Here is a 56,503-nt window from a genome sequence, read left to right as displayed (position 1 = left end):
GGCTTCACCGGCACCGGCTGCTACTACGAAAAAACCCGCACCGCGGTCCTCGACCTCCAGCGCGCCAACGGCATCAAGGCGGCGCGGCGGCCCTGCGCGGGCCCGCGGTGGCGCTGACCGAGGTGCGGCTGCTGCCGCCGCTGGCTCCGCCGACCGTCCGGGACTTCGTCGCCTTCGAAGAACACGTCGAAGGGGTCGTCGCGAGCGTGTCCGGCGGGGCGGGCGTGCCGCCGGAGTGGTACGAGGCACCGACTTTCTACTTCACCAACCCCTACGCCCTGCTCGGGGCCCACGACGACGTCGCGATTCCCCCCGGCAGCGCGCTGTTCGACTTCGAGCTGGAGGTCGCCGCGATCGTCGGCCGCGACGGCACGTCCCTGACCCCCGAGCGGGCACACGAGGCGATCTTCGGTTACACGATCCTCAACGACTGGTCCGCCCGCGATCTGCAGCGCCGGGAGATGAAGGTCCAGCTCGGCCCGGCCAAGGGCAAGGACTCGGCCACGACGCTCGGGCCGTGGCTCGTCACGGCCGACGAGCTGGCGGACCGGCACGACGAAGACGGGTTCCTCGCCCTCGAGATGAGCGTCGCCGTCAACGGCAGGCCGGTCGGACGCGACCTGCTGGCCAACATGGGCTGGCCGTTCGCCGACCTCGTCTCCTACGCCTCGCGCGGCACCTGGGTCCGCGCCGGCGACGTCCTCGGCTCGGGCACCTGCGGCAACGGCGGCTGCCTCGCCGAGCTGTGGGGGCGCGGCCGGGACGTTCCGCCGCTGGCCCCCGGCGACGTCGTCGAGATGACGGTCGAGGGCCTGGGCACGATCCGCAACACCGTGGTCGCCGGCGCGCGGCTGCCGCCGGTGCGCCCGGCTCGGCCCCGGTCACGCAGGCGGACGCGATGACCGGCCGGGTGGCCGGCAAGGTCGTGGTGGTCACCGGTGGCGGCCGCGGCCAGGGCGCCGCGGAGGCACGGCTGCTCGCCGCCGAAGGCGCCGAGGTCTTCGCCGTGGACCTCGGCCGGGAACCCGAGGAAGACCTCGCCGGAGCCGGCTACCGGCAGCTGGACGTGACCGATGCCGGCGGCTGGCGCGACCTGGTGGCCGACGTCGCGCGGCGGCACGGGCGGGTCGACGGGCTCGTGGCGAACGCCGGGATCACCTGGCGAGCCCGGCTCGGCGACCTCGACCCGGCCGATCTGGCCCGGGTTCACGACGTCAACGTCGGCGGGACGGTCCGTGCGATCCAGGCGGTGTCGGGGCTCATGTCCGACGGCGGCTCGATCGTCGTGGTCGGCTCGGCGGCCGCCGTGACCGGGCACTTCCCGGTCGCGTACACCGCGAGCAAGTGGGCTCTGCGCGGCCTGGCCAAGACGGCGTGCCTGGAGCTGGGGCCGCGCGGGATCCGGGTGAACACCGTCCACCCCGGTTACGTCGAAACCCCGATGACCGCTTCCGCCGCGGCCGGTTTCCGCGCGGCGAACATCCGCGAGACCCCGCTGGGCCGGACCGGCACGCCCGACGAGGTCGCGCCGCTCGTCGTGTTCCTGCTGAGCGACGAGGCCTCGTTCATCTCCGGCGCGGAGATCCCCGTGGACGGCGGGATGACCGCCCACGGCGGCGTGAAATCGATCAGTGACGCGGTGCGGCCGCCGGTCACGCCCTGAACCCGAGAGGACGAACGTGTTCGAGTACTTCCCCGAGAACTACCCGTGGAGCCTGGGGGTCGTCGCGACCCTCAACAGCGGCGGGCTCATCGACGAGGTCGACCGCGCCTGCCGGCCCATCCGCGAAGCCGCCACCCGCGGCGAGGACGCCGGCACCCCCGACTTCCTGCGCGCCTGGACCGCGCTGACCGACCAGCTCGTCGGCCAGGCCGAGGAGGCCGAGAAGGAAGGCCACCGGCGCACCGCCGGACAGCTGTACGCCCGCGCCACCAACTACCTCGCCCAGGCCGAACGCCTGCAGAGCGCCTCGGCCGAAGGCCGGCTCGACAGCTACCGCCGGGTGCTCGAACTGCAGCAGAAAGCTTTTGACCTCAAGGATCCCGGCCTCGGCCGCGTCGAAATCCCGTACGAGGGCACCACGCTTCCCGCCTACTTCAGCGCCGCGGGCGGGAACGCCCCGGTGATGATCATGTGGAACGGCCTCGACTCGACCAAGGAGCACATGTACGCCTCCGGGCACTGGGCCGAGCTGGCCGCCCGCGGCATCTCGTGCCTGATGGTCGACTGCCCCGGCTCCGGCGAGGCGCTGCGGGTCCAGGGCCTCACGGCCCGGGTCGACACCGAGGCGTGGGCGAGCGCTTGCGTGGACTACCTCGAGACCCGCGACGACGTCGACCGCACCCGGATCGGGCTGGTGGGCTGGTCACTCGGCGGCTACTACGCGCCGCGCGCCGCCGCGTTCGAGAAGCGGCTCGCCCTGGTGGTCGCGTGGGGAGCCAACCACGACTGGGGTGCCGTGCAGCGGCGGCGCCTGGAGCGCGAGGGCGAGCGCCCGGTCCCGCACTACTGGGAGCACGTGTTGTGGGTCTGGGGCCACGAAAACCTCGACGAGTTCATCTCCTTCGCCGACCGGATCCACCTCGACGGCGTCGTCGGCGAGATCACCGTGCCGTTCCTCATCTGCCACGGCGAACGCGACCGGCAGATCCCCCTGGACTACGCGCACCGCTCGTACGAGCAGGCCGTGCACAGCCCGGACCGGAAGCTGCGCGTGTTCACCGCCGCGGAAGGGGCCAGCGAGCACATCGGGCTCGATCACCTCGGCCACGTCAGCACCTTCATCGCCGACTGGGTGAGCGACGTGTTCGCGTCGCCGCGGTGATCGACAGCCGGACCGTCCCGGGTCAGCGGCGACCGGACAGGGTCCGGGTGACGCCACGCGCGGCGGCCAGCAGAGCGGCGAGGCCGGCGTGCACGCGCTGTCCGCCGTTCTGTACGCCTTCGCCACCCACCCGGATCAGTGGCGCCGGTTGCGGGACAACCCGAGCCTGGCCCGGGTCGCTTTCGACGAAGCCGTGCGCCGGGAGTCACCGGTCCAGACGTTCTTCCGCACGACGACCACCGCTGTGCGCGTCGGGGACGTCCGCATCCCGGAAGGGCGCAAGGTCCTGACTCGACGGCACGTCGAAACGCCACCACAACAACACCCTCCGCGCCTGGGAATCGCTGCCCGTGAAGGTGCGTCACTTCGGCTCCGGCCGGTCATCGTGACGCGGTGGCCGACCCGGTGAGGAGGTGTCCACCGGGCGGCGATTCGGCTCGCGCCGGGCGGCCGACGCCGCTCCAGCTGAAGCCGGCCTGGGCGAGGGCGGACGGGTCGAGGAGGTTGCGGGTGTCGACCACGGTCGGGGTGCGCACGCAGGCGGCCAGGCGGGGCCAGTCCAGGCGCCGGAACTCGGGCCACTCGGTGAGGACCACGATCGCGTCCGCGTCCGCCGCGGCCTGGTAGGCGTCGCTCGCCACGGCCAGCGGGAGCCCGTCGTCGGCGGGGGACACCGCCGGGTCGAACGCGACCACGTCGGCCCCGGCCTGGCGCAGCAGCGCGGCGACCGCCAACGACGGCGAGTCCCGGAGGTCGTCGGTGCCCGCCTTGAACGTCAGGCCCAGCAAGGCCAGTTTCACCTTGCTGAGCGACCCCGTACGGCTGCCCGTGACGGCGAGGCGGATCTTGTCGACCATCCGCTTGTGCTGACGGCTGTTGGTGTCGATGGCCGCCCGGACGAGCCGGAACTCGAAGTCGGCGGAGTCGGCCAGCTGCAGCAGCGCGGAAGTGTCCTTCGGCAGGCAGGAACCTCCCCAGCCCGGCCCGGGGGACAGGAACTTCTGGCCGATGCGGCGGTCGTACCCCATGCCTTCGGTGACGTCGACGACGTCGGCCCCGACGCGCTCGCAGAGTTCCGCCACGGCGTTCACGTAGGACAGCTTCATCGCCAGGAAACAGTTGGCGGCGTACTTGATCAGCTCGGCGGACGGGCCGTCGGTCAGCACGGTCGGCGCACCGAGCCGCGCGTACAGCGCCGCGACCCGCTCGGCCGCGTCCTGACGCGCGGAGCCGACGACGATCCGGTCCGGGTGCAGGAAGTCGTGCACCGCCGTGCCTTCACGCAGGAACTCCGGGTTGGACACCACCGCGACGTCCTCGCGGTCCAGCAGCTGCGTGATCCGGTCCCCGGTGCCGACGGGCACGGTGGACTTGGTCACCAGGACGCAGTCCGGAGGCAGGAGCGTGCGGATTTCGTCCACCACCGCCTCGAGGACACCGAGATCGGCCAGTCCGCCCGCCCCCATGGGCGTCGGGACGCAGAGGAAGACGATCTCCACCGGCCGGGTGCCCTGCTCGAACACGGCACCGGCCTCGGTGACCCAGGTGAGCCGGCCCGCGGCGGTGCCGTCGGCGACCAGGTCGGCCAGTTCCGGTTCCAGGATGTCGACCTGGCCCTTGCGCAACCGGTCCACCTTGTCCCGGTCCGAGTCGGCGCACACCACGGAGTGGCCGAGCGACGCCAGGCAGGCCCCGGTGGTGAGTCCGACGTACCCGGTTCCGATGACGGCGACGTTTCGAGCGAACATGCTGGATCCTCACTGGACTTGGCGGGTCTCGAGCCGGTCGCCGAACCCGGGGAGCAGACGGAGGGTGCCGAGACCGCGGTCGAACCGGACGGCCCCGGCCCGGTCGAGCTCGGTCAGCCAGCCGGTCATCGGCCAGAAACCGTGGCGACGGTGGAAAAGCCGGGCGTTGGCCACCAGCTCGCGGACGTGCCGCGGCTCGTGCCGGCTGGGTGGGTGGTACTGGTGGTAGGCGGTGGCGCCGCCGACCCAGGCCAGCCGGGCGCCGCGCGCGGCGGCCCGCAGGGCGAAGTCGGTGTCTTCGGCGCCGTAGCCCGCGAACTGTTCGCAGAACCCGCCGAAGCGTCGCCAGTCGTCCCGCAGGAGCGCGAACGACAACGACCAGAACAGCTCGAACCGCTGGTCGTCCAGCAGGATCTCACCCTCTTCCGGCGCCGGCCTGCCTTCGTGCGGGCGGGCCAGCCGGGCGAGCTCGCGCGGCGCGGGGTAGCCGCCGGGTGGAGGCGGCGGCAGGTACGCCACGGGCCCGCACAGCAGCGTCGCCGGGGGAACCCGGCTCGCCGCGGTGGCGTAGCGGGCCAGCGCCCCGGGACCGGGAACGCAGTCGACGTCGAGGAAGATCAGCAGCTCGGCTTCCCGGTCGAGAGCCGCGCGCGCCCCGGCGTTGCGGGCCGCGGCCAGGGGCAGCCCCCGGGGTCCGGGGCGGACGGTGACCAGTTCGAGGGGCGGCGCCGAGGGGGAGGGACGCAGCTGGGGGACATCGGCCATGGTGACGACGACGTGCACGTCGGCGTCGGCGGCGTCGAGAGCGTCTCGTTGCCGTTGGAGGTGGGAGTCCCGCCCGGCCGTGATGGTGACGACGGCGGTGCGCGGGCGCTTCACCGGGACCGCGCCAGGTCGCTCAGGGCGGCTGCGGCACGCTCCGCCCCGTCGCCGGGCGACCACGGCGCCCAGTCGCCGCCGCGGGCCTGCGCCTCGGTCAGCACCCCGGGCCACCGGGGCGGAGCCGGCCAGGACCGTTCGACCACTCCCAGCGAAGCGCGGACCAAGGCCTCCGCGGTGGCTTCCTGCTCGTCGAACGGCCGGGGCTGGGGGATGACGACCGCGGGCCGCCGGGCAGCGGCCACTTCGGCGAGAGCGTTCTGACCGGCGTGCGTGACCACGACACCGGCCTCGGTGAGCAGCGGCCACGGGTCGGCCACCCACCCGTGGTGGTGAAGGTTGGGCGGGGGAGGTTCCTCGGTCTGCGCCGGGCCCGCGATGTCCCACTGCCACCGCGGGGTGGCCGCCGCGGCGGCGTGGAGCTGGGCGGTGGAGACCGCCAGGCCGCCCGACCCCCACAGCACGAGCGCGCGCCGCGCCGCGCCGGCCGGGGACGCGGCCCGTCCGTCGAAGCGGGAGAACGCGCCCACGTGCACGGTTTTGGCCAGCCATGCGGACGGCCAGTCCGGCGCGGGCCGCCGGGGCCACGGCGCGAGGATCGTCTCGGCCAGGTCGTAGGCCGTGCGGTGGGCCCGGTCGGTCCGCCGCCCCGGCTGGGCGACGACGACCACCGGCACCCCGTGCAGCCGGGCCAGCAGCGCGATCTCGACCGACACGTCGACCACCAGCAGCCGAACCGCGTGCCGGTGCAGCTCCGCGCTCACCAGGGCCATGCGATCGCGCAGGCCCGGGTGCCGCCGGGGCGCCCAGTGCAGCGTGCCACCGGCGGTGACGTCGTCCTGAGCGGCATCGGCTCCGTCGGCGTCGCCGGGCAGCGTGGTCCACCGGCCGGGCCAGTCGGTGGGGGCGGGCAGGGTGGAGAGCCCGAGCACGTCCTGGCCGAGGCGTCGGGCGATGGCGCTGGCCCGTTGGAGGTGTCCGGAGCCGTGGTGGTGCACGTAGTAGGCGATCATGACCGCAGCTCCCGGTAGATCCGCACGTACCCGTCGACCATCCGGTCCACCGAACACGTCGCCTCCGCCCGCCGGCGCGCCGCGGCGCGGTCCAGCGTCACCGCCCGCGTGAGGGCGGTGGCGAGCCCCGTCACGTCGTCGGGGGCGGCGAGGACGCCGGTGTGCTCGTCGAGGATTTCGGGCAACGCGCCCCGGGCGAACCCGGCGACCGGCGTACCGCAGGCGAGCGCTTCCGCGACCACCAGCCCGTAGGGCTCCTCCCAGCGCGGGGACACCACGGCGACGCTCGCCGAACCGACCAGCCGGACCAGGTCGAGGTGGGTGAGGTGGCCCAGGTACTCGATCTCCCCGCCCAGCAGCGGCTCGATCCGGTGCCGGAAGTACTCGGCGTCCGGTCGCGGCCCGGCCAGCCTGAGCCCGGTACCGGCGGCCAGCGCGGCTTCGATGGCCAGCTCGGGCCCCTTCTCCGGCACCATGCGGCCGAACCAGACGGGGGGCTCGCCCCCGGGGCCGGGAACCCACCGGTCCAGGTCGACCCCGTTGTGCACCACGGAAACCGCCGGCACCAGCGACGACCACTGCCGTGCGGTGTGGGCGCTGACGGCGGCGAAGCGGGTGTGGCCGGGGGAGCGGAGCCGGATCGCGGACTCCAGCCAGGGGGTGGGCGGGGTGTGCAGCGTGGTCAGCATGGGGGTGCCCAGGGTCGGCGCCATGGCGATGGGCAGGTAGTGCAGCGAGTTGTTGTGCACCACGTCGCAGTCCGCGGCGGCCGCGAGGTCGAGCATCAGGCCGAGGTAGGCGTGGTGCTCGGCCATGAAGTAGTCGGCGGGCATGCTGACGTCCAGCCGGGCCTGCGCCGACAACCCCGGCAGCACCGGCATCGCCTTGACGCCCAGCGCCGGGTCGGACCCGGTCCCGCCGAAGATCGTCACCTCGTGCCCCCGTTTCCGCAGCCCGGTGGCCAGCTGCCAGGTGTGCGCCTCCAGACCGCCCGCGAACGGTTCACGGATGGGGTAGCGCGCCGAGGCGACCAGGCCGATCGACAGCACGGGGCCGGGGTGGCTCTCGCGTTCCGGCCGGTCCGCGACGGGGACGGACCGAGCACGGCCGGCCGGTCCCGTCGCCGGGTCACGCCGGCCCCGATCCACTGTGGGTGTTGCGCGTACCACCGTGCTCCTTCTGCAGGATTGCTCGTTCACCACTTCGTAGGCGGCCGGTGCGGGCAGGCAAGCACCCGGTGATCGACGCACACCGGCCCGCCATTCGATCCGCTCGACAATTACCGGATGCGCACGACAACTCGATCGAAGTGGTTCCCCGCTCCCGGGCCGGTAAACGCGGATTCCGTGGATCTTCGCGGTGTTTATCGGCCGGAAGAGTGGATACACACCCCGCGTGAATAGGCCGTTGATGGTTGCCTCGGTTCCGGCGGGCCATTCTTACGTACGCAATATTTCGGACGCACGGGCGACGCCGGAGTTCCGGGTGCTGCCCGATCCGCCGGTGCCCGGGGCGGCCGCCGGCGAGTGGTGGCCCCACCGGTCACTGGAACCCGCGTGGCTGCACGCCCACCACGATCGATTCGACCTGTTGCACCTGCATTTCGGCTACGAGCACCGGTCCACTTCGGAGCTGAGGGCGACCGTCGAAGCCTTGCGCGCGCAGGGGAAGCCGCTCGTGCTGACGGTCCACGATCTGCGCAACCCGCACCAGGCCGATCCCGGCCCGCACCGCGCCGCCCTGGACGTCCTGGTTCCCGCGGCCGACGCGGTGATCACCTTGACCCCCGGCGCGGCCGCCCGGATCGCCGGCGAGTGGGGACGCCGCGCGAAAGTCGTTCCGCACCCCCACGTCGTGGAACCGGCCCGCGCGCGGCTCGCTTCCCGTCGTGGTGCCGATGACTCCTTCGTCGTCGGGGTGCACGCGAAGAGCGTGCGCGCGAACTGCGACGCCGTGGCCGTCGCCGAACAGCTGGCCCGCACCGTCGCCACCTTGCCCGGGGCCCGGTTGCTGGTCCACGCGCACGACGACGACGGCGGCCGGCGGGCCGCCGGGGAATTGGCACGGCGAGGCGTTCCGGTCACCGTGCGACCGCGGTTCTCCGACGCCGAGTTGTTCGACTACCTCGAAAGCCTGGACGTCTCCGTGCTACCGCACCGGTTCGGCACCCACTCGGGGTGGCTGGAAGCCTGCTACGACCTGGGCACCACGGTTCTGGCGCCGGATTGCGGGTTCTTCGACGAGCAGGCGCCGTGCCTGCTGTACCACCGCACCGAAACCGAAGTGGACCGCCGCAGCCTGGATCGAACGCTGCGGCACGCCTACGAGCGTCGCCCGCGGTGGCACGCCGACCCGCGGCGGCGAGCGGCCGAGCGCGACGTGATCGTCGCCGCCCACTTGGCCGTCTACCGCGCGGTGACCGGGGTGGCGGCGGGCGGGCCGCGGTGAGGGTGCACACGTACGCACCCGGCCCGGCCGGCCACGGGGTGGTCCGGCACGCACGCTCGGTGGCCCGGCTGTGCGCCTCCCGCGGGGCGCTGGAGACCGACCACGAACCGGACCTGACCCACGCCCACTTCACCGACGCCTTGTTCGGGCCGACGATCGAAGAAGCGGCCCGGGATTACCGGAGGTGGGCCGCACGCGCGCGACGTCCGCTCGTGGTCACGCTGCACGACGTCCCCGACCCTACCGGCCGCGGCCGGCGCGACGTGGCGCGGTCCGCCGGCTACGCGGCCGTCGTGGCAGCCAGCGACGCCGTCGTCGTCTCCGCCGAGCACGAAGCCCGCAAGATCACCCGGCTCACCGGTGCGGCGCCCCACCACATCGACCTTCCGCTGCCCGCGGAACCGGGCCACGGCCCGGGCGATGTCCCGGACGGCGTGACGTCGTCGCTGGTTCTGCTCGGCTACCTCTACCCCGGGAAGGGACATCGTGAGGCGATCGAGGTGGCCGAGGCGGTGGGCCGGCGCCGGCCCGGCGGTCCGCCCGGGGTGCTCGCCGCGGGCACCGCGAGCGCCGGCCACCGCGACCTGGAAGACGAGTTGCGCGAGTACGCCGAGGCCCGCCACGTCCCGTTCGCGATCACCGGTCACCTGAGCGACTCCCGGTTCGCGGCGGTGACGCGGGCGGCGGGAGTGCCGGTGGTCCTCAACAGCGAGGTCAGCGCCAGCGGTTCGTTGTTGTCCTGGCTGTCGTGCCGGCGGCGGCCCATCACGTCGGCGGGTCCGTACAGCCGCGAGATCGGGCGCCGCTACCCCGGCCACCTCCTGCCGGCGGAGACCCGGGCCGAGGTGGCCGACCAGGTCGCCCGGGCGCTCGACGAACCGCACCTGACGCGGCTGCCGTACTACCCGCGCTGGTGTGACGTCGGCGCCGAGCACGTCGCGCTCTACCGATCGGTGCTGGCCCGGGTGCTCTCGTGCTGAGCGACGTCCTGGTCCCGCGCAACCGCTGGGATCTGCTGGCCGGGTATCCACGGCAGGTCCCCACGGTGACCGTGATCGTGACCCACTACGAGCAGCACCACCTCCTGCGCCGCATGGCTTCGGCGCTGCGCCGCCAGACCTTGCGCCCGGCCCAGGTCGTGCTCGCCGACGACGGCTCGGCGCGCACCCCCGGCTTCGCCGTACCCGGCGTCGAAACCGTGGTGGTCAGCCAGCCGGACGAGGGTTTCCGCGCCGGAGCCGTCCGGAACCTGGCCGCCCGGCGGAGCGTGGGCGAAGTACTGGTCTTCCTCGACGCGGACACCGTGCCGGAGGCAGGATACGTCGAGGAGATCGTCCGCCACATCGCCTTGTGTCCCGACGTGCTGGCGGTGGGACGGCGCCGGCACGCCTCCTTCGCCGGGCTGGCCCACGACCGGCACCCAGCTGCCTCGGCCGCGCTGGCGGAGCCCGCTTGGTTGCGGGACGCCTACGCCGCTTCGGAAAACCTGCTGCACGCCGACGGCCGCAGCTTCCGGTTCGTGATCGGCGCGGTGCTCGCGTGCCGGCGCGACCTCTTCCACGACCTGGCCGGCTTCGACGAGCGGTTCGTCGGGTACGGCGGGGAGGACTGGGATCTCGCGTACCGGGCGTGGAACGCGGGCGCGGTGCTGGTGCACGAGCGGGCCGCCGTCGCGTGGCACGACGGGCCGGACTGGGCCGGCCGGGGCGGGGAGGCCGAGGTCATGGACCACCAGAGCGCCCGGCTGGCGGCGGTGATCCCCGAGCCGTCCACCCGGGGCGCCCCGATGCCCGGGGCGATCCCCGATGTGCTCGTCGACGTGCACGCCGCCGGCCCGTTCGGCCACACCGTGCGCACCGTGCACTCGCTGCTGCGCCAGACCCACCGCGACCTGGGGATCCGGCTGTCCGCCCCGGACGAGCGCCTTCGGGAGACCTACGCGGCGGTGGTGCGCACGGAACCGTGGAGCGGAGACCAGCTTCGCCGGGCCCGGGTCCGCGTCGACGTCCACGAGCCGCTGCCGGCCGCCGCGGTCGAGCGCGCGGTGACGATGATCGCGGAGTCCGACGTCGGCCGGGTCGACCTCGTCCGCGCGGGGCGGCGACTGGGGGTCGCGTGGTCGACCCGTGCCCTCGGACGCGCGCGGCGCTGGTCCGCGCGCTTCGAGACCGACGACCTGATCGACCGCGCCTTCGGGCGACGCCGGCTCTCCCTCGACGGGGCGGACGACCGGAGCACGACATTGGCCGGCTTCTTCGCCGGCTGGACGTGATGACGCTCAGGCCCGCACAGCGGTCACGATGTGGTGCCGCAGATCCGGCGACATCATCGCCGGCACCCGCCGGCCGCACTCGAAGCCGTGCCGGGTGAGCAGGCGTTCGACCTCGCGCACCCGGTCGTCGACATCGTGCACTTCCACGACCAGCGCGGCGATTCGCGGCCAGTCCCGCTCGTCGATGCCGTGCAGCACTTCCAGTTCCGCGCCCTCGACGTCCACCTTGACGAGGTCGATCCGCGGTGCTTCCGGCGGCAGGACGCTCGAGAGCCGGACGACCTCGACCTCGACGAGGTCGGTGCTCAGCATCTCGTCGGCCAGCCGCGGGTCGGTCTGGGTCTCCCGCATCTCCGCCACCCAGTGCGCGGGCTTCTCCCACGGCCGGCCGGTCGAATTGGCCGACAGGTGCCGGTACGCGGTCAAGACCGCCCGGCCGGAGCGGCGCCCGAGAGCGGCTTCGACGACACGCACCGACCCGGGGGCGAGGCCGGCCAGGTTGGCCCGCAGCAGGGCGCAGGTCGCGGGAACCGGTTCCACGACGACGAGCCGGGCGTCCGGACACAACCCGGCGACGCGCAGCGCGAACAACCCGATGTTCGCGCCCGCGTCGACGACCACCGCGTCCGGCCGCAGGGGCGGGAGATCGCGGAGGTAGTCGTCGTGGGTGAAGATCTCGTGGTAGAGGTAGTGCGCCTCGCCTGCCGCCCAGGGACCGGGCCGGGTCAGCACCTCGAGATCGTCGGCGACGCGCACGCGCGCCGGATCGGTTCCTTCGTGCCCCATGGACCCGCACCGTGACCTCTCGTGTGGTTTCGGAAGACGCGTCACCTCGTGGCACTTCCCGGAGACCGGGCGGGATCGCGGCCCGTGGCCTGCCGAGCCTCGTAGCGGTCGACCGCGGCCCGGACCGCCGCACGGGCGCCGGGAGCCATCACCACACCGGGGTTTCCGATCCGCAGCAGCGGCGTCCGGTACCAGAAGGAATCGAACAGCCAGTTCACCGTGCGCACCACCGCCAGTTCGGCGCGGGTCACAGCCTGCCATCCCGGTCGAGCGAGCCGGTTGAGCAGAAGGCGTTGGTGCCGCGGCAGATTTCCGATGACGGTTTCGACGTCTTCGCGCACCTGGGGGCTGTCGATCCAGTCCCGTTTCGTCGAGTTGTCGCCGGTGCTCATGGGCGCCTCCGGCTGGCCATGGGGAAGGGCATGGACTTCCGATACCCGCCCCGGCCGCGGACAAACGACGCGAGGCACAAGTGTCTTCACCGGAAAAGGGTGAAGCCGGGCACCGGATGGTCACCGGCCGGAACGGGTTCTTCGGCCGGGGCGAGGCGGGGGTCGAGCTGGCTCCAGGCGATCAGGGCCACGAGGCCGGTCAAGCCGAACACCGCGGCCAAACCGATGCCGGAAGCCGCCGCGCCCGCCAGGGGTGACGCCACCGTCTGGCCGGCGCCGAGCCCGAGGAACGACCACGTGACCCCGCGCGCGGGCCGGGCGGGGAACACGCGGGTGGCCCACACGATGCACAGCCCCGTCAGCGCCATGTACGTGACGCCGAACAGCGCGCTGGAAACCAGGGCACCCGGCAGGCCGGGAGCGGGCAGCGCCAGGAGCGCGATGCCCGCCGCGGCGAGCGTCCAGGTGCCCAGGTTGGCCGTCCGCAGCCCGACGCGTTCGGCGACCCGGCCGGCCGAGCCGCCGAGCAGCCCGGCGACGCCGATCGTGAACCAGCACCAGGTCGCGGCGACCGGGCTCAGACCGGCTTCGGTGAGCCGTGAGCTGGAGAACGTCCAGTACGGCGCGCTCGTGACGCCGATGAGGACGGAGTTGAGCACCAGCGGTCCCATTCCGCGGCTCGTGCCGGAGGCGCCGCCGGCGGAACCGGTCCGGGGCAGCGTCCGCCACGCGATGAGCGTCACGGCGGCGCCGAGCACCGCGAACGTGGCCCAGATCGCCGGCCAGCCGAACACCAGCAAGGGCGTGAACGCCGAAGCCGCGAGCCCGAGCCCGGTGCCGGTGTTCGCCCAGGTCTGCGCCTGCGCGCGGAGACGCGCGCCGACGGTCTCGCCGATCACCTGCGCGACACCGGGCGACACGAGCCCGGCGCCGCACCCGGCGACGAAGATCCCGGCGCCGAACACCACGACGCCCGGGGCCAGCGCCATCAGCACCAGCCCCGCGGTGGCCGCGGCCCCGGCCAGCAGGACCGTGGCGCGCGCGGACCGCGCCGACGTCTTCGGCGACACGAGCAGGCCGAGGCCGTAGCCGGCGGTGGACAGGCCGCCGAGCACCCCGATCGCGACCGTCGTCAACCCGAACGTCTCGCTGAACCGCGGCACGAAAAGGCCGTAGGCGTAGCGCGCGAACCCGTAGCAGAGGGCGATCACCCCCGCGCCGATCGCGGCGGTGGGCCCCCACCGGGCTGTCCTGTCGTCCATGACCTCCACCAAACAGACAGGTCTGTATGGTGTCAAGTGATGCTAGAGTCTTCGCAGGTAGAGCGCGGACTGTTCGGTACGGAGGCGACATGGCCAAGACACGCCCGGGAGACGCGGGAGCGAAGGTGCTCAAGGCCGCGTCGACGCTGTTCTACCGCGACGGCATCCACGCGGTGGGTGTCGACACGGTGGCGGCCGAAGCGGGCGTGACGAAGGCGGCGCTGTACGGCAACTTCGGCTCGAAGAGCGGGCTGGTCGTCGCGTACCTGCGCGAGCGTGACCGCCGGTGGCAGGGCGAGATCGACGCCGTCACGGCCGGCCACGCGGACCCCCGTGACCGGGTGCTGGCGGTCTTCGACGCGTACGAGGCGTGGCTGTCCGGCGACGGCTACCGCGGGTGCGCGTTTCTCAACGCCGCCTCGGAGTTCCCCGACCCCGGGGACCCGGTCCGCGAAGTCGTCCGCCACCACAAGACGGCCCTGCATGGCTACCTGGCGGCGCAGCTCAAGCGCCTGGGCCCGGTGACCGCGGATGCGGACGAGCTGATGCTCCTGCTCGAAGGCGCGGCCGTCCAGTCGGTGGTCTCCCAGGACGCCCGGCCGTTCCGCGTGGCGAAGCGGCTCGCGGAATCGCTGGTCGCCGCGTCCGGCGGGTGAGACCGGCCGTCAGCGGATCGCGCCGTGCGGGAGGACGGCGTGCACGCCCCACGTCTCGTTGGCGACCTGGGTGATCCGCAGGTCGACGACCGGCGAGGCGAGCGCCAGTGCGGTCGCCTGATCCAGTCCGTGCAGCCGCTGCAGCCAGGTCACCATCGCGGCCAGCGCGTCGGCCATGGCCTCGTTGAGGTCGGTCCCGAAGCCGAAGGTGACCCGGCCTTCCGGGGTTTCGGCGTGGATGCCCGGGACCGCCGCGTCCACCGCCAGGCTGAGGGTCACCGCGGTGGTCATCGGGCACTCGATCGCCGTACCGCCGACTTCGCCGTGGCCCTGCGCCGCGTGGCCGTCGCCCAGGTGCAGCAGCGCGCCGGGGACGGTCAGCGGCAGGAACAACGTCGACCCGGCGACGAGGTCCCGGCAGTCGAGGTTGCCGCCGCCGGCCGCCCGCGGCGGGATGGTCGGGTGCGGTCCCGGCTCGGCGGGCGGAACGCCGACGACGCCGAGGAAAGGCGCGACGGCGACGGTGTGCCCGAGGTCGCTGGTGGCGGTCTCGGTTCCGACGTCCCACGTCAGCCAGGCGCCGGGTCCGTCCGCCACGCCGAGCCTGCGGTTGAGCGCGGTGTCCTTCGTCCCCGCGGCGGTCCAGCCCCAGTCGCCGGGCGTGATCGACGTGAAGTGCACGCCCAGGACCATGCCGGGCTCGGCGCCGCGCACCGCGATCGGCCCGGTCAGGCAGTGCCCGCGCCGCTCCGGGAACATCGTGGGGCCCAGCACCCGCCGGTCCAGGTAGCCGGCGGCGTCGAGCGAGCCGACCACGACGGAGTCGCCGGGGTCGACCGTGAGCACCGGCGGAGTGGCCCGGTCGAAAACGTCCACTGTGGTCTCGCGCGTCGCGGGAAGCCGGTACTCCGTCACGAGTTTCCTTTCAACCGAGCGCCGATCCGGCGGTCGGTACCAGCCGGATCGTGGTCGCCGGGTCGCTCGTCAGCGCCGCGACGGCGGCGGCCAGGGGAGCGCACCGGGGATCTTGGTGGACGGCGTCCAGGATACGTTCGCGATCGGCGTCGTCTTCGAAGCGCCTGATCCAGACGACGACGTCCTCGTCGCCGGCCACGGTGAACGAGCCCACCACCCGCATTCCCCGTTCCTGGTGCAGCGGGATGACGGTCTCGTCCAGGTAGCCGGCCAGTTCGGCGCCGCGGCCCTTCCGGGCGTGCTCGGTGCGGATCTCGTAGAACATCGGGGTACTCCTCGGGTGACGGTCAAGCGTGACGGGCGGCGGCGAGCGCGTAGACGTCCGGAGAGCCTTCCCACGGCGCGGTGCGCACCACGGCCCAGTGCCCGATGAGCCACTGGCCGTCGAGCTTGCGCAGCTTCAGCTCCCAGTAGCCGCGCATCGTGCAGTGGTCGACGACGCCGGGATCGGCGGGGACGTGGTGGTAGGCGACCATGTGCGCGCGGCAGGTGACCTCGCCGCCGGAGTCGCCGGACCGCCGCACGACGAGGTCGGTGGCGGCGTGGTGGGTGCAGTCGAAACCCTCCAGGGTCGCGCGGGCCAGCTCGACCAGGTCCGCGGCGCTCACGGTCGTCGGTGGCCGGCCGTGGTAGTGGGTCGACAGATCCAGCGTCACCTCTTCGGCGAACAGCCGCCGCAGGGCGAGCCAGTCCCGGTCGTCCTGGGCGTGGGCGAGCCCGGCGACGACGTCGGCGATGGCCGCGCGGTCGCGAAGATCCTGCAGTGCGCTCATGCTCGTGACTCCTCGGATGGGCGGTCGATCACCGGGAGGATCAGCCGGCTGGGGTGGGCCGGCCCGTGGTGGACGTGGTTGACGGCGACCGCCACGACGTCCTCGCCGTCGGTGGCGATCGTCGCGCCGGTGTTGGTGTTGCGGTCGTAGCGGGGAAAGCTGCTGCTCGAGACCTCGAGCCGGATGCGGTGCCCGGGCCGGAAGACGTTCGCGGTGACGCCCAGGTCGAGGGTGAGCTCGGCGTCCGTGCCCGGCGCCAGGAGCGCGGGTTCGGTGAGCGACTCGCGGTAGCGGACGCGCTGGATGCCTTCGCACAGCAGGATCGCCCGGCCGTCGGGGTGCACGTCGACGAGCTTGCCGGTGAAGTCGGTGTCCGGTGTGGACGAACGGATGTGCAGCACCAGCGTGATGTGGCCGGTGACCTCGACGGGGCGGTCGAGCACGGGAGTCGTGAAGCACAAGACGTCCTCGCGCGCTTCGGCCGCGGACTGGTCGGCCGGTCCGGGGTAGGTGCCCGGCGTGGCGGCGAGCACGGTGCCGCCCAGGCTGGGCACCGGATCGCGCGGGTCGTAGCGGAAGGTGTCCGTCGCCTCCCCGGCCGGGGAGGCGCGGGTCAGGACGCCGTCGCCGGCGGCCGTGTTGGCCCGGCCGCCGCCGTCGAGGAAGAAGCCGGTGTAGCGGGTGCCCGGCAGCGGCCAGTCCGGCTCGTCCCGCCAGCGGTCGACGCCCATGACGAAGATCCGGACCCGGGGGGAGTCGTCGGGAGCTTCGGTGCGGCCGCGGACCCAGCGGTCGAAGAACCGCAGGTGGGCTTCGGTGACACCGGCGGCCTTGATGCTGCCGGCGAGCCCGAACGACCGGTCGGGGTAGGTGCCGAGGTCGGTGCCGTCGGCGTGGGACCAGGGGCCGATGATCAGGCGCTGGCCGTCGCGCGCGGCGGCGCTGCCACCGTGGCGGCGCATCATCGTGTACGACCGCACGGTTTCGTGGACGAACACGTCGTACCACCCTCCGATGTGGAGCGCGGGAACGGTGATGCGGTCGCAGTGGTCGATCGCGGCGACCTCCCGCCAGAAGGCATCGCGGTCCGGGTGGTCGAGCACGTGACCGAGCCAGGGCAGGGAGCGGGTCACCGCCGCGGGGGCGGCGAGCCGCGGCGACCGCGGTTCGGTGAGGGTGGCCAGCAGCGCGGCGGCGTCGGCGGGATCACCGTTCCCGTCGTCGAGTCCACGACGCAGGTTGCGCAGCGCCGAGAGCGTGCCCCAGGTCAGGACCGCGTCCTGGGACAGCGCGCCGCCGGGGGAGCGCCACGGTGCCGCGTACGGGTCGGCCGAGGTCATCACCGGCGCGATCGCCCGCAGGGCCGCGACGCCGTGCGGTGCGGCCTGCCACTGGCTGAACCCCATGTACGACCCGCCCCACATGCCGACCGCGCCGTCGCACCACGGCTGCGCGGCCAGCCAGGCGAGGGTGTCGAGGCTGTCCGGGCCTTCGTGGGTGTGCGGCACGAACGTCCCGGGGGAGCGGGAGGTGCCCCGGACGTCCTGCGCCACCACGGCGTAACCCGCTTCGACGAGGGCGAACACGTCCGGGAGCTTCGGATTGCCGTACAGCCCGGCGTCGTCCTTGCCGTAGGGCGTGCGGACCAGCAACGCGGGAAACGGTCCGGGCGCCTCCGGGAGCCACACGTTGGTGGCGAGCGCGACGCCGTCGCGCATCGGCACCGGCACGTCCACCTCCACCGTGAAGCTCATGCCGTCACCGGGTTCCCGGCGGCCGAGGTGAGCATCCAGTGGCTGAACGCGGCGTAGTGCCGCGCGAACTCCTGCGGCGTGGGGGCGTGCTCCACCGCCGCCGAAAGCTCGGCGACGTGGGCGTACCGGGGAATCCGGTCCGCTTCGTAGGCGGCCAGCGCCGCGGGCACGTCCCCGGCCGGGGCGAGCAGGCGGCCGAGCAGCGCGGCGTCCTCGATGCCCAGCGTCGCACCGGCGGTGATGTGCGGCGACATCGCGTGGGCCGCGTCCCCGACGAGCACGACGCGCCCGGAAGCCCAGTGCGGCAACGGCGGCACGAGCATGATCCGGTTGTGCAGGATCAGGTCCTCGGGCGTGGCGCGGATGAGCTCGGTGAGGACCCCGCCGTGCTCGCCCTCGTAGAGGTGCCGGGCCCGGGCCAGCGCCTGCTCCTTGAGGGTGCCGGTCGGCTCCTTCGCGCCGAACTGGTTCACCAGCCAGTAGACGCCGCCGTCGTAGGTGCGCACGTATCCGCCGCGGCAGCGGTCGCCGCCCAGGACGATCCGGTTCCCGGTCAGGCCGAGACCCGGATCCGGAAGCACCGCGCGCCAGGCGTGGTGCCCGATGTGCTCTTGCGCCGGCTTCCCCGGCACCAGCTGCGCGCGGACCGCCGAGTGCGCGCCGTCCGCCCCGACGAGCACGTCGGCGGTGTCCTCGCCGCCGTCGGCCAACCGGACGGTGACGTGGTCCGGGTGCTCGTCATACGCGGCGAACCCGGTGGCGAGGCGGATGTTGTCGCGGCCGACGGCGTCCGCGAGCAGGTCGGTGAGCTTCGCCCGGTGCACCAGCAGGAACCGGTGGTCCTCGACCCCGAACTCCGGGGTCTCGAGCAGCCGCCCGGCCGTGTCGTGGAAGTACATCTCACCGGGCTTGCCGATCGCGCGCACCTGTTCGCCGACGCCGAGGTCGTCGAACACGGCCAGCGCGTTGGCCCACAGCCCCAGGCCCGCCCCGGCCGCGCGGATCTCCGGCGCCCGCTCGTACACCACCACGTCGATTCCCTTGCGGCGCAAGGCGAGACCGCTCGTCAGCCCCACGATCCCGCCACCGGCCACCACAGCTCGCATCGGCGTCCTCCTTCGTCGTCTGGACTCGACGCTAGGGACGCCAGCCGGTTAACTCCAGTGCAACGTTGGTACGGACTCATTCCGCGTGTGATAATCGGTGGGTGGACCACGATCTGAACCTCATCGAGGCGCTGGACGCGCTGCTCACCGAGAGCAGCGTGACGAAGGCGGCGGCGCGCCTGCACACCTCCGCACCCGCGATGAGCCGCACGCTCGCCCGGCTGCGGCGCGCGTTCGACGATCCGCTGCTCGTCCGGGCCGGGCGCGATCTCGTGCCGACGCCCCGGGCGCTGGAGCTGCGCGGTGAGGTGCACGCGGTCGCCGCCCGCGCCCGCGCGCTGTTCACCCCGTCGACCGCCGCCGACCCGCGCACGGCGGTGCGCACGTTCGACCTGCAGGTCACCGACATGTTGTCCACGACGTTCATCCCGTCCCTCATCGACGACCTGCGCGGCCAGGCGCCGGGGATCTCCCTGCGGCTGCGGCCGGAAAACCTCGAGGACACCCCGGCGCTGCGCGAAGGCCTCGTGGACCTGGAAATCGGGACGCTGCGCCCGGGTGACCCGGAGATCCGCTCGGAAACGCTCGTCACCGAGACGCTGGTCGGCGCGATCCGGCCGGAGCACCCGCTGGCGAAGGTGAAGACCGTGACGCCGAGGAGGTTCGCCGCGGCCGACCACATCGCCGTCTCGCGCCGGGGCCGGGCGCACGGCCCGATCGACGAGCGCCTCGCCGAGCTGGGCCTGAGCCGCCGGGTGATCGCCGTGCTGCCGAGCTTCGCGGGCGCGCTCTACCTGGCGCGCGAAACCGACGTCGTCTGCGTCACGCCCCCCAGGCTGGGCCGCTCGATGCTGGACACGCTGGGACTGCGGACGTTCCCGATCCCCGTGGTGTTGCCGGACGTGGTGATCGGCATGGCCTGGCACCCCCGCAACCACCACGACCGGACGCACGCACTGCTGCGCGAGCGCATCCGCCGGATCATGGCCCTCGCCGCGGCCTGACCTGATGGCGTCCGGGGTGAACGGGCCTACCCTAGCGTCCAAAACGTGGAAACAGCGTCGGTGAAACCGGATCATCGTCCCTATTCCGGGCCATTTCCGGCAAGAGGGCCGTGACTTGCCGCCCACATGATGGGACGGTGGAGGAATCACCGGAAAAACTCCCTAAGGTCCGATCGTCACTCGATCGGCTGAACCTTGAGGTGCTGTGTCCGCCCCCTCCCTCCCGCCACTCGCGGCGCGCTCGCTGCCCGCCGCCGTCTGGCGCGCCGTCCGGTCCGGGCGGTGGACGTCGCTGTGCGCGCTGCTGGCCGTTCTGATCGTGCTCCTCGCCGCCGGAGCCGACCTCTTCGTGCTCGTGGAGGGGCAGAGCCTCACCCCGGACATCCACACGCTGGGCCCGGCCGGCCTGCCCGCGGGAACGCTCGGCGGGGTGAGCGGCGCGCACTGGTTCGGCGTCGAGCCGCTGACCGGTGTCGACCTCTTCGCGCTCGTCGCCCAGGGCGCCCGGACGTCCCTGCTGGTCGGGCTCGGTGCCACCGTGCTGGCCACCGCGCTCGGCGTCGTGATCGGCGTCAGCGCCGGCTACCTCGGCGGCTGGTGGGACCGGGTGGTCACCTGGACCGCCGACGTCATTCTCGGGTTCCCCTACCTGATCTTCATGATCGCGCTCGGCGCGGTGCTGCCGGTGGACTTCCCGCGGCAGGTCACGCTGATCGTCGTCCTCGGGCTCTTCGGCTGGCCGCGCGTCGCCCGCATCGTGCGGGCGCAGGCCCTGACGCTGGCCAAGCGCGACTTCGTCGCCGCCGCCCGGGTCATCGGCGGTGGCCCCTGGCACGTCTTCACCAAGGAGCTGCTGCCGAACCTGTGGGCGCCGATCATCGTCGTGGCCAGCCTGTCCATCCCGTCCATGATCGGCAGCGAGGCCGCGCTGTCGTTCCTCGGTGTCGGCGTCCTGCCGCCGACACCCAGCTGGGGCCGCACGATCAGCGCGGCCATCGACTTCTTCGAGACGGACCCGATGTACCTGGTCTTCCCCGGGGCGTTGCTGTTCCTGGTCACCCTGGCCTTCAACGTCGTCGGCGACGCGATCCGCGACGCGCTCGACCCGCGGTCCGGGGGTGCCGCCTGATGCGCACCGCCCGCTTCGTCGGCACCCGCTTCGCCGGGATGCTGCTGGTCCTGCTCGTGGTCGCCTTCGTGACGTTCGTGGTCTTCTACGTCCTGCCCGCCGACCCGGCGCGGATGGCCTGCGGCCGCCCGTGCTCGCCGGAGAGCCTCGCGCTGGCGCGGGAGTTCATGGGCTACGACGTGCCGTGGTACCAGCAGTTCTTCGACTTCCTCGGCGGGATCTTCGGCGGTCGCACGTTCGGCACCGGCACGGCCGCGATCCACTGCGCCGCACCGTGTTTCGGCTACGACTTCCAGAACAACGTCGACGTGCTGAGCGAAATCGGCGACCGCGTCGGCGTCAGCTTCTCGGTCGCGCTGGGCGCGGCCGCGATCTGGATCGTCGCCGGCGTCGGGCTCGGCGTGCTCTCCGCGCTGCGCCGCGGCACGGCCGTCGACCGGATCACCATGGCCGCCGCGATGGCCGGGGTGTCCATGCCCGCGTACCTGGCCGGGATGATCGGGATCACGATCTTCGCGTTCGCCCTCGACGTCGTCCCGAAGAACGGGTACGTGCCGCTGACCGAAGATCCCGCGCAGTGGGCGTGGCACCTGGTGCTGCCGTGGTTCGTCCTGGCGTTCCTGCACGCGGCGATCTACGCGCGGCTGACCCGCGGCCAGATGCTGGAAACCCTCGGCGAGGACTACATCCGCACCGCGCGGGCCAAGGGCCTCACCGAGCGGAAGGTGGTGGGGCGCCACGCCTTGCGCAACGTCCTGCTGCCGGTGATCACCGTGTTCGGCGTCGATCTCGGCGGCCTGCTGGCCGGCACGGTGATCACCGAGCGGATCTTCGGCATGGCCGGGGTGGGCCGGCTGCTCGTCGACGCGATCGCGTCGCTCAACCTGCCGGTGCTGCTGGGCGTGACGCTGTTCTCGGCGCTGTTGGTCACGCTGCTCAACTTCCTGGTCGATCTCTGCTACGGCGCGCTCGATCCGCGTGCGCGCCTCGTCTGAAGGGGAAACGATGAAACAGCTGCGGTTCGCCGCGGGGGTGCTGGCCGCCGTCACGCTGCTGACGGCGTGCGGGGCCAACGACACACCGGCCGGGTCGGGCGGTGCCGTCAAGCCGGGCGGGAACCTCGTCCTGCTCAACGACGCGCCGTCGATCACCTGGGACCCGGCGAAGAGCTCGAACCTCGTCGTCACCACCCTGGGCCTGATCCACCGGCGGCTGACGTCGTGGGACGTCGCGCCGGGCAAGGACACCACGATCGTGCCGGACCTGGCCACCGACACCGGGAAGCCCACCGACGGCGGCAAGACGTGGACGTTCACGCTCAAGGACAACCTCGAGTACGCCGACGGCACGCCGATCACGAGCGCGGACGTGAAGTGGGGCCTGGAGCGCTCGTTCGCGCCCGCGTTCTCCGGCGGCCTGGCCTACCACAAGGACCTCCTCTCGCCGGGCCTCGCGTACAAGGGCCCGTTCGACGGCGGCAAGGAGCTGGACACGATCCAGACGCCCGACCCCCAGACGATCGTCTTCCACCTCGCCCGCGCCTACGGTGACTTCAACTGGGTCGCCAGCACCCCGGCGTTCTCGCCGGTGCCCAAGGGCAAGGGCGCCGAGGCGAACTACAACGACCACCCGGTCGCGTCCGGCCCGTACCAGCTGCAGAGCTACGAGCGCGGCAAGTCGGCGAAGCTCGTGCGCAACCCCAACTGGAGCCGGGACGAGGACAAGACGCGCCTCGCCAACCCGGACACCATCGAGTTCCAGCTCGGCCAGGACACGAGCGTCATCTCCAAGCGCCTGGTCGACGACAGCGGTGCCGACCGCACCGCGTTCGGCATGTCGTTCGCCTCGCCCGCCCAGCTGGCGCAGATCCAGGGCAACGCCTCGGCGAAGTCGCGGCTGGTGACGTCGGAATCCGGGGCGCTGGCCTACCTTTCGCTGAACACCCAGCGCGGAAACCTGACCAACCCCAAGGTGCGCCAGGCCTTCCAGTACGCCGTCGACAAGGCCGCGTTCCAGGTGGCCAGCGCGGGCAGCGCCCAGCTGGCCGGTGACGTCGCCACCACGCTGATCACGCCCGGCCTGCAGGGCCGCGAGCAGTACGACCTGTACCCGGCGCCGCCCTCCGGCGACGTCGCGAAGGCCAAGCAGCTGCTGGCCGAGGCGGGCTTCCCGAACGGGCTCGACGGCCTGGTCCTGGCCACCCACAACGAGCGGGGCTTCCCGGAGAAGGCGGCGGCGATCCAGGCTTCGCTGGCCCGGGCGAACATCAAGGTCACGATCAAGCCGCTCGACGAGGACACCTACACGTCCGAAGTGGACACCAAGGGCCTGTCGGACTTCGACCTGACGCTCACCTCGTGGCAGCCGGACATCCCGTCGGCCAACGCGAACATCCAGCCGCTGTTCCAGTCCACCGAGATCGGCAACGGCGGGTACAACGAGTCCCGCTACAGCAACCCCGAGGTCGACAGGCTGATCGGGGAGGCACAGGCCACTGTGGACCCGGCCGAGGCGGGCAGGAAGTGGGCGGCGCTGGACAAGAAGATCCTCGCCGACTCGCCGGTCGTGCCGCTGATCTACACGCGCAACTCGTTCCTGCACGGGTCGCAGGTCGGTGACGTCCAGATCGGGCGGTTCCCGGCCTACGTCGACTACCGCAAGCTGGGGATCGTCCAGTGACCGGAGCCGGGCTCCTGCGGCTGCACGACGTGACGGTCTCGTTCGGGGACGTCGAAGCCGTCCGCGGGGTCGGCTACGAGGTCCGCGCGGGCGAAGTCGTCGCGGTGGTCGGGGAGTCCGGCTCCGGCAAGACGGTCACCGCGATGTCCCTGCTCGGCCTGCTCCCGCCCACGGCGAAGGTGTCCGGGCGCGCGGAGCTGGCCGGGCGGGACCTCTACGCGATGACCCCCGCCGAGCTGCGGGCGGTCCGCGGCGGCGACGTCGGCATGGTGTTCCAGGAGCCGATGAGCGCGCTGAACCCCGTGTTCACCATCGGCGACCAGCTCGTCGAGACCATCCGCACGCACCGGACGCTCGCGGCCGCCGCCGCCCGGGAGCGGGCGATCGAGCTGCTCGGCCTGGTCGGGCTGCCGGACCCGCGTGAGCGGTTCCGGTCCTACCCGCACGAGCTGTCCGGCGGGCAGCTGCAGCGCGTGGTGATCGCGATGGCGGTCGCGAACGAGCCGAAGCTGCTGATCGCCGACGAGCCGACCACCGCGCTGGACGTCACCGTGCAGGCGGAGATCCTCGAGCTGCTGCGGGACCTGCGGGCGCGGCTGGGCACGGCGATCCTGCTGATCACGCACGACATGGGCGTGGTCGCCGACCTCGCCGACCGCGTGGTGGTGATGCACGACGGCCGCGTCGTCGAGCAGGACGACGTCCGGACCGTGTTCGCCGCACCCGCCGAGGACTACACGCGCCGGCTGCTCGGTTCGGTGGTCTCGCTGAGCGCGGCCGCCACGACCGGGCTGGAACGGGCCCTCGCCGCCGACGTCGAGGTGTCCCCGGGGCACGTGGCCGCGGTGGCGCACCCGGCGACCGGCTCGGTACCGGACGTCCCGGCGGAGGCGCCGCTGCTGCGGGTCGAGAACCTTTCGGTCACCTACCGCGGCCGGTTCCGGGCGCACGCCGTCCACGCCGCGGACGGCGTGAGCCTGCACGTCGAGCCGGGGGAGATCCTCGGCCTCGTCGGGGAGTCCGGGTCCGGCAAGAGCACCGTGGCCCGCGCGGTCACCGGCTTGCTCGCCCCCACGGCGGGGTCGGTGCACATCGGCGACGCGGCCATCACGCGCGTGCGCGGGCGGGCGGCGAAGGCACTTCGGCGGCGCATCGGTGTCGTGTTCCAGGACCCGTTGTCCTCGCTCAACCCGCGCACGACGGTGGGGGAGAGCGTCGCGACCCCGCTGCGGCTGCACCGGGCGGTCCGGCCGTCCGAAGTGGACAGCCGGGTCGGCGGGCTCCTGGAGTCGGTGCAGCTGTCGCCGTCACTGGGGGGCCGCTACCCGCACGAGCTGTCGGGCGGCCAGCGCCAGCGCGCCTGCATCGCCCGGGCGCTGGCCCTGCGCCCGGACCTGCTCGTCGCCGACGAGCCGACGAGCGCGCTCGACGTCACCATCCAGGCCCGGATCCTCGACCTGCTGCGCGAGCTGCAGCGGGAGTTCGGGTTCGCGTGCTTGTTCATCAGCCACGACCTCGCGGTGGTCGAGCAGCTCGCCGGCCGGGTCGCGGTGATGCACCGCGGCCACGTGGTCGAGCAAGGCCCGGCGAAGGAGGTGCTGACCGCCCCGGCCCACCCGTACACCCGCCGCCTGCTGTCGGCGGCACCGGTCGCGGATCCCGACGCCCAGCGCCGGCGCCGCGAAGCCTGGCGGCAGCTGCGCTGAGCGCGGCCCTGGTCGTCTCGCGCGAGGTCGTGCGTTCGTGGGGGTAGCGCCGGGCGGTGGCGTCCCGGAAGTCTTACCGCCGACGCGTACCTCCCGGCGCCTCGTGCCGAGCCGAGGTCCAGGATCTGGAACCCCGCGACGTCTCGTTGACCGGCCCGGTCCGGGTTCCTAAGGTTTGTGGCGTCAGCGGAAAGCGTCCCGGACGCTTTTCTTTCCCCGTTCTTTCCGGAGCAGGTACCCTCATGCCCGAATCCGTCTGGGTCGCCCAGTCTGATCCGCGGGTCCGGCCATTGCTCGCCGACCTGGCCCGCGAATATTCGACGCGCTACCACCGCGTTCTCACCGATGTTCACTTCGAACTCCGCGAATACCCCGCGGCGCGGTTCGCGCCCCCGGAAGGCGGGCTGCTGCTGCTCGTCGACGGCGGCCAGGCCGTCGCGGGTGGTGCCTTCCAGCGGTACGACGACGAAACCGCCGAGCTCAAGCGGATCTGGACCCACCGCGCACACCGGGGCCGCGGGCTCGCCCGTCGTGTCGTCGCCGAGCTGGAGGCCGAGGCCACCGACCGCGGGTACACCCGGATCCACCTGACGACCGGCCCGAACCAGCCGGAGGCACGCGGACTCTACCTGGCCACCGGGTACACGCCGCACTTCGACGTCGATGCGGTTCCGGCCACGCGCCTGCGGTTCTCCAAAGCGCTCCCGGTCTCCGTGGGGACGAGATGACCAGCGACCTCGGGACCCGGCCGGCGGCCGCCGCCGCGCCGGAAGAGTCGCTCGAGATCGTGCCCGCGCGGCACCCGATGACCTGGGTGGCCGCCGGCGTCGTGGCCGTCCTCGTCGCGATGGCGGGGCACGCGCTGGTGACCAACAAGGCGTTCGACTGGCCGACGTTCGCCCGGTTCGTCTTCCAGAAATCGATCTTGGAAGCGGTCGCGCTGACACTGGAGCTGACGTTGTTCGGCGTGGTCGCCGGATTCCTGCTGGGCACGGTGCTGGCGTTGATGCGGATTTCCCGGAATCCGCTGCTTCGCGCGGTCAGCTGGACCTACACCTGGATCTTCCGGTCGGTCCCGCTCATTCTGCAGCTGCTGTTCTGGTACAACCTCGCGATCCTGTACAACGAGATCTCCTTCGGCGTCCCGTTCGGGCCGTCGTTCGTGTCGGTCGGCACGATGAGCCTCATCCCGCCGTTCCTCGCCGCCGGCCTCGGGCTCGCCCTGCACCAAGGCGCCTACGCGGCGGAGATCGTGCGCGCCGGGTTCCTGGCGGTGGACGCCGGGCAGCGCGAAGCCGCGGCGGCGCTCGGCATCCCGGCCGGCCGGCAGTTCCGCAGGATCGTGCTGCCCCAGGCGATGCGGACGATCGTGCCGACCGCGGCCAACGAGATCGTGGGCCTGCTGAAGGCGACGTCGCAGGTCTACGTGATGGCGCTGCCCGAGCTCTTCTACCAGGTCCAGGTGATCTACACGCGCAGCGGCCGGGTGATCCCGCTGCTGCTCGTGGCCACCGCCTGGTACCTCGCGCTGACCACGGTGCTGTCGATCGCCCAGTACTACGTCGAACGCCACTTCGGCCGCGGCACCCAGCGCACGCTGCCACCGACACCGTTGCAGCGCTTGCGCGGCGCCGGGAGGCGGCGATGACCGCGGAATACATGGTGGACGTCCGGCGGGTCCACAAGAGCTTCGGTGCGCTGACCGTCCTCGACGGCGTCGACCTCCAGGTGCGGCGGGGAGAGGTCACCGTCCTCCTGGGACCGTCCGGCTCGGGGAAGTCGACGCTGCTGCGGCTGATCAACCACCTCGAACGCGCCGACCGCGGCTTCATCAGCGTCGGCGGCGAGCTGATGGGCTACCGGCGCGCGGGCGATCGCCTGCACGAGCTCAAGGAACGCGAAATCCTTAAGCAGCGTACGAAGATCGGGTTCGTCTTCCAGAACTTCAACCTGTTCGGGCACCTGACCGTGCTGGAAAACGTCGTCGAGGCACCGATCTCCGCCCAGCGCCGTCCGCGTGGTGAAGTCGAGACCGAGGCACGCGAGCTGCTCGCCAGGGTCGGGCTCGAGGACAAGGTGTCCGAATACCCGCGACGGCTGTCCGGGGGACAGCAGCAGCGGGTCGCGATCGCGCGGGCACTGGCGCTGGCGCCGGACGTCCTGCTCTTCGACGAACCCACCTCGGCGCTGGACCCCGAGCTGGTCGGTGAGGTCCTGGCCGTGATCCGGGACCTGGCCCGGGCGGGGACGACGATGGTCGTCGTCACCCACGAGCTGGGCTTCGCCCGCGAGGTCGCCGACACCGTCGTGTTCCTCGACGAAGGGCGGGTGGTCGAACAGGGCCCGCCCGCCGAAGTGCTGGACAACCCCCGGCACGCCCGCACCCGGGCGTTCGTCGACAAAGTCCTTTGAGGAGAATGATGAAACTGAGAACGCTCCTGCTCGCTTCGGTGTTCGCGCTCGCCGCGTGCGGCAGCCCGGAAGCCGCGACCACCGCGCCCGCGGACCAGCCGGGCGGGGTGAACATCACCGCGAACCAGAACCGCGTCCGGGCGCAGAAGGTCGACGCGATCGCCGCGCTCGTGCCCGCCGGCATCCGCGCCCGCGGCACGCTCGTCGTCGGGACCACCGGCAACGGCACCCCGCCGCTGTCGTTCCGGGCGGACGACGACAAGACGGTCATCGGCGTCGAGCCCGACCTCGCGCAGCTGGTCGCCGACGTGCTCGGCCTGAAGCTCGAACTGCGGGCCTCGTCGTGGGAGAACTTGTTCCTGTCGGTGGAGAACCGGCAGTTCGACGTCGGCTTCTCGAACATCACGGTGACCGAGGAGCGCAAGGACAAGTACGACTTCGCGACCTACCGCAAGGACACCATCGCGTTCGAGGTCAAGAACGAGAAGAACGTCGTGGTGAAGGACGCGAAGGACATCGCGGGGCTGACCGTCGGCGTCGGTGCCGGGACGAACCAGGAGCAGATCCTGCTGCGGTGGGACCAGCAGAACAAGACGGCCGGCCTGGCCCCGGTGAAGTTCCAGTACTACCAGGCGACTTCGGACTACTACCTGGCGCTGCAGTCCGGCCGGATCGACGCCTACGTCGGCCCCAACCCGACCTCGGCCTACCACGTGGCCGTCGAGGGCAAGACGAAGATCGTCGGCACGGTGTCCGGCGGTGGCACGATCCCGGCGGACATCGCGGCCATGACCAAGAAGGACGACGGCCTGGTGACGTCCCTGCAGCGGGCGCTGGACACGGTGATCAAGAACGGCCAGTACGCCGAGGTGCTCAAACGCTGGAATCTAGGGTCGGAAGCACTGCCGGCCTCCGAGGTCAACCCGCGGGGACTGCCCCGCAAGTGAGCGGGGCCCTCAGCGGCTGATCGTCGCGGCGTAGTCGAACAGCGTCACGCGGTCGCGCAGCTTCGTCTTCGTCATCAGGCTGGCGACGTGCTTCTCCACCGTCTTGGGGGAAATCAGCAGGCGCCGGGCGATGTCGGTGTTGCCGAGCCGGTGCGCGAGGAGGCGGAACACGTCGTACTCGCGCACCGTCACGCCGGCGTCGCGCAGCTCGCGGGGGAGCCGGTGGAGGCCCGGCCGTCGCTGGCGGACGGACTCCCCGGCTCGCCGCAGCAGAGCGCGGCACGCCCCGGCGGTCGCCGGGACGGCGGCATCGTGGAAGTACTCCTCGGCCGCCCTCAGCCACGGGACGGGGTCACCCCACCCGTCGGCGAGGGCGGCCTCGGCCACGAGCCGGGCGCCGAGGTGGCCGGCCATCGGGTAGGGGCGCGCCGCCTCCTGCGCTTCCCGCACCGCGGCTCCCGCCCCGGCGGCATCACCCCGGCGGCCGCGCGCGACCGCCCGGGCCAGCGCGGTGAACTGGCGGTTCCAGCGCAGCCGGCTCGCGGGTGCGGTGTCCGGCTCCTCCTCCCCGGCGAGGACGTCGAGCAGGATCGCGAGCCCGTGCTGCCCGGACAGCGGTGAGCCGCCGGTGTCGTGGGTGCGGACGAGCTTCAGGTCGCGCCGGGCGCGGTCGCGGTCTTCCTCCAGCAACGCGCAGAACGCCTGGGCCAGGCCCTGGCACAGGGCGAGGTCCGGGTGGTCGCCGCCGGCGGAGCGCAACGCGCCGATGGCTTCCGCCATGGCCGTCCGGTCCGCCTGGTGGGCGGCGAGGACGGCACGGACCGCGTGGGTCCGCCGGACGACGGACGGGAGGTGCGCGGCGGCCGTCGTCACCTCCGCGAGCCGCTGGGCCGCCGCCCGGTAGTCACCCCCCAGCACCAGCCCGTGCAGGACGACCGCCACCTCGGCCGAATGGGCCGCGACGACCGCGCCGCTGTCCTCGGCCTGCCGGCGAACCGGCACGAGGCCGCCGGTGTCGCCGTCGGTCAGCGCGGAGAGCTCGCCGAGCCGCAGCAGGACGTGCGTGCGCCAGAGCGGCATCCGGCGCGCTTCGGTCAGCTGCCGGGCCCGTTCGAGATACCCGCGTGCTCGCGCCGGATCCGGTTCACACGCCAGAACTCCCAGCACCAGCAACGCCTGGCAGACGGCGACCGGATCGTCGTGCCGCTCGGCCTGGTCCAGCGCGACGGCGGCGAGCCGCCCGGCTTCGGTGGCCCGGCCCGGGAGTTCGAGGAGCAGCAGGGCCTGCACGGCGTCGATCGCCGCGCGGTGCCGGTCGGAAGCGGTGCCACCGCGGGTGTGCCGGGCGACGGCCACCGCGCCGTGCCGGTCCGGGCCGGCCGGCTCGTGGTCGCCGGGTGCCGCGGGCCGGCGATCCGGGATGCCGTGGCGGGCGCGCACCGCCGTCACCTGGGCGAGCCCGTCGTCGATCCGGCCGGCCAGGCAGGCGGCCCAGGCCAGCCGCGCGTGCAGCGCGACGGCCCGGTCGAACAGCCCGATCTCGGAGAACCGGGCCGTCAGCGAGAACGCGCGGTCGACCTGTCCGGTCTCGCCGAGGGCATGGACCAGCGACTCCAGGACGGTGCCGCGCAACGGCAGGTCCGGGCTGTCGGTCAGCAGGGCGTCGGCGCGATCGAGCAGCGCGATCGCCGTGCCGGTCGCCGCCGTCTCCAGCGCTCGTTGCCCGGCGGTGGCGAACAGCCGGCCGGCCGTGGCCCGGTCGCCCGCGAGCTGCCGCAGCTCGGCGACCCGGGCGCACCAGTCACCGGGCAGGCCGAGGTACAGGAGCTCGATGGCGTCGGCGGCCAGCCGGGCGAGCTCCGCGCGCCGCGTCGGGCTCAGCTGCGTGAGCACCGCTTCGGCCGTCAGCGGGTGGCCGAAGACGTACCAGCCGAGCGCCGCCGGGTCCGGCTCGACGAGCTGCGCGTCGGCCGCCGCGTCGAGGAACACCGCGACCGTGCGGTCGTCGGCCCCGGCGGCCCGTTGCACCACCGGCGCGGCGAACCGCCGGCCGAGGACCGCCGCGACGGCCAGCAGGCCGGCTCCTTCGGACCCGAGCCGGGCCATCCGGGTGGCGACGCTGCCGGCCAGCGCCGCGGGCACGGTCCCGGTGTCCGCCAGCTGCCAGCCGCCGGGGTGCTCGGTCAGCAGCCGGTCGTGGACCAGCTCGTGCAGCAGTTCTTCGACGAGGAACGGGATCCCGGTGCTGAGCTGCCACAGGTGGGCGGCCGTCTCGGCCGGGACCCGCGCGCGGTCCGTCCCGAGGCACGCCGCGACGACGTCGTGCACCGCGGCGGGGCCGAGCCGCGGCAGCGTGCGCAGGGCGCAGACGCCTCGGCGCGCGGCGGACCGGGCGATGTCCCGGGCGGCGGACGGGTCGGCGCGGAGCGTGCCGATCAGCAGCACGCGCACGGACTCCAGGTTGTTGACCAGGTACTCCAGCACGAACAGCGTTTCGGCGTCGGTGTCGTGCAGGTCGTCGAGGACCAGCACGCAGCCGCCGGCCCGGCCGACCACGGCCAGCAGCCGCAGCACCGCCTCGGCGACGACCAGCAGCGGCGGTGCCGGGTCGTCGTCCGGGACCCCGCGCCAGTCGGGCACGAGCACACCCAGCGCCGGCAGGTAGGGCCCGAGCTCGCCGACGTCGACCGGCTCGGTGTCCCGGGTCAGGGAGAACAGCGCTTCGGCCAGCGGCCGGAACGGCACCACCGGCCCGACCGAGCTGCCCTGCCCGCGCAGCACCCGCGCGCCCCGGCCGGCCGCCCGTGCCGCCACCTCACGGGCCAGCCGGGACTTGCCGATCCCGCTTTCCCCGGCGAGGAAGACGGCGCCGCCGCGCCCGGCCAGCGCGTCGTCGAAGGCCGTGGTCAGCTCCCGCAGCTCCTCGTCCCGGCCGACCAGCTCCGGCGAGCGGATCAGCATGCCGGGAAAAAGGCATGATCATCGGAATAATCGTATTCACGCATCGAATGGTTCCCCCAGGTATCCGGCCCCCCGTTATGGGATACACGACCACCCGGACAACGCCAACCGGGACCGAATGCTGGAATTCACCGCGGCGATACCCGCCGGCCTTTCGGTGGGTGGTGGGGCAGGTTCCCCCAGGTTTCCCGCTCGGGCGGGAGGAAGGGCGATCCCGGCGAATGGTCCGTTCGGAGGTTGACACGCACCGGGCGGCCCGCGTCCCACGCCGGCGGCGTGACCAAGAGCGCAGGGAAAGGTTCAGGCCACTGGCGCCGAGGAGCTGAACAGGCAGGATTCGCCTGTTCGTGAGGAATTCGCGAAGCCGGCGAAAAACTTGGGGGAGTCACCCCCATAGCGCCGCGGCGTCCGGCATGGGCAGACTGGCGAACGCCACGGCTGGGGTGAAGTGAACCGGGGCACTGGGGAACCACGGCTGAATTCGGTGCGGGCGAACCGCGGCCGGACATCGGCGTGGACTGGTTCCGGCGCGGCCGGATCAGGCCCTTTCGTGAGAACGATCGGGCATTTCGTTCTGAACAGGACAGCTCCTTCACGCGCCGCCCCGAATGCGGCGGCTCGGCAGAATGCGGGGAAAGCAAGTGGGTGCGAACGGAATCACCCGGGTCGGCGTGGTCGGCTCGGGCACGATGGGCGCCGGGATCGCGGAGCTCTGCGCGACCAGGGGACTCGACGTCCGGCTGGCGGTGTCCCGGGAGTCGTCCCTGGTGTCGGCCCCGGCGCGGATCGCGGCGTCGCTGAGCCGCCGCGTCGAAAAGGGCAAGCTCACGGCCGGGGAACGCGACGCGGCACTGGCCCGGATCAGCGTCGGCACGGACCTGGCCGACCTCGGCGACCGGCAGCTGGTCATCGAGGCGATCCCGGAGGACGAGCAGCTCAAGCTCGGCCTCTTCGCCACCCTGGACAAGATCGCCGGCGACGACACGATCCTCGCCAGCACGACCTCGGCGATCGCGATCACTCGGCTCGCCGCCGCGACCGGCCGGCCGGAACGCGTGCTGGGCCTGCACTTCTTCAACCCCGTCACCGCGCTGAAGCTCGTCGAGGTCGTCCCCGCCCTGCCGACCGCGGCGGCCGTGACCGAGCGCGTGACCGCGTTCGCCGAACACACGCTGGACCGGCAGCCGATCACCGTCGCCGACCAGAGCGGCTTCGTCGTCAACGCCCTGCTGATCCCGTACCTGCTCGCGGCGATCCGCATGGTCGACACCGGGTACTGCCCGGCCGAGGACGTCGACCGCGCCATGGAACTGGGCTGCGCGCACCCGATGGGCCCGCTGAAGCTGGCCGACCTCATCGGCCTCGACGTCGTCGCCGCCATCGCGGCCGCGCTGCACGAGGAGTTCAAGCAGCCCCTCTACGCCGCCCCGCCGTCGCTGTCCCGGCTGGTCGAAGCCGGCCACCTCGGCCGCAAGACCGGCCGCGGCTTCCACACGTACTGAACCGAGGAGAAACCGTGCACTCGTTCCTGAACATCAAGAAGTCCGCCCGGATCAGCGACGACTTCTGGGACGTCACCGACAAGGCCGGGCTGTTCGACGTCGTCGTGGCCGGCCTCGGCGACGGCCGTCACCGCGCGCTCGACGACGGCCACGAGTTCGTCAACATGTCCTCCTACTCCTACCTCGGCCTCGACACGCACCCGAAGCTGGTGCGAGCCGCCGCCGACGCCGTCCTCGCCGAAGGCGCGCTCAACACGTCGACCTCCCGGATGCGGGTCCGCTTCGGGGCGCTCAGGGACGCCGAGGCAGCGCTCTCGGAGCTGTTCGACGTTGAAGCCGTGACGCTCAACTCGTGTGCCGCAGCCGCGTGGGCGGCCCTGCCGCTGGTCGCCTCCGGAATCTTCACCGACGGCGAGCCGCCGCTGATGGTGTTCGACAAGAACGCCCACTTCTGCCTCAACGCGATGAAGCCGAGCGTCGCCGACGAAACCGAGGTCGCGGTCGTGCCGCACAACGACGTCGAGGCGCTCGAGGAGCTGTGCAAGCGGCACAAGCGGGTCGCCTACGTCGCCGACGGCGTCTACAGCACCGGGGGACAGGCGCCGGTCAAGGAACTCCTGGCCCTGCAGGACAAGTACGGCCTGTTCCTCGTGTTCGACGAGGCGCACGGCATCTCGACGGTCGGCCACCGCGGCCGCGGCGTCGTGCTGGAGGAGCTGGGCCAGATCAACGACCGCACGATCATCATCACCTCGCTCAACAAGGGCTTCGGCGCGTCCGGCGGCGCGATCTTCCTCGGCAAGCGGGGATCCCAGTGGCGGCTGGACACCGCGCAGCGCAACGGTGGCCCGCTGATGTGGTCGCAGCGGATCAACACCGCGGGCCTCGGTGGCCTGCTCGCGTCCGCGGAGCTGCACCGCACCGACGAGCTGACCGCGTTGCAGCAGCGGCTGCAGGACAACATCGCGCTCTTCGACCGCCTGGTGGAGACCGGCGAACGCGGCGACGGGCTGCCGATCCGGTTCGTGCGGGTCGGGTCGGAGGACGCGACCGTCCGGCTCGCGCAAGACCTGTTCCGCAACGGTTTCTACGTCTCGCCGATCTTCTTCCCGATCATCGGCCGCGGCAAGGCGGGCCTGCGGATCATGCTGCGCGCCAGCATGACCACGGCCGAGATCGAGCGGTTCGCCGGCCTGCTGGGTTCGCTGGGGGAGGCGTGACGGCGCTGCGTTCGCACATCGACGTCGCGTCGGAGGGCTTCCGTCGCAACGCCGAGGACTTCGAGGTCAACCGCGAGGTCATCGCCCGGGCCCGGGCCGCCGCGCTCGCCGGGGGCACCGAAAAGGCCCACCGCAAGCACGCCGCGCGCGGCAAGCTGACCGCCCGTCAGCGCGTCGCCCGGTTGCTCGACCCGGGGACGCCGTTGCTGGAGGTCGGCCAGCTCGCCGCCCACGACGTCTACGACGAGCCGGTGCCGTCGGCCGCGCTGGTCACCGGGGTCGGGATCGTCGCCGGACGGCCGTTCATGGTCTTCGCCAACGACGCCACCGTGAAGGGCGGGACGTACTTCCCGCTCGGCGTCCGCAAGCACCTGCGCGGCCAGAAGATCGCCAGGGAGAACGGCCTGGGCTGCATCTACCTGGTCGACTCGGGCGGTGTCTTCCTGCCCTTGCAGGAAGATCTGTTCCCCGACGAGGACCACCTCGGGCGCATCTTCCGCAACATCGCGGAGATGTCCGCCGAGGGGCTGCCGCAGCTGGCCGGCGTGCTGGGCTCCTGCACCGCGGGTGGCGCGTACATCCCGGCGATGTGCGACGAGACGGTGATGGTCCGGGGCACCGGCACGGTGTTCCTCGGGGGCCCGCAGCTGGTGCGCGCGGCCACCGGCGAGGTCGTCGACGCGGAAACGCTCGGCGGCGCCGATCTGCACACCCGCGTCACCGGGGTCGCCGACCACCTCGCCGAGACCGACGACCACGCTCTCCAGATCCTGCGTGACCTGGCGGCCCGCAGCTCCCGGCCACGGCTGTCACCGCCGGCCAGGACACCGCGTCCGCCGAAGTACGACCCCGCCGAGCTGCCCGGCGTCGTGAGCGCCGGCCTGAAGGAGCACATCCCGGCGCGGGAGATCCTCGCGCGGCTGCTCGACGAGAGCGAGTTCACCGAGTACCGCGCCCGCTTCGGCCCGACGATCGTCTGCGGGACCGGGCACGTCGGCGGCTACCCGGTCGGTGTGCTGATCAACGACGGAGTCCTGTTCTCCGAGAGCGCGCAGAAGGCCGCGAACTTCATCGAGGTGTGCGCGCAGCGGGACATCCCGCTGCTGTTCCTGCACAACATCAACGGGTTCATGGTCGGCGCCGAGTACGAGGCCGGCGGCATCACCAAGCACGGCGCCAAGCTCGTCAACGCCGTGTCGTGCGCGAAGGTGCCGAAGTTCAGCCTGGTGATCGGCGGAAGCTACGGCGCGGGCAACTTCGCCATGTGCGGCCGGTCCATGGGTTCGCAGCTGATGGCGATGTGGCCGAGCGCCCGGTCCACTGTGGTCGGTGCGGAGCAGACGGCGAAGGTGATGACGCTCATCCGTGGCGACCAGCTGGCCAAGGAGGGCCGCGAGCTGACGCCCGAGGAGGAGGCGGAGATCCGGGAGCCGATCCTCGCCTCCTACGAACGGCAGGCGCAGCCGCTGTACTACGCGGCCCGGCTGTGGGTCGACGCCGTGGTGGACCCGGTCGAGACCCGCGACTGGCTGGCGCTGTGCCTGGCCATGGCCGCCGACGCGCCGAAGCGGGAAACCCGCTTCGGGGTCTTCAGGATGTGAGGGACGATGCCGAAACGTGTGCTCATCGCCAACCGCGGGGAGATCGCCCGCCGGATCGCGCGCACCTGCCGCCGGCTCGGCGTCGACCACGTCGCGGTGCACTCCACCGCCGACGCCGGGGCGGCCCACCTCGAGGACGCCGTCGAGACCGTCCACATCGGACCTGCGCCGGCCCGCGAGAGCTACCTCGACATCGAGGCCGTGATCGACGCGGCGCTGCGGACCGACTGCGACGCCGTCCACCCCGGCTACGGCTTCCTGTCCGAAAACCCGGAGTTCGCCGCCCGCGTCACCGAAGCCGGGCTCGTCTACATCGGACCGGACGCGGCCACGATCGCGGCGATGGGGGACAAGGCCCGGGCCCGGGAGCTGATGGCCGCCGCCGGGGTCCCGGTGCTGCCGGGCTCCGAGCACGCGACGGAGTCGGCGGACGTCCTGCTCGCCGACGCGCGCCGGATCGGCTACCCGGTGATCCTCAAGCCGGTCGCCGGGGGCGGTGGCAAGGGCATGCGCGTGGTCCACGCCGAAAGCGAGCTGCCCGACGCCGTGGCGGAAGCCGTCCGGCTCGGGCGGGGCGGGTTCGGCGACGGCCGGCTGCTGGCCGAGCGGTACGTCGCCGCGCCGCGGCACATCGAGGTGCAGGTCTTCGGTGACCGGCACGGGAACGTCGTCCACCTCTTCGAACGCGAGTGCTCGCTGCAGCGACGGCACCAGAAGATCGTCGAGGAGGCACCGGCACCGCACCTGCCGTCGACCACCCGCCACGCCCTGCTGGCCGCGGCGGTGCGCGGCGCGTCCGCGCTGGGCTACGTCGGCGCGGGGACGTTCGAGTTCATCCTCGACGGCGACGGCCGGTTCTTCTTCCTGGAGGTCAACACCCGCCTGCAGGTGGAGCACCCGGTCACCGAGGAGATCACCGGGCTCGACCTCGTCGAGTGGCAGCTGCGCGTCGCCGACGGCGAACCGCTCCCGCTGCCGCAGTGGCGAATCCGCGACACCGGGCACGCGATCGAGTGCCGCGTCTACGCCGAGGACCCCGAGCACGGCTTCCGGCCGGCGCCGGGGCACGCCGAGGCCGTCCGGTGGCCCCGGGACGTCCGCGTCGAGGCCGCGTTCGACGAGTCCGGCGCCGTGCCCGGGTTCTACGACCCGATGGTCGCCAAGCTGGTGGCCACCGGAGCGGACCGGCCCGCGGCGCTCGCCCGCCTGCGCACGGCGATCGCCGGAACCACGCTCGTCGGCCTGACCACGAACCTCGGCTTCCTCGGCGAGCTGCTGGCCGAACCCCGGGTCGCCGAGGGCCGGGTGGACACCCACCTCGTCGACGACTTCACCGCCCGGCCCGCTCCGCACGACCGTGACGCGCGAGCGCTCGCGTGCGCGGCGGCGATGGCGGTCCCGGGCCGGGCGGCCGCGGCGTCGCCGTGGACCGGGACCGTCGGGGCGTTCGACCGCGCCGCCCTCGACCCGGACGCGCCGCTCGGGCGGATCGTCCTGCGCCGCGACGGCCGCGACCACGAGGCCCGGCTGGTGGCCCGCGACCGCGCCGGGCTGCACGTCGAGGCCGGCGGCCGTCGCTTCACCGTGTCCGCCGAACCGGTACTCGGCGGGCTCTTCCGCGGCACCGTGGGGACCACCCGCTGGACGGGTTTGCCGACCGCGGACGGCTACGAGATCGTCCTCGACGGCCACCGCGTCGCGCTGGCCCGCCGGACGTTCGCCGAAGGCGGCGGCGACGCCTCCGACGGCGCGGTGCGCACACCGATGCCCGGGGTCGTGGTCGGCGTGGCCTGCGAGCCCGGCGCGCGGGTCGAAGCGGGGGAGCTGCTGGTGGTCGTCGAGGCGATGAAGATGGAGAACCGCATCGTCGCGCCCTTCGACGGCACCGTCGACCGGCTGTCCTGCGCGCTGAACGACGGCGTCACCGCCGACCAGGTCCTCGTCACCCTGAACCCGTTAGGAGACTCCGATGTCTGACGCACCCACTCTGTTGTTCGTCGGCGGTGCCCGGCCGTTGTCCTTCAGCCTCGACATGGCCGCGGAGGCGCTCGCCCAGGCTGCGGCCCGTGGCCTCCGCGTGCACGTCACCAACACCGCCGAGGTGCTCGCCGCGACCAGGGACGTGGTCGCGAAGGCGACCGAAACGACCACTGTGGACGTCCTCAGGCCCGGCGAGTCCGCGGCCTGGGCCCGGGAGCGGGGCGAGCGTTTCGACGCCGTCTACGCGCTGCAGGAGCTGGCCCAGGTCGCCGTCGCCGAGACGGCGGAAGCGCTCGGCGTCGCGGGGAACCCGCCCGATGCCGTGCACCGCGTCCGGACCAAGGACGCCTGCCGGGAAGCACTGGCCGCCGCCGGGTTCCCGCAGCCGGTCGTCCGGCTGTGCGCGGACGAAGCCGAGGCGGCGGCGTTCCTGGGCGAGTACGCCGGGCCGTGGATCGTGAAACCGCGCGACGCCATGGGCAGCACCGGCGTGAGCCTGGTGACCGAGCCCGCGCGGCTGCCCGCGGCGATCGCGCTGCTGCCGGACGCGAAGCCGTTCCTCGTCGAGCAGTTCGTCGAGGGCCCGGAGTTCAGCGTCGAAGGCGTCTTCCTCGGTGGCGTGCCGAAGATCCTCGCCGTCACCGCCAAGGAGAAGGTGCCGCCACCGTTCTTCGTCGAGACCGGCCACGTGCTGCCCGCGCCGCTGCCGGACGCCCGGCGGCAGGAGATCGAAGAGCAGGTGACGGGCGCGCTGAAGACGCTCGGGCTGCGGGCCGGCGGCTTCCACGTCGAGCTGTGGCTCACCCCCGCCGGGGTCGTGCTCGGCGAGGTGCACGGCCGGTTCGGCGGCGACTGGATCCACCGCATGCTCGCCCACGCCATCCCCGGCCTCGAGCTGTACGGGCTGGTCTTCGACGACCTGCTCGGCCGCCCGCGCACCGACGTCCCGCTCGAACCGAGCCGCGGTGCCGCCGTCCGGTACTTCACGCCGCCGCCGGGCCGGATCGCCGCCGTCGAGGGCTGGGAAGACGTTCTCGCGCACCCGGCCGTCCTGCACGCGGAACTCGGTGTCGGGCCCGGCGACGAAATCAAGCCGCTGACCCGGTCCGGCGACCGCGTCGGCCTGGTCGTCGTCGGTGCCGACACCCCCGAGGCGGCGAGCGCGCTGGCCGCCGACCTCGTGGACTCGGTGAAGTTCGTGCCCGAGTCCGCAACCGATCGCCTGCCGGGCCTGTGGGCCCTGCGCTGACCCCAGAGGAAGACACCGCGGACATGACCGACATCGGCATTCTCAGTACCGGCTCCTACCTGCCCGACCGCGTCGTCCCCAACGCCGAGATCGCCCCGGCGGCCGGGGTCGACGCGGCGTGGATCGAACGCAAGACCGGCATCCGCGAACGCCGGCACGCCGCACCCGGGCAGGCCACCTCCAACCTCGCGGCGATCGCGGCCGACCGCGCCCTGCTCGCCGCGGGCCTGAGCCCGGACGACGTCGACCACGTCGTCGTCGCGACCTCCACCCCGGACCACCCGCAGCCGGCCACGGCCAGCCTGGTCCAGCACCTCATCGGCGCCCGCTCGGCTTCGGCCGTCGACGTCAACGCCGTCTGCAGCGGGTTCGTCTACGCGCTGGAGATGGCTCGCGGGCTCGTGCGGGACGGCGGGCGCGCGCTCGTGATCGGCGCCGACATCTACTCCCGCATCCTGGACGTGCGTGACCGCAGGACCTCGATCCTGTTCGGTGACGGTGCGGGGGCGGTCGTGCTCGGCCCCGTACCGGCGGGAGGGGGCGTCATCGGCACGCGGCTGCGCGGACACGGCGACGCCCACCGGCTCATCGGCGTGCGCGCGGGCGGCAGCCGGCTGCCCGCGTCGGTGCGGTCGGTGCTGGACGGCGAGCACTTCTTCCGGATGGACGGCCGCGGGGTCCGCGAGTTCGTCAACGGCCACGTTCCCGACGCGATTTCCCAGGCACTGCGGGAAAGCGGACTGCCCGCCACCGCCGTCGACCACCTGGTGCCGCACCAGGCCAACGGCGTCATGCTGCGCGAGCTGGGCGAGGCGCTCGACCTGCCGAACGCCGCCCTGCACCTGACCGTCGACCGGTTCGCCAACACCGGCGCGGCGTCCGTGCCGATCACGCTCGACGCCGCCCATCGCGCGGGCGCCCTGTCCGTCGGCGACGTCGTGCTGCTGGCGGCGTTCGGCGGCGGCATGAACCTCGGCGTGACCCTCTGCCGGTGGACCGCCACCCCGCCGCGCGGCGACCTCGACGGCCGGCACCGCGCCGACGCCCTGTCCCACCGCTGAGAAAGGCCTGCCATGCCCGCGCTCCTTCCCCGCGGCGGACCACCCCGGCTCCTCGCGGTGGCGACCCTGGTCACGATGACCGGCTACGGCGTCTACCTGACCGCCGGCGTCCTGTACTTCACCCGCGTCGTCCACCTGCCCGCCGGCCAGGTCGGCCTCGGGCTGACGGTCGCCGGCGCGGTGTCGCTCTCGGCCGGGATCCCGTTCGGGCACCTCGCCGACCGCCACGGCGCCCGCACGGTCTACGCGCTCACGCTGGTCCTCGGCGCGGTCTCGATGGCGGGACTGTGCCTGGCGCAAGGGTTCTGGTCGTTCGTCGTGTTCGCGAGCCTCGGCGCCGCGGCCCAGACGGCCGGGCCCGCCGCCCGCAGCCCGCTGGTGCAGGAGTACGGCGGCGACCGTCCCGCGGAGTTCCGCGGCTACCTCCGGTCGGTGACGAACCTGGGCATCGCGCTCGGCGCGCTGCTGGCCGGCTGGGGCGTCGCGGCGGACACCCGCAACCCGTACCTGCTGCTCATCGCGGGCAGCGCGGTGTCCTACGCGGCGAGCACGGCCATCGTGTTGTTCCTGCCGGCGGTGCCCCCGAAACCGGCCGGGACGGGCCCGCGCTGGGTGGCGCTGCGGGACCGGCCGTACCTGGTGCTGACGCTGCTCGACGGCGTGATGGCGATCCAGTACCGCGTGCTGACGGCGGCGGTCCCGCTCTGGCTGGTCGCCCGGACGACGGCGCCGAACTGGACGGTCTCCGGCGTGATGGTGGTCAACACGGTGATCGTGGTGTTCTTCCAGGTCCGCGCGAGCCGCCGGATCGACACGACGAAGGCGGGCGCGGTGGCGTTCCGGCGTGCCGGGTTCGCGTTCTTCGCCGCCTGCGTGGCGATCGCGGCGATGGCGGGCGCGCCGACCTGGCTCGCGCTGGTGCTCCTGCTGGCCGCGGTGATCGTGCACACGGTGGGCGAGATCTGGCAGGCGGCGGGCGGGTTCGAGCTGTCGTTCACGCTCGCGCCGCCGCACGCGGTCGGGCAGTACCAGGGGTTGTTCGGCATGGGGCTGGGCCTGGGCGTGACGCTCGGCCCGGCGGTCCTGATCGCGCTGTGCATCACCTGGGGCACGCCGGGCTGGCTCGTCGTCGGCGGTCTCTTCGCGGCGACGGGCCTCGCCGTCCCGGCCGTCGTCCGCTGGGCCGAGCGCGACCGGGCGCGCCCGGCTCTCGTCTGATCACCCGGCCAGCAGCGGGACGACGTCGCGGAGGATCCGCCCGGCGTCCTCGGGGAGCACCGCCGGCCGCAGCCGGACCCCGGCGAGTCCGTGCTCGTCGCGCCACCGGGTCAGGACTTCGGCGAGCCCGGCCGGGGAGCCGGTGAAGATCCCCGTGTCGGTCGTCCAGGGTGCGCCGGCTTCGCGGTCGAGCCGGGCGAGCCTCGCGTGTGCGTGCTCGTCGGTGTCGCCGAGGACCACCGCGATGTCCGCGTAGGCCTCGGTGGGCGTGGCGTCCGGGGTCAGGCCTTCGACCGTCCGGAAGGCGGCCAGCACCCGGGGAAGCGGGTGGTCGCCGGTCGGGGTGAGCAGGACCCGGTCGGCGACCGCCGCGGCGAGCCGGTAGGGCTCCAGGGCGTGGTGGGCGAGCGTGACGACCGGGGGCGTCGCGAACACCGGGACGTTCAGCGGGCCGGGGGTCGTGCCGATCCGGTCCGGTCGCCAGAACTCGTCCCCGGAACCGAGTGCGCCGGCGGGGAACGTCGACCAGAGGTCGCGCACGGTCCGCACGTGGGTTTCCGCGTCCCGGAACAGATCCCGCAGGCGACGGGCGATCCGGGCCGGGACGTGGACGTCCTCGGGCCGGAGCTCCGGCGTCGGTGTCCCGCCGACGACCACCGCGTCGCGCGCGTTGGCCGACACCTGCGGCCGCCACGCCACCCGGCCCGGCCCGATCGCCGCCAGGGACGCCAGCTGGGTGGCGATGGGGAAGGGGCCCGTGTGCGTCACGTTCCGGGTGACCACGACCTCGCCGACGGTCGAGGCCGACAGCAGGACCGCGGCGGTCACCACCGGATCCAGCCGGCCGCGGACCCGGGCGGCCGGGTCCGCGGGGGCGGCGCCGAACTGCTCGGTCTGGGCGGTCAGGCCGTCTTCGAGCGTGATGAAGCCGATGCCGGCTTCCGCGCCGGCCCGGCCCCAGCCGGCCCAGTACTCGCCACCGAAGAGCGCGGCCGGTTCGGTCACCGCCGACGCCTGCCAGGCCGCGGGATGCCAGCCGACGCCGTCCAAAGCCAGTCCGAGACGAAATTCGGTCACCATGGGTGGATTACATGACCTTCACACCAGTGTGAGGGTCAACCGATCCCACGGCGTGGGCGACCGCGCGCAGCGTGGCGATCGGGTCGTCGCCGAGGGGGAAGACGCCGACCTGGTCCGCGCCCGCCGCCCGGTGGGCCAGCAGCCGCGTCGCGACCGTCGCCGGGTCGCCGTGGGCGACGAGCGCGTCGGTGAGGCGGTCGCTGCCGGTGCCGGCGAGGTCGTCGTCGGTGAAGCCCAGCCGGCGGAGGTTGGCGGCGTAGTTGGTGACGCCCAGCGCGGCCCCGGCCGGGCCCGACCGGGCGATCGCGCGGGCCTTTCCGGCATCGGGCTCGACCAAGGCGAAATGGCCGGGCAGCACCAGCTTGCCGTCGCCGAGGACCGCCCGCGCCCGGCGGGTGTGCTCCGGGCTGACCATGCACGGGATGGTGCCGGCGGTGCGGTCGCGGGCCAGGCGCAGCATCCTCGGCCCGAGGGCGGCGATCACGATCCGCTCGGCCGGTACACCCGCGGCGGCGAGCCGGTCCAGGTAGGCCACCAGCGTGTCGAACGGCGAGGCGTACTCGGTGTGGACTTCGCGGTGCCCGATCCCGACGCCCAGCAGGAAGCGTCCCGGGTGCCGGCCTTCGATCCGGTGGTAGGACGCGGCGACGGTCTCCGCGCCGGCGGTCCACACGTTCACCACGCTCGTGCCGACGACCAGCCGCGTGGTGGCGTCGAGCAGCTCTTCGGCCAAGGCGAGGTCGGCGGGTGGTGAGGCGTCCAGCCAGAGCGTGCCGTAGCCGGCCCGCTCGACTTCCGCGGCGCTTTCCGGGGTCACTTCGTGCTCGCGCAGGTGGGCGCCGAGCAGACCGAGATCGAGGTTCATGATCCGACTCCAGCACCGCGGCCCGCCGTGAACCAGGGCCAGTGCCGACGCGCAGCGATAACCTGGAGGCATCGTCGCAGGGGAGGACCGGTGGAACTACGGGCTTTGCGGTACTTCGTCACGGTCGCCGACGAGCTGCACTTCGGCCGGGCCGCGGACCGGCTGCACATCGCCCAGCCCGCGGTCAGCAGGCAGATCGCCCGGCTGGAGCGCGAGCTGGGGGAGCGGCTGTTCGACCGGTCGCCGCGGCGGGTCCGGCTGACCGCGGCCGGGCACCGGGTCCTCGCCGCCGCACGGGAAGCGCTCGCGGCCGCCGACCGGGTCCGGAGCGTGGCGGCCGGCCCCGCGGGAGTCATGCGCATCGGCACGGCCACCGGGGTCACCGCCCGGCTGGAACGCGGGATCGACGCGTTGCGGGCGCAGTCCCCGGCGTTCGACGTCGTGCTCGTCGACCTGCCGCCGGCCGATCGCCTGAACGCGTTGCGGCAGGGGGAGATCGACGTGGCGCTGGCGCGCGGAGTGGGCGCGGCACCCGGGGTGCGGGTGCTGCCGGCCTGGACGGAGCCGCTGTACGCGGTCGTGTCCACGCGGCACCCCGCCGCCGGCCGCGAGGTCGTGACCGTGGCCGACCTGGCCGGCGGCGACCTGCGCGTCCCGGACCCGTCCGTGCTCGCGGTGCTGCGGGAGGCGGGCGTCCCGGTGCGGCCGGGCCGTCCGGCGGGGACGGTCCCGGACACGATCGTCGAGGTCGGCTCGGATCCCCGGGCCTGGATGGTGCTGCCGGCCGACCAGGTGCCGGAGATCAGCTCCACGAGGGTCCGCGCGATCCCCCTCGCCCCGCGCACGACGATCACGGGCAGCGTCGTCGTCCCGGACGACCTCCCCCACACCTGCGCGGCGGCCACCCGGGCGGCGTTCGGCGATTGAGGCGGGGCTCCGCAGCGGACTGCTTGCGCCACCGGAGGTGCGCACGGTTCAGGCGGAGTGCAGCCGCACGGGCAGTTCGCGCACCCCCCAGGTGAAGTTCGACGCCGTGTAGCGGGGTTCGCCCACGATGTCCACGGCCGCCACCCGGTCCAGCAGCTCCTCCAGGAACACCGTGAGTTCGAGACGGGCGAGGCGCGCACCCAGGCATTGGTGGCGGCCGCCGCCGAACGCGAGGTGGCGGTTGGGTGTGCGGTTCACCCGGAACCTTCCCGCGTCGCCGAACTCGGCGTCGTCGCGGTTGGCCGAGACGTTCCACAGGGTCACCCGGTCGCCCTCGGCGATGTCGACGCCGCCGATCGTCGTGGGGGCGGTCGCGGTGCGCAGCACGTGCACGCCGGGGGTGGTCCAGCGCAGGACCTCCTCCACCGCGCTCGGCAGCAGCGCCCGGTCGGTGCGCAGTGCTTCCCACTGGTCCGGGTTTTCGATCAGGGCGAGCACGGCGCCGGCCGCGGAGTAGCGTGTGGTCTCGTTGCCGCCCGCGAGGACACCGTTGCAGTTCACCACGATCTCGGTGTCGGTCAGCGGCCGCTTCGTACCGTCCGCTGTGGACCGCCGGTCGGCGGCGATGCGGCTGACGAAGTCGTCGCCCGGGTTGTCCCGGCGTTCGAGCACCAGTTCCGAGAAGTACAGGAAGATCTCCGCGTGGGCGGCCAGCCTGCTCTGCTCGTCCTCGCCCTCGAAGGCGTCGTTCATCGTGCCACCGAGCCAGTCCCACTCCTCGCGCGGCACGCCCATCAGCGCGCACACCACGCGAGTCGGCAGCCGGCGCGCGGTCTCCACGACGTCCACCTCGCCCGCGGCGAGGGCGTCGTCGAGCAGGCCGCGCACCACGGTGCGCACCAGGTCCTCCGCGTGCGGGATCGCGGCGGGCGAGAACCCCTTGGCCAGCACGGTTTTCAGCTGCGCGTGGTCCGGCTGGTCGGAGACGATCAGCATCTGCCCCGTCACGGCGTCGACCGCGGTCGGGTTGGTGCCCAGCCGCATCCCGTGCCGGGAGCTGAAGCCGGTCGCGTCGCGGTAGACCGCCAGCACGTCGGCATACCGGGTGACCACCCAGAAACCGCCACGGGAGTCGGGGTGCCTGCTCACCGGGTCGTGCTCGCGCAGCCACGCGAAGTGCGGCCAGAACTCGGTGCCGGCGAAGCTCAGGTCGTCGGTCAGGTCCATCAGCACAGCAGGCTCCCCAGCGCGGGCACGGTCTCGTCGGCGAGGTCGGTCAGGAAGGTGTGGCCGCCGGCGAAGGACCGCCGGGTGGTGCCGGCGGTGCTGTAGCCGGCCCAGCCGTCGAGCAGGTGCCCGGGCACCACCGCGTCCAGGTCGCCGGACCAGGCGTGGATCGGGCAGTCCACCCGGAATTGGTCGGCGAGGACGTGGGTGTCGGCGAGCTTGTCGTCCCGGCGCAGCACGTCGAGCAGGAACTCCTGGCTGTCCTCGTCGAGGTCGCGCAGCTCGGGCGGGCCGGAGACGAACAGGTCGCGCAGGATCCGCTCGTCGATGACCAGGTGCTCGGCGGCCGACCGGTTGCCCGGGGGCTCGGTCGCGGCGAGCACCAGCGCGTCCGGGCCGGTCGCCCGGGCCAGCTCGTAGGCCAGCAGGCCGCCGAAGCTTTCCCCGACGATGACGAGCGGTGCGCCCGCCCGGAGCGCGGCGAGGTCCGCCGCGACGGCGGCGACGGCTTCGGCGAAGGTCGCCGGATGCTCTTCGGCGAACCGGTTTTCCCGCCCGGGCAGCTGCACGCCGACCACCGACACGGCCAGGCCGAGCCGGGCCTGCCAGCCGCGAAAGCGGTTGCAGCCGGAGCCACCCGGCGGTGCGCAGACCAGGGTCGGGCGGCCGGCGGGGGAGGGGTGCCACGGCACCACCCAGCCGCTCACGCGGACACCTCCGCGAGCCGGTCCAGCTCCGCGGCCAGCGCGGCCGGGTTGGGATTGCCCAGGAGCAACGGGATCGACGCCCGCAGCCCGGTCCGCTTGCGCAGCACCGCGACCATCCGCGCGGCGAGCAGCGAGTGCCCGCCGAGCTCGAAGAAGTCGGCGGCCACGTCGGCCACCGGCTGGTCCAGTACCTCGGCGAAGACCGCGCAGACCTCGTGCTCGCGGGCGGTGGCCGGCGCGCGCCCCGCGGACCGCGCCGCGTCGGCGGCCAGCGCGAGTGCCGCCCGGTCGACCTTGCCGCGGTCGGTGTAGGGCAGCGCCGGCACGAAGTCCACTGTGGAGGGATACAGGTGCTCGGGCAGGAAGGTCCGGCAGTGCTCGCGCACGAGCAGGGCGCCGGCGACCGGGTCGTGCCCGTCGGCGAGCACGACCGCGACACCGAGGGTGCCGCCCGCGGTCCGCACGAACGCCGTCGCCGCGATCACCGCCGGCAGCTGCTCCACGACCCGCTCGAGCTCGCCGAGCTCGATCCGGAACCCGCGCACCTTGACCTGGGTGTCGAGCCGGCCGAGGAACTCGAGCTGCCCGTCCGGGCGGGCGAGCACCTCGTCGCCGGTGCGGAACAGCCGTTCTCCGTCCACGGTCACGAACTTGCGCGCGGTGAGCTCCGGGTCGCCGCGGTAGCCCCGGGCCAGCGCCGGCCCGCCGAGGCACAGTTCGCCGCGGGTGCCCGCGGGCACCGGCCGCAGGTCGTCGTCGAGCACCCGGGTCAGGTAGCCGGGCAGCGCGCGCCCGATGGTCGTGACGTCGTCGCCGCGGGAGCTGTCGGCGCACGTCGCGGCGATCGTGGCCTCGGTGGGGCCGTAGACGTTCAGCACCCGGTGCCGGGCCAGCAGCACCTCGAGCAGCCCGCGCGGGCAGCGTTCCCCGGCGACCACCACGACCTCGGCACCGGCGAGCGCGTCGGCGCACGAGGCCAGCAGTGACGGGGTGAGGCTGGCCGTGCGCGGGGCGACCGCGGCGATCCGGCCGGCGAGGTCGACGTGCTCGCCGTCGTCGGCCAGGTCGAGGATCGCCGTGCCGACCCCGTTCAGCAGGTGCAGCAGCACGCACCAGAGCCAGCCGTCGAACGCGGGTGACAGCGGGTTGACGCCGAGGCCGCCCGGTCCGATGTGGAGGGTGCTCATGGCGCCCAGCGCCGTTTCCAGGCCCGCGTAGGTGACCTCGACGCCTTTCGGCCGCCCCGCGCTGCCCGAAGTGTGGACGAGGTAGGCGATCTCTCCCTCGACCACCGCGAACGGGCCGCCTCGGGCGGTTTCCGGGTCGACGAAAGGCAGCTCGGCCGGCGCACCCGGCGGCCGCTGCCCGAGGACCAGCGACACGCCGGCGTCGTCGAGCACCTCGGCGGTCCGGGCGGCCGGGTGCCGTTCGTCCAACGGCACGGCCGTCGCGCCGAGGCGCCACACGGCGAGCAGGCTCGCCACGGCGAGCCGGGACCGTCCGGTGGTCAGCGCGATCGCGGTGCCCGGCCCCGCTCCGGCGGCGGCCAGCGCCCCGGCGATCGCCGTCGTCCGCTCGGCCAGGCCGGCGAAGTCGAGCACGCCGTCCGGTGCGGAGCAGGCCGTGGCCGTGGGTCGCTCGGCCGCCCACCTCGCGACCGCGGCCTCCAGCGACCCGATGCCCCTGCTTCGGGCGGCGTTCACCGGCAACGCGAGATCCGTCATCGTGCTGGAATCCATTCTTTCGGACGCGACAATGAAAAGGCGGCTGATCGCTGGAGAAGCTACGGCGGAACCGGGGCCGAGGCAATACTGCGCCAAGGTGATCGGCGCCGGTGTGCGACCGTTCGTGGCAGGGTGGAATAAGCCGATCAGCGTAAGTCTGTGGATTCCCTTGATTCGCCTCCGTCGTCCCTTCCCTGGTCCGATGTGGATGGTGTAATGACCGGCCGGCTTGGTGATCCACGTCACGACCGGTGAGCCGACCTGCTTTTATTCGCGCACGGCGAAAAAAGGCGGTTTCTGCCCTGTCGGACGCGGCGCGGCGGCCCGTACGATGCGGCGTCGCCCGACCTGATCGCATGAGGCCGACCGAATGAGGGAACCCGGATGTCACAGACCATCGGCTGGAACAGCTTCGTCGACACCCAGGCGGAGGCCGAGCACCGCCGGCTCCGCCTGCTGCAGGAGAGCTTCGATCCGTTCAGCTTCCGGCAGCTCGAAAACCTCGGGGTCCGGCCGGGGTCGCGGTGCCTGGAGGTGGGAGCCGGGGCGGGGTCGGTGGCGGCCAGGATGGCGGAGCTGGTTGGTCCGGACAACGTGGTGGCGACCGACCTCAGCCTCGCGTTCCTCGGTCCGCTCGCCGATCGCGGGGTGACGGTGCTGCAGCACGACGTCACCACGGACGACGCGCCAGGCGAGTTCGACGTCATCCACACCCGGTTCGTGCTGGAGCACCTGCCCGAGCGCGAAGCCGTGATCAAGCGGTTGTCGTCGTGGCTCAAGCCGGGCGGGTGGCTGCTCATCGAGATCGGCACCCCGCTGCCCGAGCTGTCCTCGCACCCGGCGACCCGCCGGACGATGGCGGCGCTCACGCGGGTCATGGCGGACCGGGTCGGCACCGCCCCGGAGTGGGCCCGCACCCTGCCGGTCCCGCTGGAGGAAGCCGGTCTGGTCGACTGCGCCGCGGAAGGCCAGGTCCTGCCGGCGCGGGGCGGGCAGCCGCTGGCGGGCTGGCTCAAGAACACGACGAAGCTCGTCGAGGAGCACGCTCTCGCCACCGGCCTGGTCACCCGGGAGGTGCTCGACGAGGCCTACGCGACCTACGAGAACCCATCCTTTGTGGACTACAGCTGGATGACGGTCGGCGCGCGCGGCCGCCGTGGCTGAGCACCCGGCCGGATTTCGCCCTGATTTCGCCTGCCGGATTCGACTTCCGTCTTCCACCGGCGCCCGAAGATCGATAGTCTCATGTCCTCGGTCGAACCTGCTTTCGGTGGAAACACCGCGGCCGAGCGCTGCCCGCCCGAGCTCGGCCCGCTGAGGCTCGGCGAGTGGCAGGACCCCGTGCGCCTGGTGAGAGGCGCGCGGGGTCCTACGCGTTTTTCGACGTGGTCGACCGGGTCCCGGCGGCCCTTTGGGGGCTTTCCTTCGCAAGACTAAGCATTATCCTGTGGGCATGAACAAGCGCACTGTCCTGGACGCCACCCGCGAGCTCCTCCGGGAACTCGGCCTCACCACAGTTTTCGGCAACCCCGGCACCACCGAGGTCCCGTTCCTCACCGACTGGCCGGACGACTTCGACTACGTCCTCGGCCTGCAGGAGTCCACCGTCGTGGGGATGGCCGACGCGTTTTCCCAAGCCACGCGCCAGGCCGTCCTCGTCAACCTGCACTCCGCCGGGGGTGTCGGACACGGACTCGGCAGCCTCTACACCGCCCACCGCAACCGAAGCCCGTTGATCGTCCTCGCGGGACAGCAGAGCCGGAACCTCCTGCCGCACGATCCCTTCCTCGGTGCGGTCGACGCCCCCCAGTTTCCCAAGCCGTACGTGAAGTGGTCGATCGAGCCCGCCACCGCCGAGGACGTCCCGGCCGCGCTCGCCCGGGCCTACCACGTCGCGATGCAGGCGCCGGCCGGGCCGGTTTTCGTGTCCGTTCCGGCCGACGACTGGACCGCCACGACCGAACGCCCGATCATCAGCCGCCCGCGGATTCGCGGCTACGCGGCGGATCCCGCGGCGATCGAGGAGCTGGCGACCGCGCTCGCGAGCTCCGAACGGCCGGCGTTCGTCGTCGGGAGCGCCGTCGACGAGGACGCCGCCGTCCTGGAGACCGTCGCGCTCGCCGAGCGGGTGAACGCCGGCGTGTACGTCGCGCCGATGTCGTCACGGTGTTCGTTCCCCGAGGATCACCCGCTGTTCCAGGGTTTCCTCGAACCCGAACGCGGTGCCGTCTCGGACAAGCTCGCGGCGCACGACTTCGTCGTCGTGCTCGGCGCACCCGCGTTCACCTACCACGTCGACCGCGGGCGCGGGGAAGCTCCGCTGCCGCCGCTGTTCATCGTCAGCGACGACGAGCAGATCCTCGCGCGTGCCTTCGAAGGCACCGGTATCCGCGCCACCCTGAAGCTCGGCGTGCACGCCCTGCTGAACGCGGTCGACCGGAGCGAGCGGCCCGCGCCGGCGCCGCTCGAGCGGCCCGCGAAGCCGAGCGGGGAGAAGCTCACCGGCGGCTTCGTCTACGCGACGCTCGCGGAGTTGTTGCCGGACAACGCGATCGTCGTCGAGGAGGCGCCGAGCCACCGCGGCGTCTTGCACGACCACCTGCCGATCACCCAGACCGACACCGGTTTCCTGACGATGGCGAGCGGCACGCTCGGCTACGGCGTCCCGGGCGCGGTCGGCGCGGCGCTCGCCCGGCCGGACCGCAAGGTCGTCGGCGTCATCGGTGACGGTTCGAGCATGTACGGCATCCAGGCACTGTGGACGGCCGCACGCCAGAACGTCCCGGTCACGATCCTGATCATGGACAACACGGAGTACGCGGCGGTCCGCATCTTCGGCGACTCGATCGGCGGCGACAAGATCCCGGGCACCGAGCTGGGCGGCATCGACTTCGCGGCGCTGGCGGCGAGCATGGGCTGCCAGGGCGTGACGATCACCGAAGCGTCCGGTTTGGTCCCGGGGTTGACCGCGGCCCTGGACGACAAGCGTCCGACGCTGGTGCACATCCGCGTCACGTCAGCGGAAAAGTCCCTGTACTGACGCACCGGGAAAGCCGCTCGCTCCACGAATGAAGCCCGCCGTCAGCCGCGAGGAACCGCGGCTGACGACGGGCTTCTGTCCGGTCGGCTCGGTCAGGTGGTCGCCTGCGGCGCGATCATCGACGCGGCGTCGACCTTGGTCGTGATCGCTCCCATCTGCAGCATCAGGTCGGGAACCCGCTGCAGGCGCCGGGCGTCCAGCTTCGCGCTGAAGCTGGGCAGGCCCATCAGCTTGGTCGTGTCTTCATCGGTCTTCACGTACTTCATCAGCAGCGGCTCGATCTTGGACCGGTCCTTGTTCGTTTCGCTGGTCGCCTTCTGCAGTGCGCGCTGGAAAGCGGCGAGGGTCTTCGGGTTCGCCTGCACCCACTTCGTCGCCGCGCCGTAGCCGGAAAGCGGGAAGTCCTGAGTGGCACCGGTGTTGACGTCGATCACCGGGATCGCGCCGGCGGTCTTGGCGGCCTGCGAGAGGAACGGCTCGGGCAGCAGGGCCGCGTCGACCTGGCCCTGCGCCAGCGCCGCCGCGGTGTTCGGGAACGGGCTCGGGATCCAGTTCACCTTGGTCATGTCGACGCCGTGGTCGGCCATCAGGGACTTTGCGAGCAGGTCGCTCGCCGTGTTCTTGGCCGTCATGGCGATGCGCCGGCCCGCGAGGTCCTTGATGCTCTTCACCGGCGAGTTCGGCGTGGTGACGATCGCGACGGACTTCGGGCTGACCGAAGTCGCGTCGGCGACGAGCTGGATGTCGGCCGCACCCGTGCTCTTCGCGACGAAGAACGGCATGTAGCTCGAAATCGCGATGTCGGTTTCGCCGGAAACCGCTTTCGTCAGCGCCGCCTGGCCGCTGGAGGCCATGACCGTCTCGACCTCGAGCCCTTCGGCCTTGAAGTAGCCGGCGTCCTGCGCGAGCCACAGCGGAGCGGTGTCCACCGTGGGCAGGATGGCGACCTTGATCTTCGACTTCTCCAGGCCGCCGCCCCCGGTCGACGAGGCGTTCGAGTCGTCCGAGCCGAGCGCGCTGCAGCCGGTGAGGGCTGTCGCGGCGACGACGGTGAGGGCGAGCCCGAGCGCGGCGCGGCGAGTGCTAACCCGGCCACTGCTCATGGCGTTTCCAAGCAAGGCCTGCTCCTTGAAAGAGGTGTTGGTCCGTGAACCGAATCCGATGGGAGATGTGACTCGATCTTCAGAGGCACCCGGGACACTGTAGAGAAGGTGACTGCTTGCTCACAACGGGTGCGATCTACACCCGTGAGGGTGACGCGCGTCACTCTTTCGGCCTCTGGTCTAGATCTACTGCTCCACTCGTCGTAATTGAGCACCCAGCGTGAGGTGCGGATCTTGAATCCAGGATTTCGGGGCCTCCGAGCGGCGAGTTTCGCCGTCGCTACCGGCACCGCCGTTTGCCGGCACCTGCCTGCGGGCGGCTCGCGTGCGTTCGACTATTTCGATGGATTTTCGGCGTGGCGGGGCGGACTTCCCGGCGAGGCTGCACCGTGAAGACCTGCCCCGCGGGTGCGCAAGCCGTGAACCGAACTGGGGCTGCGCCGGGCCGGGTCGTTTCAGGAAACCGCTCGGGATCGCTTAGGCAGTCAAGGATGCCGAACGCTCCGGCGAATTGTCACTGTGCAGTACTGCGGCTCGGACCCAGCGACGGCTCGCTCGATTCCGAGGGATCCGTCCGGGGTTCCTTGAGCTCGACGAAGATCGAGTGGGTCGGAGTCTCGCCGATGTTGTGGCCGGAGTGTTCCTGCGCGCCGACCCAGCGCGCCGTTCCGGCGGGAAGGTCGACCTCGACCGAGGTGCCGCCGGCGCTGATCCGGCGTCGGAACGCGCTCAGCGTCACCATCACGGAGTCCGGGTGCCGGTGGGGTGACGTGTGGTCGCCGGGAGCGTCCAGGTACTCGAGCACCCGGACTCGGTCGTTTTCCAGCACCACGCGGTAGAGGTCGGAATCGGTCTCGACGGGATCGGTGGTCATGAGCGGCTCCGTTCATGGGACTTCGGTACCATGATGGCATGGAAGTTCCATATGAGTCCACGGGTCGCCGCCGTCAAAAGGAGCGGACTCGTGCGGCTTTGGTCAGCGCGGCGCGGGATCTCCTCGCTGAGGGTCATTCACCGACGGTCGAGGACGCCGCGACCCGGGCCGATATTTCCCGCACGACGGCGTACCGCTATTTCCCGAGCCGCCGCGCCCTGCTGCTCGCCGCGCACCCCGAGATTCGCGAAGGCACCAGCCTGCTGCCCGCCGACGCGCCCGCCGACCCGGTCGCGCGGCTGGAACTGGTGATGCGTGAGTTCACGCGAATCACCGTGGAGTGGGAGCCGCAGCTGCGAGCCCAGTTGCGGCTGTCCCTCGAACCCGGCGTCGACCAACCCGTGCTGCGTCAGGGGCGCGCGATCGGCTGGATCGCCGAGGCGCTGAGCCCGCTGAGCCGCAGTCATCCGGACATCGACGTCCACGATCTGGCCGTGGCGATCCGCTCCGCGACGGGCATCGAGTCCCTGATCTGGCTGACCGACGTCGGCGGACTAGATCGGCAGGACGCCGCGGCGACGATGACGCGGTCCGCCGTGGCCATCCTGCGGGCGGCGATGACGCCTTGAGCGCTCGCGGGCGGTCCCGCATGCTCGGTGAGCCGATTTTGTCGGTGTCCCGTGCCAAGCTCGTCGTGCCCGCCTGTCCACCTCCGAGCCGAGAGCCCGATGGAACCGACCGAACCCACCCTGCCGCTCTTCGACGACGAGCCCGGCCGGCCTCTCGCCGACCGTCTGCGCCCCACGCGGCTCGACGAGGTCGTCGGGCAGGACCACCTCCTGGCCCCGGACGCCCCGCTGGGCCGCATGGTCGCCCAGCAGCGCCTCGGCTCCGCCATCCTGTGGGGGCCGCCCGGCGTCGGGAAGACGACCATCGCCCGGCTTCTCGCCGACGGCGGCAACCTGGTCTTCGAATCGGTGTCGGCCACCTTCTCCGGCGTGGCCGAGCTGCGGAAGGTCTTCGCCGCCGCGCGAAAGCGGCGGAGCGTCGGCCAGGGCACCCTGCTGTTCGTCGACGAGATCCACCGCTTCAACCGCGCCCAGCAGGACAGTTTCCTGCCCTACGTCGAGGACGGCACGATCACCCTGATCGGTGCCACCACGGAGAACCCGAGCTTCGAACTCAACGGCGCCCTCCTCTCCCGCACCCAGGTTCTCGTCCTCAAACGCCTCGACGAAGCCGCGCTGTCCACGCTGCTCGACCGCGCCGAGCAGCTCACCGGCCACCCGGTGCCCCTGGACGACGACGCCCGCCGCGCCCTGATCGCCATGGCCGACGGCGACGGCCGCTACCTCCTCAATATGGCCGAGCAGCTCCAGGCCCTGCCGGACGACGAGACACCGTTGGACACCACCGCGCTCGCCCACCACATCCAGCAGCGCGCCCCGCTGTACGACAAGGCGCAGGAGAGCCACTACAACCTGATTTCCGCGCTGCACAAGTCGATGCGCGGCTCCGACCCGGACGCGGCTCTGTACTGGCTCGCCCGCATGCTGGACGGTGGCGAGGACCCGCTGTACGTCGCCCGCCGCCTGGTCCGCTTCGCGAGTGAAGACATCGGCATGGCCGACCCGCAGGCGGTCCAGCAGACGCTCGCCGCCTGGGACGTGTACGAGCGCCTCGGCTCGCCCGAGGGTGAGCTGGCGATCGCGCAGGCCGTCGTCTACCTCGCCACCGCCCCGAAGTCCTTCGCCGTCTACCGCGGTTTCGGCGCGGCACATCGCGCCGCCCGGCGCACCGGCTCGCTCACGCCGCCCGCCCACATCCTCAACGCCCCGACCCGGCTGATGAAAGACCTCGGCTACGGCAAGGACTACGAGTACGACCCGGACACCGCCGACGGCTTTTCCGGCGCCGACTACTTCCCCGGCGGCATGGACCGTGAGACGTACTACCAGCCCACCCGAAACGGCTACGAAGCCGAGGTCACCGAGCGCCTGCGCCAGTGGGCCGCCTCGCGTGCGCGCCGACAACGCGGATGACATTCCGGCGCCTGCGCGGCGAGCGGCGGCGACACCCGGCGTCCGCGTCTGCGCGGTCCGCCGAAAGCCGAACCGGCCACGCATCCGAACGCCGGAAGGACGGTCGGCGCCTCGACGTCGAGGGTCGGTCAGCCGGGGCCGGGGGAGCCGCCCGAGCTGACATCGGTGCACGTTCGCGGCGTCGGGTCGATGGCCGGTCTTTCGCGGAGGATCCGCCAGCACAGGTAAATGCAGGCGCCGGCCGCGGGCGCGCCACCCAGCAACGTGGCCGCGATGCCGAGTGCCGTGGTCTGCCCGGCCAGGTACAGCGGCAGCTGCACCGCCGTGGCGATGGCGCACTTCACCACGAACACCGCCGTGCACCACTGGTAGCGCCGCCGCCGGGCCGGATCGTGCCGCCAGGACCGGTCGCGGCGCACCGCTCCCACAGCCACCCCGACCATCGGCCACCGCACCACCATGGACAGCAGGAACACCGCCCCCTGCACCGCCTGGATCAGCACGGCCGGCAGGTAGAAGTTGATCGCCTGCCCGGTGCTCCCGGCCAGCAGGGCGGACCCGCCGACGATGGCCAGCCCGATCGCCGCCGGCCAGTAGCGCCGGTCGGTCCACGCCCGGGCGGCCGCGAGCACCGCCACCCCGCCGACCGCGATCAGCGCGGAGGTCCACACCCGGCCGGTCAGCAGGTAGGCGAGCAGGAACACCACCCGGGACGCGACGCCTTCGGCGACCGTGCGCCAGCCGCCCACCGCGTCGAACAACGAGAGGGACTTCCGGGTCAGCACGTCGAGGCTCATGCGCTCGCCTTCGCCGCGACGGACGTGAAGCTGGTGCGGCGCATCGTGTCCTCGTAGGCGCCGATCGCGTCGAGCAGGCCGAGCCGGCCGCCGCACGCCTCGGCCAGTGCGTCGCGGAGGCGGTGCGCGTCCCGCATCGCCAGGTTGGCACCGAAACCCGGGGCCAGGTGGATGGCGTCGCCGATGACCGTCACCGCGGTGGCGGGCCAGGCGGGCACCGGCGGGATCGTCCCGATCCGGAGGGTGGCCGTGACATCCGGCCACGCCTGCGCGACGACCGACCGCAGGGCCGGGTGCAGGTCCGCGGCCAGCTCTCCGGCCTGCTGCCACACCGCGGCCGGCGAGCGTGCCGCGCCGAGCCGTTCCCGGGTGACGGGCACGGCCCACATCACGTAGTCCTCGGCCTCGGCGACCACGCGGGAATCCAGTGCGGGCAACCATTCCTCCCGCGCGAGCGCCGGTCGCCGGGCGAACCGCAGCACGCCCAGCACCATCGTCGTGGGGGGCGGCGGCGCCCGCGGCCGGGTGTTGCCGAAGACCACCCCGAACACAAAGCTCA

General features: G+C 72.7%; 49 protein-coding genes and 1 pseudogene. 28 read left to right on the top strand and 22 right to left on the bottom strand.

From position 1 onward, the window contains the following. Window positions 1-92: 92 nt before the first annotated feature. The 3 genes and pseudogenes from ABZ342_RS38290 to ABZ342_RS38280 all read left to right on the top strand — a co-directional run. A pseudogene (locus ABZ342_RS38290) lies at window positions 93-902 on the top strand (fumarylacetoacetate hydrolase family protein); the annotation flags it as partial. After that, complete coding sequence (locus ABZ342_RS38285) at window positions 899-1,663, top strand: SDR family oxidoreductase (RefSeq protein ID WP_360483846.1); 765 nt, start codon at window positions 899-901, stop codon at window positions 1,661-1,663. The pseudogene ABZ342_RS38290 and the gene ABZ342_RS38285, both read left to right, overlap by 4 nt. Window positions 1,664-1,679: 16 nt before the next feature. Next, window positions 1,680-2,825 carry an alpha/beta fold hydrolase gene (locus ABZ342_RS38280; RefSeq protein ID WP_360483843.1) on the top strand — a complete coding sequence of 382 codons (1,146 nt, stop codon included), beginning with the start codon at window positions 1,680-1,682 and terminating at the stop codon, window positions 2,823-2,825. 380 nt (window positions 2,826-3,205) lie between these two features. Here the strand turns inward: ABZ342_RS38280 and ABZ342_RS38275 are convergent, their stop codons facing one another. Genes ABZ342_RS38275 through ABZ342_RS38260 form a run of 4 tightly spaced genes read right to left on the bottom strand, consistent with a single transcriptional unit; the run spans window position 3,206 to window position 7,514 of the window. Beyond that, window positions 3,206-4,573 (bottom strand): UDP-glucose/GDP-mannose dehydrogenase family protein, encoded by a 1,368-nt coding sequence (locus tag ABZ342_RS38275; protein WP_360483840.1) that lies wholly within the window; start codon window positions 4,571-4,573, stop codon window positions 3,206-3,208. A gap of 9 nt (window positions 4,574-4,582) precedes the next feature. Further along, window positions 4,583-5,452, bottom strand: coding sequence for a galactosyltransferase-related protein (locus tag ABZ342_RS38270; protein ID WP_360483837.1), 870 nt, complete (start codon window positions 5,450-5,452; stop codon window positions 4,583-4,585). After that, entirely contained in the window at window positions 5,449-6,465 is a 1,017-nt protein-coding gene (locus tag ABZ342_RS38265; RefSeq protein WP_360483834.1) for a glycosyltransferase, read from the bottom strand. The genes ABZ342_RS38270 and ABZ342_RS38265 overlap by 4 nt, the downstream gene beginning before the upstream one ends. Beyond that, window positions 6,462-7,514, bottom strand: a complete 1,053-nt coding sequence (locus ABZ342_RS38260) for a glycosyltransferase (RefSeq protein ID WP_360483831.1) — start codon at window positions 7,512-7,514, stop codon at window positions 6,462-6,464. The genes ABZ342_RS38265 and ABZ342_RS38260 overlap by 4 nt, the downstream gene beginning before the upstream one ends. Window positions 7,515-7,950: 436 nt before the next feature. Between ABZ342_RS38260 and ABZ342_RS38255 the strand changes: the two genes are divergently transcribed. From ABZ342_RS38255 to ABZ342_RS38245, 3 genes are read left to right on the top strand one after another with little or no spacing between them, the layout of a single operon-like run. Continuing rightward, window positions 7,951-8,913: a glycosyltransferase family 1 protein gene (locus ABZ342_RS38255; RefSeq protein ID WP_360483828.1), complete on the top strand. Its 963-nt coding sequence runs from the start codon at window positions 7,951-7,953 to the stop codon at window positions 8,911-8,913. Next, window positions 8,910-9,893 carry a hypothetical protein gene (locus tag ABZ342_RS38250; RefSeq protein WP_360483825.1) on the top strand — a complete coding sequence of 328 codons (984 nt, stop codon included), beginning with the start codon at window positions 8,910-8,912 and terminating at the stop codon, window positions 9,891-9,893. The genes ABZ342_RS38255 and ABZ342_RS38250 overlap by 4 nt, the downstream gene beginning before the upstream one ends. Continuing rightward, window positions 9,887-11,185: a glycosyltransferase gene (locus tag ABZ342_RS38245; protein ID WP_360483822.1), complete on the top strand. Its 1,299-nt coding sequence runs from the start codon at window positions 9,887-9,889 to the stop codon at window positions 11,183-11,185. The genes ABZ342_RS38250 and ABZ342_RS38245 overlap by 7 nt, the downstream gene beginning before the upstream one ends. Window positions 11,186-11,191: 6 nt before the next feature. Here the strand turns inward: ABZ342_RS38245 and ABZ342_RS38240 are convergent, their stop codons facing one another. From ABZ342_RS38240 to ABZ342_RS38230, 3 genes are all read right to left on the bottom strand, one after another. After that, window positions 11,192-11,971: an FkbM family methyltransferase gene (locus ABZ342_RS38240; protein ID WP_360483819.1), complete on the bottom strand. Its 780-nt coding sequence runs from the start codon at window positions 11,969-11,971 to the stop codon at window positions 11,192-11,194. A 41-nt stretch (window positions 11,972-12,012) separates the two neighbouring features. Next, window positions 12,013-12,363 carry a hypothetical protein gene (locus ABZ342_RS38235; protein ID WP_360483816.1) on the bottom strand — a complete coding sequence of 117 codons (351 nt, stop codon included), beginning with the start codon at window positions 12,361-12,363 and terminating at the stop codon, window positions 12,013-12,015. An 86-nt stretch (window positions 12,364-12,449) separates the two neighbouring features. Further along, window positions 12,450-13,625: an MFS transporter gene (locus tag ABZ342_RS38230; RefSeq protein WP_360483813.1), complete on the bottom strand. Its 1,176-nt coding sequence runs from the start codon at window positions 13,623-13,625 to the stop codon at window positions 12,450-12,452. Window positions 13,626-13,714: 89 nt separating this feature from the next. Here ABZ342_RS38230 and ABZ342_RS38225 point away from each other — a divergent pair, with 89 nt between their 5' ends. Continuing rightward, window positions 13,715-14,281, top strand: coding sequence for a TetR/AcrR family transcriptional regulator (locus ABZ342_RS38225; protein ID WP_360483810.1), 567 nt, complete (start codon window positions 13,715-13,717; stop codon window positions 14,279-14,281). Between the two features lie 9 nt (window positions 14,282-14,290). Here ABZ342_RS38225 and ABZ342_RS38220 read toward each other — a convergent pair whose 3' ends face one another. From ABZ342_RS38220 to ABZ342_RS38200, 5 genes are read right to left on the bottom strand one after another with little or no spacing between them, the layout of a single operon-like run. Then, a complete protein-coding gene (locus ABZ342_RS38220; RefSeq protein WP_360483807.1) occupies window positions 14,291-15,196 on the bottom strand; it encodes an acetamidase/formamidase family protein in 906 nt (301 codons plus the stop codon). A 10-nt stretch (window positions 15,197-15,206) separates the two neighbouring features. Further along, window positions 15,207-15,521: an NIPSNAP family protein gene (locus ABZ342_RS38215; protein WP_360483804.1), complete on the bottom strand. Its 315-nt coding sequence runs from the start codon at window positions 15,519-15,521 to the stop codon at window positions 15,207-15,209. 22 nt (window positions 15,522-15,543) lie between these two features. Beyond that, window positions 15,544-16,029: a nuclear transport factor 2 family protein gene (locus ABZ342_RS38210; protein ID WP_360483801.1), complete on the bottom strand. Its 486-nt coding sequence runs from the start codon at window positions 16,027-16,029 to the stop codon at window positions 15,544-15,546. After that, entirely contained in the window at window positions 16,026-17,783 is a 1,758-nt protein-coding gene (locus tag ABZ342_RS38205) for a CocE/NonD family hydrolase (protein WP_360483798.1), read from the bottom strand. Before ABZ342_RS38205 ends, ABZ342_RS38210 begins: the two co-directional genes overlap by 4 nt. After that, complete coding sequence (locus ABZ342_RS38200) at window positions 17,780-18,889, bottom strand: FAD-dependent monooxygenase (RefSeq protein ID WP_360483795.1); 1,110 nt, start codon at window positions 18,887-18,889, stop codon at window positions 17,780-17,782. Before ABZ342_RS38200 ends, ABZ342_RS38205 begins: the two co-directional genes overlap by 4 nt. Before the next feature lie 101 nt (window positions 18,890-18,990). Between ABZ342_RS38200 and ABZ342_RS38195 the strand changes: the two genes are divergently transcribed. From ABZ342_RS38195 to ABZ342_RS38155, 9 genes are all read left to right on the top strand, one after another. Then, on the top strand, window positions 18,991-19,893 hold the full coding sequence (locus ABZ342_RS38195; RefSeq protein WP_360483792.1) for a LysR family transcriptional regulator: 903 nt from the start codon (window positions 18,991-18,993) through the stop codon (window positions 19,891-19,893). A gap of 205 nt (window positions 19,894-20,098) precedes the next feature. Then, window positions 20,099-21,022 (top strand): ABC transporter permease, encoded by a 924-nt coding sequence (locus ABZ342_RS38190; protein WP_155546873.1) that lies wholly within the window; start codon window positions 20,099-20,101, stop codon window positions 21,020-21,022. Continuing rightward, window positions 21,022-22,017 (top strand): ABC transporter permease, encoded by a 996-nt coding sequence (locus ABZ342_RS38185; RefSeq protein ID WP_155546874.1) that lies wholly within the window; start codon window positions 21,022-21,024, stop codon window positions 22,015-22,017. The genes ABZ342_RS38190 and ABZ342_RS38185 overlap by 1 nt, the downstream gene beginning before the upstream one ends. A 10-nt stretch (window positions 22,018-22,027) precedes the next feature. Beyond that, window positions 22,028-23,701 (top strand): ABC transporter substrate-binding protein, encoded by a 1,674-nt coding sequence (locus ABZ342_RS38180; RefSeq protein WP_360483788.1) that lies wholly within the window; start codon window positions 22,028-22,030, stop codon window positions 23,699-23,701. Beyond that, entirely contained in the window at window positions 23,698-25,407 is a 1,710-nt protein-coding gene (locus ABZ342_RS38175; protein ID WP_360483785.1) for an ABC transporter ATP-binding protein, read from the top strand. The genes ABZ342_RS38180 and ABZ342_RS38175 overlap by 4 nt, the downstream gene beginning before the upstream one ends. Before the next feature lie 242 nt (window positions 25,408-25,649). Continuing rightward, window positions 25,650-26,135, top strand: coding sequence for a GNAT family N-acetyltransferase (locus ABZ342_RS38170; RefSeq protein WP_155546877.1), 486 nt, complete (start codon window positions 25,650-25,652; stop codon window positions 26,133-26,135). After that, window positions 26,132-27,055 carry an amino acid ABC transporter permease gene (locus ABZ342_RS38165; protein WP_155546878.1) on the top strand — a complete coding sequence of 308 codons (924 nt, stop codon included), beginning with the start codon at window positions 26,132-26,134 and terminating at the stop codon, window positions 27,053-27,055. The genes ABZ342_RS38170 and ABZ342_RS38165 overlap by 4 nt, the downstream gene beginning before the upstream one ends. After that, window positions 27,052-27,819 carry an amino acid ABC transporter ATP-binding protein gene (locus ABZ342_RS38160; protein ID WP_360483781.1) on the top strand — a complete coding sequence of 256 codons (768 nt, stop codon included), beginning with the start codon at window positions 27,052-27,054 and terminating at the stop codon, window positions 27,817-27,819. The genes ABZ342_RS38165 and ABZ342_RS38160 overlap by 4 nt, the downstream gene beginning before the upstream one ends. A gap of 8 nt (window positions 27,820-27,827) precedes the next feature. Next, window positions 27,828-28,766, top strand: a complete 939-nt coding sequence (locus ABZ342_RS38155) for an ABC transporter substrate-binding protein (protein ID WP_360483778.1) — start codon at window positions 27,828-27,830, stop codon at window positions 28,764-28,766. Window positions 28,767-28,775: 9 nt separating this feature from the next. Here the strand turns inward: ABZ342_RS38155 and ABZ342_RS38150 are convergent, their stop codons facing one another. Beyond that, the gene (locus tag ABZ342_RS38150) at window positions 28,776-31,727 is read right to left on the bottom strand and encodes an AAA family ATPase (RefSeq protein WP_360483775.1); all 2,952 of its coding nucleotides are present in this window, start codon (window positions 31,725-31,727) and stop codon (window positions 28,776-28,778) included. A gap of 641 nt (window positions 31,728-32,368) precedes the next feature. Between ABZ342_RS38150 and ABZ342_RS38145 the strand changes: the two genes are divergently transcribed. The 7 genes from ABZ342_RS38145 to ABZ342_RS38115 are packed head-to-tail and all read left to right on the top strand — an operon-like array spanning window position 32,369 to window position 41,558. Continuing rightward, entirely contained in the window at window positions 32,369-33,229 is an 861-nt protein-coding gene (locus ABZ342_RS38145) for a 3-hydroxybutyryl-CoA dehydrogenase (protein WP_360483772.1), read from the top strand. Between the two features lie 14 nt (window positions 33,230-33,243). Further along, a complete protein-coding gene (locus ABZ342_RS38140; protein ID WP_360483769.1) occupies window positions 33,244-34,449 on the top strand; it encodes an aminotransferase class I/II-fold pyridoxal phosphate-dependent enzyme in 1,206 nt (401 codons plus the stop codon). Next, the gene (locus tag ABZ342_RS38135) at window positions 34,446-36,050 is read left to right on the top strand and encodes a carboxyl transferase domain-containing protein (RefSeq protein WP_360483766.1); all 1,605 of its coding nucleotides are present in this window, start codon (window positions 34,446-34,448) and stop codon (window positions 36,048-36,050) included. The genes ABZ342_RS38140 and ABZ342_RS38135 overlap by 4 nt, the downstream gene beginning before the upstream one ends. 6 nt (window positions 36,051-36,056) lie before the next feature. Next, a complete protein-coding gene (locus tag ABZ342_RS38130; protein ID WP_360483763.1) occupies window positions 36,057-38,027 on the top strand; it encodes a biotin carboxylase N-terminal domain-containing protein in 1,971 nt (656 codons plus the stop codon). Continuing rightward, window positions 38,020-39,279 carry an ATP-grasp domain-containing protein gene (locus tag ABZ342_RS38125; RefSeq protein WP_360483760.1) on the top strand — a complete coding sequence of 420 codons (1,260 nt, stop codon included), beginning with the start codon at window positions 38,020-38,022 and terminating at the stop codon, window positions 39,277-39,279. The genes ABZ342_RS38130 and ABZ342_RS38125 overlap by 8 nt, the downstream gene beginning before the upstream one ends. Before the next feature lie 23 nt (window positions 39,280-39,302). After that, window positions 39,303-40,340, top strand: a complete 1,038-nt coding sequence (locus ABZ342_RS38120) for a ketoacyl-ACP synthase III (protein WP_360483757.1) — start codon at window positions 39,303-39,305, stop codon at window positions 40,338-40,340. A gap of 12 nt (window positions 40,341-40,352) precedes the next feature. Beyond that, window positions 40,353-41,558: an MFS transporter gene (locus ABZ342_RS38115; protein ID WP_360483754.1), complete on the top strand. Its 1,206-nt coding sequence runs from the start codon at window positions 40,353-40,355 to the stop codon at window positions 41,556-41,558. Here the strand turns inward: ABZ342_RS38115 and ABZ342_RS38110 are convergent, their stop codons facing one another. Both ABZ342_RS38110 and ABZ342_RS38105 read right to left on the bottom strand, forming a co-directional pair. After that, window positions 41,559-42,638, bottom strand: a complete 1,080-nt coding sequence (locus ABZ342_RS38110; RefSeq protein ID WP_360483751.1) for a hypothetical protein — start codon at window positions 42,636-42,638, stop codon at window positions 41,559-41,561. 7 nt (window positions 42,639-42,645) lie between these two features. Next, window positions 42,646-43,503, bottom strand: a complete 858-nt coding sequence (locus tag ABZ342_RS38105) for a TIGR03620 family F420-dependent LLM class oxidoreductase (protein WP_360483748.1) — start codon at window positions 43,501-43,503, stop codon at window positions 42,646-42,648. A 90-nt stretch (window positions 43,504-43,593) separates the two neighbouring features. Here ABZ342_RS38105 and ABZ342_RS38100 point away from each other — a divergent pair, with 90 nt between their 5' ends. Beyond that, window positions 43,594-44,430 carry a LysR family transcriptional regulator gene (locus ABZ342_RS38100; RefSeq protein WP_360483745.1) on the top strand — a complete coding sequence of 279 codons (837 nt, stop codon included), beginning with the start codon at window positions 43,594-43,596 and terminating at the stop codon, window positions 44,428-44,430. Window positions 44,431-44,478: 48 nt separating this feature from the next. Here the strand turns inward: ABZ342_RS38100 and ABZ342_RS38095 are convergent, their stop codons facing one another. From ABZ342_RS38095 to ABZ342_RS38085, 3 genes are read right to left on the bottom strand one after another with little or no spacing between them, the layout of a single operon-like run. Beyond that, the gene (locus ABZ342_RS38095) at window positions 44,479-45,657 is read right to left on the bottom strand and encodes a cytochrome P450 (RefSeq protein WP_360483849.1); all 1,179 of its coding nucleotides are present in this window, start codon (window positions 45,655-45,657) and stop codon (window positions 44,479-44,481) included. Beyond that, window positions 45,657-46,364 carry an alpha/beta fold hydrolase gene (locus tag ABZ342_RS38090; protein ID WP_360483742.1) on the bottom strand — a complete coding sequence of 236 codons (708 nt, stop codon included), beginning with the start codon at window positions 46,362-46,364 and terminating at the stop codon, window positions 45,657-45,659. The genes ABZ342_RS38095 and ABZ342_RS38090 overlap by 1 nt, the downstream gene beginning before the upstream one ends. Continuing rightward, window positions 46,361-48,088, bottom strand: coding sequence for a non-ribosomal peptide synthetase (locus ABZ342_RS38085; RefSeq protein ID WP_360483739.1), 1,728 nt, complete (start codon window positions 48,086-48,088; stop codon window positions 46,361-46,363). The genes ABZ342_RS38090 and ABZ342_RS38085 overlap by 4 nt, the downstream gene beginning before the upstream one ends. A gap of 384 nt (window positions 48,089-48,472) precedes the next feature. Between ABZ342_RS38085 and ABZ342_RS38080 the strand changes: the two genes are divergently transcribed. Both ABZ342_RS38080 and mdlC read left to right on the top strand, forming a co-directional pair. Beyond that, complete coding sequence (locus ABZ342_RS38080) at window positions 48,473-49,252, top strand: methyltransferase domain-containing protein (RefSeq protein WP_360483736.1); 780 nt, start codon at window positions 48,473-48,475, stop codon at window positions 49,250-49,252. A gap of 289 nt (window positions 49,253-49,541) precedes the next feature. After that, on the top strand, window positions 49,542-51,128 hold the full coding sequence (gene mdlC, locus ABZ342_RS38075) for a benzoylformate decarboxylase (RefSeq protein WP_360483733.1): 1,587 nt from the start codon (window positions 49,542-49,544) through the stop codon (window positions 51,126-51,128). 92 nt (window positions 51,129-51,220) lie between these two features. Here the strand turns inward: mdlC and ABZ342_RS38070 are convergent, their stop codons facing one another. Then, window positions 51,221-52,231, bottom strand: a complete 1,011-nt coding sequence (locus tag ABZ342_RS38070) for an ABC transporter substrate-binding protein (protein ID WP_155546895.1) — start codon at window positions 52,229-52,231, stop codon at window positions 51,221-51,223. 514 nt (window positions 52,232-52,745) lie between these two features. Further along, window positions 52,746-53,105 (bottom strand): cytoplasmic protein, encoded by a 360-nt coding sequence (locus ABZ342_RS38065; protein WP_360483730.1) that lies wholly within the window; start codon window positions 53,103-53,105, stop codon window positions 52,746-52,748. 38 nt (window positions 53,106-53,143) lie between these two features. Between ABZ342_RS38065 and ABZ342_RS38060 the strand changes: the two genes are divergently transcribed. Next, window positions 53,144-53,734, top strand: coding sequence for a TetR/AcrR family transcriptional regulator (locus ABZ342_RS38060; protein WP_155546897.1), 591 nt, complete (start codon window positions 53,144-53,146; stop codon window positions 53,732-53,734). A 99-nt stretch (window positions 53,735-53,833) separates the two neighbouring features. Next, window positions 53,834-55,147 (top strand): replication-associated recombination protein A, encoded by a 1,314-nt coding sequence (locus ABZ342_RS38055; RefSeq protein WP_360483727.1) that lies wholly within the window; start codon window positions 53,834-53,836, stop codon window positions 55,145-55,147. A gap of 128 nt (window positions 55,148-55,275) precedes the next feature. On the opposite strand, the gene ABZ342_RS38050 is transcribed toward ABZ342_RS38055, so the two are convergent. Together ABZ342_RS38050 and ABZ342_RS38045 are read right to left on the bottom strand one after the other, a co-directional pair. Continuing rightward, window positions 55,276-55,944 (bottom strand): DUF3159 domain-containing protein, encoded by a 669-nt coding sequence (locus tag ABZ342_RS38050; RefSeq protein WP_360483724.1) that lies wholly within the window; start codon window positions 55,942-55,944, stop codon window positions 55,276-55,278. Further along, a partial coding sequence (locus ABZ342_RS38045) for an FAD-dependent monooxygenase (protein ID WP_360483721.1) occupies window positions 55,941-56,503 on the bottom strand: 563 nt, incomplete at its 5' end. The genes ABZ342_RS38045 and ABZ342_RS38050, both read right to left, overlap by 4 nt.

This window comes from Amycolatopsis sp. NPDC005961 (assembly GCF_040629235.1).
Taxonomy (GTDB): domain Bacteria; phylum Actinomycetota; class Actinomycetes; order Mycobacteriales; family Pseudonocardiaceae; genus Amycolatopsis; species Amycolatopsis camponoti.
The sequence above is the reverse complement of the archived record's forward strand: the minus strand, read 5'-3'. Positions and strand labels throughout refer to the sequence as shown.

Coding starts and splice junctions, on each gene's coding strand:
- ABZ342_RS38285 (WP_360483846.1), top strand. CDS start 899: ATGACCGGCCGGGTGGCCGGCAAGGTCGTGGTGGTCACCGGTGGCGGC.
- ABZ342_RS38275 (WP_360483840.1), bottom strand. CDS start 4,573: ATGTTCGCTCGAAACGTCGCCGTCATCGGAACCGGGTACGTCGGACTC.
- ABZ342_RS38265 (WP_360483834.1), bottom strand. CDS start 6,465: ATGATCGCCTACTACGTGCACCACCACGGCTCCGGACACCTCCAACGG.
- ABZ342_RS38240 (WP_360483819.1), bottom strand. CDS start 11,971: ATGGGGCACGAAGGAACCGATCCGGCGCGCGTGCGCGTCGCCGACGAT.
- ABZ342_RS38235 (WP_360483816.1), bottom strand. CDS start 12,363: ATGAGCACCGGCGACAACTCGACGAAACGGGACTGGATCGACAGCCCC.
- ABZ342_RS38230 (WP_360483813.1), bottom strand. CDS start 13,625: ATGGACGACAGGACAGCCCGGTGGGGGCCCACCGCCGCGATCGGCGCG.
- ABZ342_RS38225 (WP_360483810.1), top strand. CDS start 13,715: ATGGCCAAGACACGCCCGGGAGACGCGGGAGCGAAGGTGCTCAAGGCC.
- ABZ342_RS38215 (WP_360483804.1), bottom strand. CDS start 15,521: ATGTTCTACGAGATCCGCACCGAGCACGCCCGGAAGGGCCGCGGCGCC.
- ABZ342_RS38210 (WP_360483801.1), bottom strand. CDS start 16,029: ATGAGCGCACTGCAGGATCTTCGCGACCGCGCGGCCATCGCCGACGTC.
- ABZ342_RS38205 (WP_360483798.1), bottom strand. CDS start 17,783: ATGAGCTTCACGGTGGAGGTGGACGTGCCGGTGCCGATGCGCGACGGC.
- ABZ342_RS38200 (WP_360483795.1), bottom strand. CDS start 18,889: ATGCGAGCTGTGGTGGCCGGTGGCGGGATCGTGGGGCTGACGAGCGGT.
- ABZ342_RS38185 (WP_155546874.1), top strand. CDS start 21,022: ATGCGCACCGCCCGCTTCGTCGGCACCCGCTTCGCCGGGATGCTGCTG.
- ABZ342_RS38180 (WP_360483788.1), top strand. CDS start 22,028: ATGAAACAGCTGCGGTTCGCCGCGGGGGTGCTGGCCGCCGTCACGCTG.
- ABZ342_RS38170 (WP_155546877.1), top strand. CDS start 25,650: ATGCCCGAATCCGTCTGGGTCGCCCAGTCTGATCCGCGGGTCCGGCCA.
- ABZ342_RS38165 (WP_155546878.1), top strand. CDS start 26,132: ATGACCAGCGACCTCGGGACCCGGCCGGCGGCCGCCGCCGCGCCGGAA.
- ABZ342_RS38160 (WP_360483781.1), top strand. CDS start 27,052: ATGACCGCGGAATACATGGTGGACGTCCGGCGGGTCCACAAGAGCTTC.
- ABZ342_RS38155 (WP_360483778.1), top strand. CDS start 27,828: ATGAAACTGAGAACGCTCCTGCTCGCTTCGGTGTTCGCGCTCGCCGCG.
- ABZ342_RS38150 (WP_360483775.1), bottom strand. CDS start 31,727: ATGCTGATCCGCTCGCCGGAGCTGGTCGGCCGGGACGAGGAGCTGCGG.
- ABZ342_RS38130 (WP_360483763.1), top strand. CDS start 36,057: ATGCCGAAACGTGTGCTCATCGCCAACCGCGGGGAGATCGCCCGCCGG.
- ABZ342_RS38125 (WP_360483760.1), top strand. CDS start 38,020: ATGTCTGACGCACCCACTCTGTTGTTCGTCGGCGGTGCCCGGCCGTTG.
- ABZ342_RS38120 (WP_360483757.1), top strand. CDS start 39,303: ATGACCGACATCGGCATTCTCAGTACCGGCTCCTACCTGCCCGACCGC.
- ABZ342_RS38115 (WP_360483754.1), top strand. CDS start 40,353: ATGCCCGCGCTCCTTCCCCGCGGCGGACCACCCCGGCTCCTCGCGGTG.
- ABZ342_RS38110 (WP_360483751.1), bottom strand. CDS start 42,638: ATGGTGACCGAATTTCGTCTCGGACTGGCTTTGGACGGCGTCGGCTGG.
- ABZ342_RS38105 (WP_360483748.1), bottom strand. CDS start 43,503: ATGAACCTCGATCTCGGTCTGCTCGGCGCCCACCTGCGCGAGCACGAA.
- ABZ342_RS38095 (WP_360483849.1), bottom strand. CDS start 45,657: ATGGACCTGACCGACGACCTGAGCTTCGCCGGCACCGAGTTCTGGCCG.
- ABZ342_RS38085 (WP_360483739.1), bottom strand. CDS start 48,088: ATGACGGATCTCGCGTTGCCGGTGAACGCCGCCCGAAGCAGGGGCATC.
- ABZ342_RS38080 (WP_360483736.1), top strand. CDS start 48,473: ATGTCACAGACCATCGGCTGGAACAGCTTCGTCGACACCCAGGCGGAG.
- mdlC (WP_360483733.1), top strand. CDS start 49,542: ATGAACAAGCGCACTGTCCTGGACGCCACCCGCGAGCTCCTCCGGGAA.
- ABZ342_RS38070 (WP_155546895.1), bottom strand. CDS start 52,231: ATGAGCAGTGGCCGGGTTAGCACTCGCCGCGCCGCGCTCGGGCTCGCC.
- ABZ342_RS38065 (WP_360483730.1), bottom strand. CDS start 53,105: ATGACCACCGATCCCGTCGAGACCGATTCCGACCTCTACCGCGTGGTG.
- ABZ342_RS38060 (WP_155546897.1), top strand. CDS start 53,144: ATGGAAGTTCCATATGAGTCCACGGGTCGCCGCCGTCAAAAGGAGCGG.
- ABZ342_RS38055 (WP_360483727.1), top strand. CDS start 53,834: ATGGAACCGACCGAACCCACCCTGCCGCTCTTCGACGACGAGCCCGGC.
- ABZ342_RS38050 (WP_360483724.1), bottom strand. CDS start 55,944: ATGAGCCTCGACGTGCTGACCCGGAAGTCCCTCTCGTTGTTCGACGCG.